The sequence below is a fragment of the Huaxiibacter chinensis genome, from assembly GCF_022171985.1.
GTDB classification, from domain to species: domain Bacteria; phylum Pseudomonadota; class Gammaproteobacteria; order Enterobacterales; family Enterobacteriaceae; genus Enterobacter; species Enterobacter chinensis_A.
The window spans coordinates 57,672-114,699 of sequence record NZ_JAJVHF010000003.1 but is presented as its reverse complement, the minus strand read 5'-3'; the positions used below and the strand labels follow the sequence as shown (position 1 = coordinate 114,699).

General features: G+C 52.7%; 55 protein-coding genes, 3 tRNA genes and 5 pseudogenes (2 of these 63 only partly in view). 18 read left to right on the top strand and 45 right to left on the bottom strand.

From position 1 onward, the window contains the following. The 10 genes from cheY to LZP96_RS09245 form a co-directional block, all read right to left on the bottom strand. A protein-coding gene (cheY, locus tag LZP96_RS09290; protein ID WP_258925846.1) for a chemotaxis response regulator CheY crosses the window boundary here: on the bottom strand, positions 1-47 show its beginning. It extends 343 nt beyond the left edge of the window; only the first 47 of its 390 coding nucleotides appear in the window; its start codon is at positions 45-47; its stop codon lies beyond the left edge, outside the window. A 16-nt stretch (positions 48-63) separates the two neighbouring features. Further along, positions 64-1,113, bottom strand: coding sequence for a protein-glutamate methylesterase/protein-glutamine glutaminase (locus tag LZP96_RS09285; RefSeq protein WP_064326535.1), 1,050 nt, complete (start codon positions 1,111-1,113; stop codon positions 64-66). Continuing rightward, complete coding sequence (gene cheR / locus LZP96_RS09280; RefSeq protein WP_064326536.1) at positions 1,110-1,976, bottom strand: protein-glutamate O-methyltransferase CheR; 867 nt, start codon at positions 1,974-1,976, stop codon at positions 1,110-1,112. The genes LZP96_RS09285 and cheR overlap by 4 nt, the downstream gene beginning before the upstream one ends. Before the next feature lie 19 nt (positions 1,977-1,995). After that, entirely contained in the window at positions 1,996-3,597 is a 1,602-nt protein-coding gene (tap, locus tag LZP96_RS09275; protein WP_064326537.1) for a methyl-accepting chemotaxis protein IV, read from the bottom strand. Between the two features lie 43 nt (positions 3,598-3,640). Then, the gene (gene tar, locus LZP96_RS09270) at positions 3,641-5,308 is read right to left on the bottom strand and encodes a methyl-accepting chemotaxis protein II (protein ID WP_064326538.1); all 1,668 of its coding nucleotides are present in this window, start codon (positions 5,306-5,308) and stop codon (positions 3,641-3,643) included. 85 nt (positions 5,309-5,393) lie between these two features. Continuing rightward, entirely contained in the window at positions 5,394-6,359 is a 966-nt protein-coding gene (locus tag LZP96_RS09265) for a Csu type fimbrial protein (protein ID WP_258925845.1), read from the bottom strand. Continuing rightward, complete coding sequence (locus LZP96_RS09260) at positions 6,356-8,740, bottom strand: fimbria/pilus outer membrane usher protein (protein ID WP_064326540.1); 2,385 nt, start codon at positions 8,738-8,740, stop codon at positions 6,356-6,358. The genes LZP96_RS09265 and LZP96_RS09260 overlap by 4 nt, the downstream gene beginning before the upstream one ends. Next, positions 8,716-9,456, bottom strand: a complete 741-nt coding sequence (locus tag LZP96_RS09255) for a fimbrial biogenesis chaperone (RefSeq protein WP_064326541.1) — start codon at positions 9,454-9,456, stop codon at positions 8,716-8,718. Before LZP96_RS09255 ends, LZP96_RS09260 begins: the two co-directional genes overlap by 25 nt. 16 nt (positions 9,457-9,472) lie before the next feature. Further along, the gene (locus LZP96_RS09250; RefSeq protein ID WP_064326542.1) at positions 9,473-10,021 is read right to left on the bottom strand and encodes a Csu type fimbrial protein; all 549 of its coding nucleotides are present in this window, start codon (positions 10,019-10,021) and stop codon (positions 9,473-9,475) included. Between the two features lie 6 nt (positions 10,022-10,027). Continuing rightward, entirely contained in the window at positions 10,028-10,597 is a 570-nt protein-coding gene (locus LZP96_RS09245) for a Csu type fimbrial protein (RefSeq protein ID WP_064326543.1), read from the bottom strand. 430 nt (positions 10,598-11,027) lie between these two features. Here LZP96_RS09245 and LZP96_RS09240 point away from each other — a divergent pair, with 430 nt between their 5' ends. After that, positions 11,028-12,287 (top strand): dicarboxylate/amino acid:cation symporter, encoded by a 1,260-nt coding sequence (locus tag LZP96_RS09240; protein ID WP_064326544.1) that lies wholly within the window; start codon positions 11,028-11,030, stop codon positions 12,285-12,287. Positions 12,288-13,712: 1,425 nt separating this feature from the next. On the opposite strand, the gene cheW is transcribed toward LZP96_RS09240, so the two are convergent. From cheW to flhD, 6 genes are all read right to left on the bottom strand, one after another. Further along, a complete protein-coding gene (cheW, locus tag LZP96_RS09235) occupies positions 13,713-14,216 on the bottom strand; it encodes a chemotaxis protein CheW (protein ID WP_064326545.1) in 504 nt (167 codons plus the stop codon). A gap of 19 nt (positions 14,217-14,235) precedes the next feature. Further along, positions 14,236-16,257: a chemotaxis protein CheA gene (gene cheA / locus LZP96_RS09230; RefSeq protein WP_064326546.1), complete on the bottom strand. Its 2,022-nt coding sequence runs from the start codon at positions 16,255-16,257 to the stop codon at positions 14,236-14,238. 4 nt (positions 16,258-16,261) lie between these two features. After that, positions 16,262-17,191, bottom strand: a complete 930-nt coding sequence (motB, locus tag LZP96_RS09225) for a flagellar motor protein MotB (RefSeq protein ID WP_064326547.1) — start codon at positions 17,189-17,191, stop codon at positions 16,262-16,264. Continuing rightward, positions 17,188-18,075, bottom strand: a complete 888-nt coding sequence (gene motA / locus LZP96_RS09220; RefSeq protein ID WP_064326548.1) for a flagellar motor stator protein MotA — start codon at positions 18,073-18,075, stop codon at positions 17,188-17,190. Before motA ends, motB begins: the two co-directional genes overlap by 4 nt. A 123-nt stretch (positions 18,076-18,198) precedes the next feature. Then, on the bottom strand, positions 18,199-18,777 hold the full coding sequence (flhC, locus tag LZP96_RS09215) for a flagellar transcriptional regulator FlhC (RefSeq protein ID WP_064326549.1): 579 nt from the start codon (positions 18,775-18,777) through the stop codon (positions 18,199-18,201). A gap of 2 nt (positions 18,778-18,779) precedes the next feature. After that, a complete protein-coding gene (flhD, locus tag LZP96_RS09210) occupies positions 18,780-19,130 on the bottom strand; it encodes a flagellar transcriptional regulator FlhD (RefSeq protein ID WP_198324735.1) in 351 nt (116 codons plus the stop codon). Positions 19,131-19,919: 789 nt separating this feature from the next. Between flhD and uspC the strand changes: the two genes are divergently transcribed. After that, entirely contained in the window at positions 19,920-20,348 is a 429-nt protein-coding gene (gene uspC, locus LZP96_RS09205; protein WP_064326551.1) for a universal stress protein UspC, read from the top strand. Between the two features lie 15 nt (positions 20,349-20,363). Here the strand turns inward: uspC and otsA are convergent, their stop codons facing one another. The 6 genes from otsA to LZP96_RS09175 all read right to left on the bottom strand — a co-directional run bounded on the left by otsA (position 20,364) and on the right by LZP96_RS09175 (position 27,185). Beyond that, on the bottom strand, positions 20,364-21,788 hold the full coding sequence (otsA, locus tag LZP96_RS09200) for an alpha,alpha-trehalose-phosphate synthase (RefSeq protein ID WP_064326552.1): 1,425 nt from the start codon (positions 21,786-21,788) through the stop codon (positions 20,364-20,366). Next, complete coding sequence (gene otsB, locus LZP96_RS09195) at positions 21,763-22,566, bottom strand: trehalose-phosphatase (protein ID WP_064326553.1); 804 nt, start codon at positions 22,564-22,566, stop codon at positions 21,763-21,765. Before otsB ends, otsA begins: the two co-directional genes overlap by 26 nt. 175 nt (positions 22,567-22,741) lie before the next feature. Beyond that, the gene (gene araH, locus LZP96_RS09190) at positions 22,742-23,722 is read right to left on the bottom strand and encodes an L-arabinose ABC transporter permease AraH (protein WP_064326554.1); all 981 of its coding nucleotides are present in this window, start codon (positions 23,720-23,722) and stop codon (positions 22,742-22,744) included. 14 nt (positions 23,723-23,736) lie between these two features. Next, positions 23,737-25,251, bottom strand: coding sequence for an L-arabinose ABC transporter ATP-binding protein AraG (gene araG / locus LZP96_RS09185; protein WP_064326555.1), 1,515 nt, complete (start codon positions 25,249-25,251; stop codon positions 23,737-23,739). A gap of 70 nt (positions 25,252-25,321) precedes the next feature. Then, positions 25,322-26,311, bottom strand: coding sequence for an arabinose ABC transporter substrate-binding protein (locus tag LZP96_RS09180; RefSeq protein WP_064326556.1), 990 nt, complete (start codon positions 26,309-26,311; stop codon positions 25,322-25,324). 316 nt (positions 26,312-26,627) lie between these two features. Continuing rightward, positions 26,628-27,185 (bottom strand): DJ-1 family glyoxalase III, encoded by a 558-nt coding sequence (locus LZP96_RS09175; protein WP_064326557.1) that lies wholly within the window; start codon positions 27,183-27,185, stop codon positions 26,628-26,630. Positions 27,186-27,598: 413 nt separating this feature from the next. Here LZP96_RS09175 and LZP96_RS09170 point away from each other — a divergent pair, with 413 nt between their 5' ends. Next, positions 27,599-28,102: a non-heme ferritin-like protein gene (locus LZP96_RS09170; protein WP_064326558.1), complete on the top strand. Its 504-nt coding sequence runs from the start codon at positions 27,599-27,601 to the stop codon at positions 28,100-28,102. 169 nt (positions 28,103-28,271) lie between these two features. Continuing rightward, on the top strand, positions 28,272-29,615 hold the full coding sequence (locus LZP96_RS09165; RefSeq protein ID WP_064326559.1) for an anaerobic C4-dicarboxylate transporter: 1,344 nt from the start codon (positions 28,272-28,274) through the stop codon (positions 29,613-29,615). A 77-nt stretch (positions 29,616-29,692) separates the two neighbouring features. Here LZP96_RS09165 and LZP96_RS09160 read toward each other — a convergent pair whose 3' ends face one another. Beyond that, on the bottom strand, positions 29,693-29,944 hold the full coding sequence (locus LZP96_RS09160; RefSeq protein WP_064326560.1) for a DUF2766 family protein: 252 nt from the start codon (positions 29,942-29,944) through the stop codon (positions 29,693-29,695). Positions 29,945-30,049: 105 nt separating this feature from the next. Next, a complete protein-coding gene (azuC, locus tag LZP96_RS09155; RefSeq protein WP_014832437.1) occupies positions 30,050-30,133 on the bottom strand; it encodes a stress response protein AzuC in 84 nt (27 codons plus the stop codon). A 212-nt stretch (positions 30,134-30,345) separates the two neighbouring features. On the opposite strand from azuC, the gene LZP96_RS09150 reads away from it, so the two are divergent. Then, positions 30,346-31,767, top strand: a complete 1,422-nt coding sequence (locus tag LZP96_RS09150; RefSeq protein WP_064326561.1) for an MFS transporter — start codon at positions 30,346-30,348, stop codon at positions 31,765-31,767. 88 nt (positions 31,768-31,855) lie between these two features. On the opposite strand, the gene LZP96_RS09145 is transcribed toward LZP96_RS09150, so the two are convergent. Next, positions 31,856-32,494 carry an RpiB/LacA/LacB family sugar-phosphate isomerase gene (locus LZP96_RS09145; protein ID WP_064326562.1) on the bottom strand — a complete coding sequence of 213 codons (639 nt, stop codon included), beginning with the start codon at positions 32,492-32,494 and terminating at the stop codon, positions 31,856-31,858. A 248-nt stretch (positions 32,495-32,742) separates the two neighbouring features. On the opposite strand from LZP96_RS09145, the gene LZP96_RS09140 reads away from it, so the two are divergent. The 3 genes from LZP96_RS09140 (at position 32,743) to ftnA (ending at position 36,060) form a co-directional block, all read left to right on the top strand. Beyond that, the gene (locus tag LZP96_RS09140; protein ID WP_064326563.1) at positions 32,743-34,917 is read left to right on the top strand and encodes an HD domain-containing phosphohydrolase; all 2,175 of its coding nucleotides are present in this window, start codon (positions 32,743-32,745) and stop codon (positions 34,915-34,917) included. 103 nt (positions 34,918-35,020) lie between these two features. Continuing rightward, positions 35,021-35,356 (top strand): YecR family lipoprotein, encoded by a 336-nt coding sequence (gene yecR, locus LZP96_RS09135; protein WP_064326564.1) that lies wholly within the window; start codon positions 35,021-35,023, stop codon positions 35,354-35,356. A 206-nt stretch (positions 35,357-35,562) separates the two neighbouring features. Continuing rightward, a complete protein-coding gene (ftnA, locus tag LZP96_RS09130) occupies positions 35,563-36,060 on the top strand; it encodes a non-heme ferritin (protein ID WP_064326565.1) in 498 nt (165 codons plus the stop codon). Between the two features lie 33 nt (positions 36,061-36,093). Here ftnA and LZP96_RS09125 read toward each other — a convergent pair whose 3' ends face one another. Next, complete coding sequence (locus LZP96_RS09125; protein WP_064326566.1) at positions 36,094-36,333, bottom strand: YecH family metal-binding protein; 240 nt, start codon at positions 36,331-36,333, stop codon at positions 36,094-36,096. A gap of 234 nt (positions 36,334-36,567) precedes the next feature. Between LZP96_RS09125 and tyrP the strand changes: the two genes are divergently transcribed. After that, positions 36,568-37,779 (top strand): tyrosine transporter TyrP, encoded by a 1,212-nt coding sequence (gene tyrP, locus LZP96_RS09120; RefSeq protein WP_064326567.1) that lies wholly within the window; start codon positions 36,568-36,570, stop codon positions 37,777-37,779. Positions 37,780-37,811: 32 nt separating this feature from the next. Here the strand turns inward: tyrP and LZP96_RS09115 are convergent, their stop codons facing one another. Further along, positions 37,812-38,480 (bottom strand): YecA/YgfB family protein, encoded by a 669-nt coding sequence (locus tag LZP96_RS09115; protein WP_064326568.1) that lies wholly within the window; start codon positions 38,478-38,480, stop codon positions 37,812-37,814. A 461-nt stretch (positions 38,481-38,941) separates the two neighbouring features. Between LZP96_RS09115 and LZP96_RS09110 the strand changes: the two genes are divergently transcribed. The 5 genes from LZP96_RS09110 (at position 38,942) to LZP96_RS09090 (ending at position 43,967) form a co-directional block, all read left to right on the top strand. Continuing rightward, positions 38,942-40,063 (top strand): branched-chain amino acid ABC transporter substrate-binding protein, encoded by a 1,122-nt coding sequence (locus LZP96_RS09110; protein WP_064326569.1) that lies wholly within the window; start codon positions 38,942-38,944, stop codon positions 40,061-40,063. 103 nt (positions 40,064-40,166) lie between these two features. After that, on the top strand, positions 40,167-41,081 hold the full coding sequence (locus tag LZP96_RS09105; protein ID WP_064326570.1) for an ABC transporter permease subunit: 915 nt from the start codon (positions 40,167-40,169) through the stop codon (positions 41,079-41,081). Between the two features lie 11 nt (positions 41,082-41,092). Beyond that, positions 41,093-42,382, top strand: a complete 1,290-nt coding sequence (gene livM / locus LZP96_RS09100; RefSeq protein ID WP_064326571.1) for a high-affinity branched-chain amino acid ABC transporter permease LivM — start codon at positions 41,093-41,095, stop codon at positions 42,380-42,382. Continuing rightward, positions 42,379-43,254, top strand: coding sequence for an ABC transporter ATP-binding protein (locus tag LZP96_RS09095; protein ID WP_064326572.1), 876 nt, complete (start codon positions 42,379-42,381; stop codon positions 43,252-43,254). Before livM ends, LZP96_RS09095 begins: the two co-directional genes overlap by 4 nt. Then, positions 43,251-43,967 carry an ABC transporter ATP-binding protein gene (locus LZP96_RS09090; protein ID WP_064326573.1) on the top strand — a complete coding sequence of 239 codons (717 nt, stop codon included), beginning with the start codon at positions 43,251-43,253 and terminating at the stop codon, positions 43,965-43,967. Before LZP96_RS09095 ends, LZP96_RS09090 begins: the two co-directional genes overlap by 4 nt. A gap of 121 nt (positions 43,968-44,088) precedes the next feature. Here LZP96_RS09090 and LZP96_RS09085 read toward each other — a convergent pair. Then, a pseudogene (locus LZP96_RS09085) lies at positions 44,089-44,253 on the bottom strand (ATP-dependent Clp protease proteolytic subunit); the annotation flags it as partial. After that, positions 44,250-44,405: pseudogene (locus tag LZP96_RS09080) on the bottom strand (phage terminase small subunit P27 family); the annotation flags it as partial. The pseudogenes LZP96_RS09085 and LZP96_RS09080, both read right to left, overlap by 4 nt. 268 nt (positions 44,406-44,673) lie before the next feature. Between LZP96_RS09080 and LZP96_RS09075 the strand changes: the two are divergent. After that, positions 44,674-44,952, top strand: a complete 279-nt coding sequence (locus LZP96_RS09075; protein WP_064326574.1) for a hypothetical protein — start codon at positions 44,674-44,676, stop codon at positions 44,950-44,952. Here the strand turns inward: LZP96_RS09075 and LZP96_RS24205 are convergent. Further along, a pseudogene (locus LZP96_RS24205) lies at positions 44,953-45,339 on the bottom strand (lysis protein); the annotation flags it as partial. A gap of 6 nt (positions 45,340-45,345) precedes the next feature. Between LZP96_RS24205 and LZP96_RS09060 the strand changes: the two are divergent. Continuing rightward, a pseudogene (locus LZP96_RS09060) lies at positions 45,346-45,435 on the top strand (site-specific integrase); the annotation flags it as partial. 127 nt (positions 45,436-45,562) lie between these two features. Here the strand turns inward: LZP96_RS09060 and LZP96_RS09055 are convergent. The 6 genes from LZP96_RS09055 to uvrY all read right to left on the bottom strand — a co-directional run bounded on the left by LZP96_RS09055 (position 45,563) and on the right by uvrY (position 49,105). Next, positions 45,563-45,649 (bottom strand) — tRNA-Leu (locus LZP96_RS09055). Positions 45,650-45,661: 12 nt separating this feature from the next. Next, positions 45,662-45,735 (bottom strand) — tRNA-Cys (locus tag LZP96_RS09050). Positions 45,736-45,786: 51 nt separating this feature from the next. Continuing rightward, positions 45,787-45,862 (bottom strand) — tRNA-Gly (locus LZP96_RS09045). Between the two features lie 152 nt (positions 45,863-46,014). Next, positions 46,015-46,563 carry a CDP-diacylglycerol--glycerol-3-phosphate 3-phosphatidyltransferase gene (gene pgsA, locus LZP96_RS09040; protein WP_064326575.1) on the bottom strand — a complete coding sequence of 183 codons (549 nt, stop codon included), beginning with the start codon at positions 46,561-46,563 and terminating at the stop codon, positions 46,015-46,017. Between the two features lie 56 nt (positions 46,564-46,619). Further along, positions 46,620-48,452, bottom strand: a complete 1,833-nt coding sequence (uvrC, locus tag LZP96_RS09035; RefSeq protein ID WP_064326576.1) for an excinuclease ABC subunit UvrC — start codon at positions 48,450-48,452, stop codon at positions 46,620-46,622. Continuing rightward, positions 48,449-49,105, bottom strand: coding sequence for a UvrY/SirA/GacA family response regulator transcription factor (uvrY, locus tag LZP96_RS09030; protein WP_064326577.1), 657 nt, complete (start codon positions 49,103-49,105; stop codon positions 48,449-48,451). The genes uvrC and uvrY overlap by 4 nt, the downstream gene beginning before the upstream one ends. Positions 49,106-49,471: 366 nt before the next feature. On the opposite strand from uvrY, the pseudogene LZP96_RS24280 reads away from it, so the two are divergent. Together LZP96_RS24280 and LZP96_RS09025 are read left to right on the top strand one after the other, a co-directional pair. Continuing rightward, positions 49,472-49,561 (top strand): annotated as a pseudogene (locus tag LZP96_RS24280) (hypothetical protein); the annotation flags it as partial. Positions 49,562-49,574: 13 nt separating this feature from the next. Continuing rightward, positions 49,575-49,799: a DUF2594 family protein gene (locus tag LZP96_RS09025; RefSeq protein ID WP_064326578.1), complete on the top strand. Its 225-nt coding sequence runs from the start codon at positions 49,575-49,577 to the stop codon at positions 49,797-49,799. Between the two features lie 66 nt (positions 49,800-49,865). Here the strand turns inward: LZP96_RS09025 and sdiA are convergent, their stop codons facing one another. The 9 genes from sdiA to LZP96_RS08980 form a co-directional block, all read right to left on the bottom strand. Next, positions 49,866-50,588 carry a quorum-sensing transcriptional regulator SdiA gene (gene sdiA / locus LZP96_RS09020; RefSeq protein ID WP_064326579.1) on the bottom strand — a complete coding sequence of 241 codons (723 nt, stop codon included), beginning with the start codon at positions 50,586-50,588 and terminating at the stop codon, positions 49,866-49,868. A gap of 221 nt (positions 50,589-50,809) precedes the next feature. After that, a complete protein-coding gene (gene tcyN, locus LZP96_RS09015) occupies positions 50,810-51,562 on the bottom strand; it encodes an L-cystine ABC transporter ATP-binding protein TcyN (protein ID WP_064326580.1) in 753 nt (250 codons plus the stop codon). Beyond that, positions 51,559-52,227: a cystine ABC transporter permease gene (tcyL, locus tag LZP96_RS09010; RefSeq protein ID WP_064326581.1), complete on the bottom strand. Its 669-nt coding sequence runs from the start codon at positions 52,225-52,227 to the stop codon at positions 51,559-51,561. The genes tcyN and tcyL overlap by 4 nt, the downstream gene beginning before the upstream one ends. A 20-nt stretch (positions 52,228-52,247) precedes the next feature. Beyond that, entirely contained in the window at positions 52,248-53,234 is a 987-nt protein-coding gene (gene dcyD / locus LZP96_RS09005; protein ID WP_064326582.1) for a D-cysteine desulfhydrase, read from the bottom strand. A 108-nt stretch (positions 53,235-53,342) separates the two neighbouring features. Beyond that, complete coding sequence (gene tcyJ / locus LZP96_RS09000; protein WP_064326583.1) at positions 53,343-54,143, bottom strand: cystine ABC transporter substrate-binding protein; 801 nt, start codon at positions 54,141-54,143, stop codon at positions 53,343-53,345. A gap of 84 nt (positions 54,144-54,227) precedes the next feature. Beyond that, on the bottom strand, positions 54,228-54,779 hold the full coding sequence (gene fliZ, locus LZP96_RS08995; RefSeq protein WP_064326584.1) for a flagella biosynthesis regulatory protein FliZ: 552 nt from the start codon (positions 54,777-54,779) through the stop codon (positions 54,228-54,230). Between the two features lie 54 nt (positions 54,780-54,833). Then, entirely contained in the window at positions 54,834-55,553 is a 720-nt protein-coding gene (locus LZP96_RS08990) for an RNA polymerase sigma factor FliA (protein WP_064326585.1), read from the bottom strand. A gap of 98 nt (positions 55,554-55,651) precedes the next feature. Continuing rightward, entirely contained in the window at positions 55,652-56,779 is a 1,128-nt protein-coding gene (locus tag LZP96_RS08985) for an FkbM family methyltransferase (protein WP_064326586.1), read from the bottom strand. 22 nt (positions 56,780-56,801) lie between these two features. After that, positions 56,802-57,028 carry the 3' end of a Gfo/Idh/MocA family oxidoreductase gene (locus LZP96_RS08980; RefSeq protein WP_064326587.1) on the bottom strand. 889 nt of this gene lie beyond the right edge of the window, so the window shows 227 of its 1,116 coding nt (coding positions 890-1,116); its start codon lies beyond the right edge, outside the window — the gene reads right to left on this strand; the stop codon is at positions 56,802-56,804.

The window sequence follows — 57,028 nt, the reverse complement described above, 5'->3', positions numbered from 1 at the left end:
GTGGAAAAGTCATCCACAACCAAAAATCTGAGCTCTTTGTCCGCCATATAACACTACTCCTCATTAAATACGTATTGCCTGTCCGGCACTGATTTTTGCCAACATTTGTTGGCTTACCTGGCTAAGATCGACCACTTCGCTCACGCCACCCATATTGATGGCCTCACGCGGCATGCCGAACACCACACAACTTGCTTCATTCTGCGCAATGGTCCAGGCCCCGGCCTGGTGCATGGCGAGCATTCCGGCGGCACCGTCGTTGCCCATACCCGTCAGGATCACCCCAACGGCATTGCGCCCCGCATGTTTTGCCACCGAATGAAACAACACATCCACAGACGGACGATGCCGGTTAACCGGCGGGCCGTCATGAATTCTGATTTGATAGTTTGCACCGCTGCGCGCCAGCTCCATATGCTTATCCCCCGGCGCGATATAAGCATGGCCCGGCAGAACGCGTTCACCGTCCTCCGCCTCTTTCACGCTGATCTGACACAGCTTGTTCAGGCGCTCAGCAAAGGAGCGGGTAAAACCTGGCGGCATATGCTGGGTAATAAGAATACCCGGGCTTGAGAGAGGCAATGGCTGGAGTACATGGCGAATTGCCTCTGTTCCCCCCGTTGACGCACCGATAACCAGCAGTTTTTCAGAGCTGAGCAGCGGCCCGGCCTTCAGCGCAACGGGTGCCGCTGTCGGTTTATGCGCGGCAAGCTTCGCACGCGAGGCGGTGCGAATCTTGTCGGCGATCATTTCGCTGTAGGCCAGCATCCCTTCACGGATACCCAGCTGCGGTTTGGTGACAAAATCCACCGCCCCCAATTCCAGCGCGCGAAGCGTAATTTCAGAGCCTTTTCCCGTCAGGGAGGAGACCATCACCACCGGCATGGGACGCAGGCGCATTAATTTCTCAAGGAAATCGATGCCATCCATACGGGGCATTTCGACATCCAGGGTGAGCACGTCAGGATTGAATTTTTTAATTAAATCCCGCGCCACCAGCGGATCGGGCGCCGTCGCGACCATTTCCATATCACTGTGACTGTTGATAATCTCCGTCATAATCTGGCGCATCAGCGCCGAGTCATCGACAGACAACACCCTGATTTTACTCATGCTTTATCCTTACTCAGCGCGTAAACCGTCTGCCCACGAAGGCTAAACTCGCGCACGAGATTGCTGAAATTCTCAGAATGCCCCGCAAACAGTAATCCGTCCGGTTTCAGCTGCGGGACAAAGCGACGCAAGATCTCCTGCTGCGTCGTTTTGTCAAAATAGATCATGACGTTACGGCAAAAAATGGCGTCAAATGGCCCGGGGACGTTGTATTGCTTGTCCAGCAGGTTCATTTGCGTAAATTCAACGCAGTTCGCCAGCTCCTGTCGCACGCGAACCAGCCCCTCGTGTGGGCCAGTGCCGCGCATGAAATAGCGCTGTAGCTGCTGCGGCGAGAGCGTTTTCAGTTCGTCCAGACGATAGATACCGCTCTGCGCTTTTTGCAGCACCTCGGTATCAATATCACTGGCAAAAACCTTAAAGCGCCCCGGCGCCATACCCAGCGCATCGGCCAGCGTAATGGCGATGGAGTACGGCTCCTCGCCGGTGGAGGCTGCTGCGCTCCAGACGCGGTACTCGCCTGAGCGACGGCGAGAGTGCTCTGCAAGAACCGGGAAGTGATGGCCCTCGCGGAAAAACGCCGTCAGGTTGGTGGTCAGCGAGTTAATAAACGCTTGCCACTCTGCGCTGTTTGGATTGGCCTCCAGCATGCCCAGATAACGACCAAAGTCATCCAGCTCAAGGGTGCGTAAACGACGCACCAGGCGGTTGTAAACCATGTCACGTTTGTGATCGGCAAGCACGATCCCCGCACGCTGATAGATTAACTGACATATCCGACGAAAATGCGCGTCGGACAGCGCGAGGCGCTGTGTCATCTGCATCAGTAATGACGATTGCCCGGTGGGCTGTGGTGAGGTCATAGCGCCTTCTTAATCACGTTCAGGATACAACTGGCACGGCTTGTGACCGCCCGACATCTACTGCTTTTTCAACATGCTCTGTAATAGTAAAAACGGCCACCAGGCTGGTCAGATGATCGGCCTGGCTGGCCAGTTGGTCGGTAGCGGAAGCGGCCTCTTCAACGAGAGACGCGTTCTGTTGCGTTACCTGATCCATCTGGGTTACTGCCTGAGCGACCTGCTCAATTCCCCGACGTTGTTCGTCCGAGGCGGAAGCAATTTCGCCCATAATGTCATTGACCCGCGTGACTGACGTGACGATCTCCGTCATGGTCTTCGCGGCGGTGTCCACCAGCTGTGCGCCCTGCTGCACGCGGGAGACGGACTCCTCGATCAACACTTTGATCTCTTTGGCGGCATTGGCGCTGCGGCTGGCAAGGTTGCGTACTTCTCCTGCGACAACCGCAAAACCGCGGCCTTGTTCTCCGGCCCGCGCCGCTTCCACCGCTGCGTTCAGCGCCAGAATATTGGTCTGGAAGGCAATACCATCAATCACGCTAATGATGTCGCCAATCTTCTGCGAACTGGTGGCAATCTGCTGCATTGTGCTGGCCACATGGGTGGTTTGATCGCCCCCCTTTTTCGCCGTATGCGCGGCATTTTTAGCCAGATCCGACGCCTGACGCGCGTTGTCGGCATTTTGTCCGACCGTGGCCGTCAGCTGCTCCATGCTGGCGGCAGTTTCTGCCAGCGAGGCCGCCTGCTGTTCGGTGCGCGACGACAAATCATTGTTCCCGGCCGCGATTTCCGAAATACCGGTATGCATCGCATAACTCCCCTGCCGCACCTCGGTGACCGTCTGACGCAATGAGGTCTGCATGGCCTTCAGGCTGGCAAAGATCGCCGAAATTTCATTCCGTCCATATACCGCAACCGGGCGTGCGAGATCGCCTTTGGCAATGCTCTCAAAATGGCTGCTGATAATGGCCAGCGGTAAGACAATCATTCTGCGTGACCACAAAAGCGCCGCGCTGGTCAGAAGCGCCGCCAGAATCACCATAGTGATAAAGATGACCCCTGACATGTGATAGCTGGCCCGACTGTCGCTGCTCGCCGCCTCGACAATGTGGTTAATTTCCTGCTGCCACGCCTCGAAACTCTTATCGAATGCGGCCTGCGACTCCTGTACCGGTGCGGTGAGGAAATCGGACAGCTGATTGTTCTCAAGCCAGGTTGCCTGATGCTCCAGGTCGCTGTGCCACTGCGCATAGCTTTTCTTCATCCGGGCCTGCAACGCCTTGCCTTTTTCACTGACCGCGTTCTGCTCAAGTAAGGCTTTAAACTGGCTGTCTGCCTGCTGCAGGCTGCCGCGCGCGGTGGTCATTAACGCTTTAATATCGTCTGGCGGATAGCTCAGCGCGGTTAAGGTCCCGGCCTTATTCAGCGCAGTACTGGCCTGCAAAAGCACGGCCCGCGTTTGCGCCAGCAAAGCGCGCTGCTGGTTACTCGTCTCAACTTCCTGTATGTTTTGATAGCCATCGCGAAAAGCCCAAAAAGACAACCCGTTACTGCCAACCTGCAATACGCCACAAAGGATCAAAATCAAAAACAGTGTGGTCGAGATACGAATACGATTTAACATCCACGCTCCCATCACGCGGCCAGCAGCCGCAGTTAACTTTTAGTCAAAATGTTTCCCAGTTATTATCTTGTCCATTTGCTGTTGCCCGTAGCGCGCTCCCCCTGACAGCCGTTGCGGCCATGGCAGGCACGTCACGTGACGTTTCCGAATGTGTTGGCGTTACGCTAAGGCGAAACGCTGAAACGGCCCTCTTCAGACGGCTCGCCTGATCTTCCAGGGCGGCCGCGGCGGCGGCAGATTCCTGCACCAGTGCGGCGTTTTGTTGGGTGACGCGATCCATCTCTGAGACGGCCAGCGCCACCTGATCGATACCGCGACTCTGTTCGTCAGAAGCAGAGGCAATCTCACCCATAATGTCGGTCACCCGGGTCACGGCGTTCACGATTTCACCCATGGTTTCCCCCGCGCTTTCAACCAGCACCGAGCCGGTATTGACCCGTGAGACGGAATCGTCAATCAGTGCCTTAATCTCTTTTGCGGCATTGGCGCTGCGGCTGGCCAGGTTACGCACTTCACCGGCGACCACGGCAAACCCTCGCCCCTGCTCACCGGCACGGGCCGCTTCCACCGCCGCGTTCAGGGCCAGGATATTGGTCTGGAAAGCGATACCGTCGATCACGCTGGTGATGTCGGCGATTTTCTTCGAACTGCCCGCGATGTCGTGCATGGTTTTCACCACCCCGTCCACCACTTTTCCGCCACGCTGCGCCGTTTCGGAGGCGCTCTCTGCCAGGAGTGACGCCTGACGCGCATTCTCGGCGTTTTGCTTCACGGTAGCGGTTAACTCTTCCATGCTGGCGGCCGTCTCTTCCAGGGCAGAGGCTTGCTGCTCCGTTCGGGACGAAAGATCGTTATTGCCCATGGCGATTTCACTGGTGCCGCTGTGAATCGCATCCGACCCCTGACGCACATCGGTTACGGTGGCGATAAGCGAACGCTGCATATGGTCAACCGTGCTGGCCAGCTCCGTCATCTCGTTACGCCCGGAAATGCTCAGCGTATTGGTGAGGTTGCCCCCGGCTATTTCACGGATATGCGCAATTACCCGCCCTAACGGATTAAGCAGAATGTGGCGAATACCCACCCACACGCCGATCAGGACAATCACCAGTGCCAGCGCAAGAATGCCCATTTGCCATTTGGCAAAGCGATAGTCTTTTTGGCTTTCGGTAAAGGCACCGTGATACTGATCGTTGCTGGCAGTGGCATACGCCGTCAGGGCCGCACCCAGCGCGTTTTGCATTCCCTGAGTCGGCTGCGCGAAATAAGCATCCATGTTGCCGCTCTCCAGGAACTGCGTCAGCTCCGTCAGACCGGCAAAATAGCGTTGATATTTTTCGTCGATATCCTGTGTCGCCTGCGCCATGGCAGGCAGCGGCGCGATGGATTTGAAGGTGTTGTAATGTTTAGCAGCCTCCGCCAGCGTGGCCCGCGCGTTTTTCAACAGATCGGTTTTCGCCGTGCTCTGCTGATTAGTCGGATCCATCATCATGCGGGCGGATGAACGGCTCAGGTTGATACGCGTTTGCAGCATCAGGTCCCAGGTGGAAGTCAGTTCACTTTGCTGTAAACGCAAATCGTTAGAGGTGGCAAAACTCTGCTGGTTTTGTTTTAACGATGAGAAAAATAACCCACCAGAAATGAGCTGAAGAAGTGCGAAAATGACCAGCACCAACATCAGCATCGTGACAACGCGGATACGGTTCAACATACAACACCTTCTCTAAGATTTGTTATCGGTGTTATCGGCACGGGTAGCAGGAACTTTACATTTGCGAAAGGGAAAAGCGTGGGGGTTAAAACGCGACGTCAACGATCAGCGTGTCGGTATAGGTTCCGGCAGGGGGTGTGGCCTGGGTTGTTAACACTTTGGCGGTGTAGTTATAGGTACGTAATAAGCCGTCCGTACTCACCTGCGAAGAGGTCGCACTGGACCAGCGTTCCGAACCGCTGCTTCCCCAGCGGTTACTGGTCGCCCCTTTAAAAATGTCATAGCTCAGGCGGTTATTCCCGCTGGCCATATTACGCACGTTATTATTGGCGTTACTGCCATTGTTAATGCCTATGGTATAGGTGCTGCCCTTGGTGCAGGTGACGGAAATCGCCTGCGAGATAGTCGGGAAATTTTGTACCAGCGGCGCGCTGTTGAACGCCACATTTGGGGTGGTCATCGCGCTGCAATCGTTCGTCACATTCATGTTCAGGGTAATACTGGTTGCCGCCGTACCGGTTTGTTGCCCTGAAAGGCACAAGCCCGCAACGCCCACTGAGCACACGCTGTAGTTAACACTGAAGTTCAGCACAACCTGATACGGCCCGGCAGTGACGTTCTGCCCGGCAACGGTACGAAAATAGAGCGGGAGATTATATTGCTTGCCACCCAGCAGGTTGAGCAACGTCGCCCCGCTCCAGGTATAGGCTTTACTGATTTGCACCTCACTGCTGTTGCTGCAACTGGACGCGCCACATAACCGTGTGGGGATCACATCGGTAATGGCGGCATTGTCGGTACGTTTCATGTTTGCCCGACTGTTCGCCGACACCGTGGCGGAGGAGTAAGTGAGCGTGACGGAGTCGTTGGTCAATAAATTCAGTACCGCGTCGCAATTTACCACCAGCGTCCCGGTGGTCTGGACCTCATTACTCCCGCTTAATGCAAACGAGGTGACGCTGCCGAAAGAGGCATTGACCGTGCTGACCGTACAGGCCGCCCAGCTTCCGCTTGAGAACAGCAGCAATAGCAGCAGCAACGCGCGTTTCATTGCCCCTCCCGACACACCAGTGGACCGTAGGTTTGCAGTTTATGCTCAGGGTTAGTGCCGATGGTCAGCGTGGCGTGACACCGTTTCCCCTCCGGGGTACGAATTTGTAATTCGTTGACGTCATTCAGATTTTCGAGCCACGTAATGCCGTCATAGCCCACCACGGCAGTGCTGCGCGAGGCCCGGTTAACCTGGCTTCCCACCGGTATCGCCTGTCCTTGCGCATCATGAAGAATGACGCTGGCGACACGTTCCTGCTCCATGGGGAAGTCCACCAGAAAACCACTATGACGGCGAATAGCCACGCGCCGCTCCGTCTCTTTCAGTTGGGTATCTGCCGGTAAATTCAGGGTGTTAATACTGTAACTGGCCGGGTAATAAGCCGATACGCCGCTGATAAGCAGATAACCGTTACGATTCGTTTTGCCTACAGGTTGGTTTTCATAATTGACCGGCACATCCGGGTGGCCGTCGGTGCTGATCACCACGAATGCATCGTTGATTTTATTGGCGGCAAAGAGTTCATTATCCATAAGCACGATGGAGCCCATCGCCTCGCCCCACCAGGTCATCATGTCCTGCTCACCATACCCGCCGCCCTGCACTTCGATATTGCTGTTCCGCCAGCCGAGGGTCGCCTGCTGATAGTTTTTCGCCTGCGACTGATTCGCCCAGGCCATATTCCAGCTAAATCCGCCGTCCGACGGCATAGAGTGGTTGTAGTTCACGCGCTGGGTACTGCCTGAATCAGGGGTATTCTCGAAACTTACGGCCGCGCTGTCCCGCTCACCCAGCGGAATTTGCAACGACATTGCTACCGTCCAGTCGCCACGCTGCCGATCGCGGCTGGCAGCCAGATAGATACTGCTGCTTCCCCACAGGTTGCGGCTCCAGGAGACATTCAGCAACTCGGTTTTCTGGCTGTCGAAACTCTCCACGCCGATCCACGCCGCGCCGATATTGCCAAAATCCCCCATATTGAAGGTCAGGGAATATTGATCGGTATTGCGGCTGAGGCTGGCGATAGGTTGATTCTTTTCATCATAAACGGTGGGCTGATCGTAAAGCGCCAGGTTGCCATAGCCGCGGTCGCGACGAGAGTGTTGGGTGGCCACGCTAAACTGGCTGGTGCTGTACTGGTATCCCCAGGTCGTTTGTCCGCCGTTGTCGCCCCGCATCTGGCTGTGGGTATAGGCGCTGTTCACCACGCCAAAGCGACCCAGTTTAACCACCGCTCCCGCGCCGCCCAGCGCCAGCTCCTCGGCGGCTTCGCCATGGCCTTCAAGCGTTAACCAGTCGGTTAAGCCATAGCGATACGATCCACTTCCCGCCGCGGGGCCATAGTCAAAATTCTTAATACCATAGTTCCGGCGTAAGCTCCCGAGCGTCATGGCCCCGTCACTCAGCCCCGCTTTAAGAAGATCGCTGGTCACATAGAACGGCATGGTTGTACTGACCTGTCGTCCCAGGGCATCGGTCGTGATAAGTACCGCATCACCCGCCCCGTTAATATAGGGCAGATTGGTCAGCGTAAACGGTCCGGGCTGCAGTTGCGTCGATCCGGAGCGGTAGCCATTGATAAAGAGATCGACGGAGGTGGGCACTGCCGCCTCGCCGGAAAACGCCGGCAGAGGCCAGGTCACCAGATCCGGACGTAACGAAAAATCGCGGCCATAGCTGATGCCGCCCATGCGCACGCTGGAGCTCCAGCTCAGGGAATCACTGATCACATCCCCGGCGGTCCAGGTCGTGGCATCATCTTCATTGGTTATCATCAGCGTGGTGTCATAGCGGACATAACCTTCCTGCTGTCCATTATTACCGGTGAAATTTTGCCGGGCATAACCCGTTGATGAGAGCGAGCCCTCTTCATTGAAGTAGCGGAATTCGTGCCACAAAGAGGCCTGACCGCCGACGTGCTCCGTGTGATTAGTATAAAAATCGTAGTTAAGCAGCGCGCCGCGGCCGTAATAAGGTTTGCTCTGAGCGGTCTGTCCGCCGAAGGGCGTTACGCGCTCGGCAATCCAGTCACGCGGCACGCTCAGAAGCAGACGCTGTGCGCCGCTGTCATATTCCACACGCACCTGCGCCAGTCGGGAGAGATCGACTTCTCCGTTCGGCACATGTTCCGGCGGCAATCCTGCACGCAGCAAATCGGCGCTTGAGACAAAATAGCTGCCATTACGCTGGGTAACCGGCACCACCTGTCCTGTATCGTAGTGGTTGATGACCAGCGCGAGCTGGAACACCGCCTCATCATTCAGCGCACGCGCGTCGGGCGGCGGCGGTAATGCGTCGTCACCGGACTCAGCCCAGGCTGGGGTGCTGATGCAGAGCAGGATAGACATAATCGTTTTCAGTTGCCGGGTGCCGACTGCCATTGCGTATCCTTGGCATTAATTTGTGCACTCATCTGGCGCGGCTGGTTGATCCCCGCTGGCAGCGGCCAGCTGCGGGTACTGCCCGGCAGCACATAGCCCAGTAAACCGTCAGCGATGGTCCGTCCATCCATCGTCACATGGCTTAATCGCACGTGCACATCTCCCCGGTTGCTCACCTGTACCGCAGGTTTTCCATTTTCCTGAATGACACGCCAGCTAAGATTGTTTGGGTCGACCAGCACGTGATGCGCGCCTTCTTTAATGGTCGGAATACCCTGTCCGTAAACAAACAGTGGGATGGAATACCGCATTTGTAATTTCAGGCCAATTTGCGGCTGGGCCTTGTCCTGCGGCTGGGGGATTTCATCGACAATAATACGGTAGGCTTGTTCAACGCCCATCGGGACGTTGCTTTGTTTGATAAGACGGATGAGCTGCTTTCCGCCTTTCGCGATAGTGACAATAGGTGGACTGGCAACCACATCCTGCTGAGCGGTGTATCGCTCGAAGCCATTCTCCTGTTTCCAGCGCACGATGCGAACCTGCATCGTGGGTGCGCTGTTACCCTGATTCTGGATCCACAGTTCGGTGGCTTTGGTGTCGGCGGAAAGCCAGGGATCGATCGGCCAGAGTAAAATCGTGGCTGCCGCGTGAATCCCCGGCGAACAGAGCGCACATAAGCCCAAAATCCCAATCCGAAAAAAGGATGCCTTCATTACACTTCTCCCTGTTTCACCATGACAACGTCACGGTGAGTTGATCTGAATAGGTGCCTGCGGGACTGAACCCCGTCAGAAGCGCCACACCAAAGAGCGGTAGCGCAATATTGTTGCTGTTGGTATATGCCACGGGGATCGCCTGATTGACCCCTATTTCACTGTTGGCGGCCAGTGAACTGTTGCTGTACAAGCGATAGGCGACGACGTCCGTGCCGCTGGCACGCTGCATTCGTCGGACTGACGAATAATGCTGCCCACCGTCAATGCTCATGCTGAGCGCAACGCCCGGAGTGCAGGCGATAGACAACGCCCCGTTTGGCACAAACGCCGTACTCACCGGATTTTTTTCTACCCCGGTATGCGTGCCAAAATTCAGCGTGCCTAACACGCCCCCTGTTCCTGCGGTCACTGAACAGCCCGGCGTTATGGTGGCCGACACCTGAAACGACTGCGTGGTGACCGCAGCGGCAGGCGTGACGCACAATAACGCCGAGATCAGTACTAAAAATGGTTGCAGGAATCCCTCTGCGCCGGGGCGCAGACGCAGAGTCATGGCCCTCATTGATGGCTAGTACGTTACGCTGACATTAATCGTATCGGTGTAGGTACCCGGAACGACCGTCACGCTATTACCGCCGCCTGTAATACGGCCATAAAGGGTGTAGCTGTCCACCCCGCCCGCCGTTGACGCCACCGGGATCGCCGCATTATTGGCAATCACGTTGTTGTAACCGCTGTCGCTGAACAGGCTATACGCGACACCCTGTGACGCATTCGCCGTGTTCACCAGATAGCGTGCAGGCGTGCCCGGGGTACCCACGACCGTGCCTGGTGCTGTAGCGTTGGTGTTGCCCGTAATCGCGACCGTATAGCTTGCGGTCGTACACTGGATTGTGAAGGTGTTACCCCCGCTGGCACCGGTAAGCTGGGTGGTAAGCGTTGAGAAGGTCGCGGGATGCGTACCAAAATCCAGCGTACCGAAGTTAATCCCGTTCTGCGTTGGCGAACCATTAATAAGGCAACCGTTGGTCAATGTCAGTGTTGCCCCGATCGTCCCGTTACTGGTGACGGCGAGTGCGTTTTGTGCGCACATTGCCAGAATTCCGCCTGTACAAATCAGCAGGAGTTTTCTTTTCATTTACAACCCTCCAGGAAATGAGACCGTTCGCTTTTGATACTTTATTGAGTGCGCTCAATATGTTAGCCCCGCTTAACATTCCTAGTGAGGGGTTACTGAGAATTTAGTTTATGGATAACAGTTCAACCACCTTTGCCCTTTTCACTGCGACTTTCACCGTATTGACACACTATTTTATTTAAAATCAATTTGTTACAAACTTGTAAAAAAATGAAAACAGTTAATTCATGAGGATATATTCCCTAATGTGTGATCTGCATCACAATATATCGTCCGCACATATGCAACTGAATGAATAAAAATTAAAAAATAGTTGTATGCCGCCAGTCTTTACTTCAATTTACTTGCTGAATATTTCGATGCGCTGAAATTGAAAAATCATATAACCCAGCGCATCTCTGCAAACCTATGCGCAAAAGAGGATTTTTGAGTGGCAAGTGCAAACAGGCTCACGCTGTTTATCGTGATATTCATGCTGGCGGGGATTCTTTCCGGCGCAGCCATCCACGAGTATGCGTCGGCCGATACGATCGCAACCTGGGCTGACAACATCTCCCTTTTCACCGACATTTTCCTGCGGCTCATTAAAATGGTCATCGCGCCACTGGTCTTCAGTACGCTGACGGTTGGGATAATGAAGCTTGGTGAAACGTCAACCATTGGGCGCGTTGGCGGCAAAGCGATGGTGTGGTTTATCAGCTCCTCCGTGCTCTCTATTCTGGTTGGGCTGTTTATCGTCACCCTTGAGCAACCCGGTAGCGGCCTGAATCTGGCCATCCCTCAGGCATCCGTTGATACCGGTCTGGCCGTGGGGGGAATGACGCTGAAGGGGTTCTTGTCGCACACGATTCCAACCAGTATTGCGGGGGCGATGGCGAATAACGAGATCCTGCAGATCGTGGTGTTCTCGATGTTCTTCGGAATTGGCGGCGCGTCGCTGGGGCAGAAATTCAACGCCCCGTTAGTGGCGGCGCTGGATGTTGTCTCTCACATCATGCTCAAAGTGACCGGTTACGTGATGTACGTGGCTCCGCTGGCAATCTTTGCGGCCATTTCCTCGGTCATCGCCACGCAGGGTCTGGGCATTTTGCTGAACTATGCGTCCTTTATTGGCGGCTATTATGTGGCGATCCTCCTCACCTGCGTCGTGCTGCTGGCGGTGGGATACATGGTGCTGAAAAGAGAGGTATTCCGGCTGCTCAGCATGTTAAAGGATCCGGTGCTGGTTGCATTTACCACCAGCAGTTCTGAAGCGGCGTATCCTAAAACCCTGGAGCAACTGGAGCGCTTTGGTTGCTCACGCAGTATTGCCTCTTTCGTTTTGCCGATTGGTTACTCCTTTAACCTGGTGGGCTCGATGGTTTACTGCTCTTTCGCGTCGATGTTTATCGCCCAGGCATACAATATTCACCTGAGTTTCTCGGAAGTGGCGATCCTGATGTTGACGCTGATGCTGGCCTCAAAAGGGATTGCGGGGGTACCTCGTTCATCGCTGGTGGTGCTGGCGGCGACTATCCCAAGTTTTAATATTCCGGTTGCGGGTATTTTGCTGCTGATGGGGATTGATCATTTCCTGGATATGGGGCGTTCAGCGATTAACGTGTTGGGGAATGGGATTGCGACGGCGATGTTGTCGCAGAATGAAGAGGCGCGGGAAGTGGAATCGGAGTGGGTGGAGCGGGAGGTTTAATTTAATTGGGTGGTGTGCGGTGGTTTTTTGGCGTTGTCGTGGTGGGTTTTTGACGATGTCGTGGTGGGTTTTTGGCGATATTGTGGAAAGGTTTCGTTCACTTCAGGTACCGTAGAACATAGAACGCACCCAACCCGTGAACGAGATAAGGGGGCCACCGCGGCCCCCTTATCCATCCCCGCGGCCCCGCAATAAAATCGGTGCTTCGCACTGCGCTCACCTCCCGACCCGCTGCCTGCGGTCGGCTCAACTCGACATCCTGTCTCGATTCGCCTCTGGCCGCCATCCCTGGCGTCCAGCCCTTGTCATCCGGTCTCCGGCTCGCCGATTTCAGCGGGGACACAACCCCCGTGCCACATTCCGATACAGTAAAATGAATTGATCTTGAATTACTTATCTTCTGGTCATAAGTGAGTGATTTTTTGTCCCTCTTTTCCATTCAGACAATAAAGAAGGTGGAGGCGTGGCTGGTCCGGCAGAAAATCGCCGAGACGTTTGCGACTGGCCGGGGCCACCCGCAGGGATGCGGGTGGAGGATGCGAGTCACAGGGATGTGACAACGCATCCGACCCGAAAGCCAGGCGCAATAAGTCGAGGGAACCGCGAAGCGGCGATTTTCATCGCCGGGCGCCGGGATTGTTAAGGGGGCGGCGCAAGCCCCCTTAACACGTTCACCGCAGCGGGCGATACAGAGAGCAGAATGGCCATAGTGAACGGAACGATGCCACTGCAGCGTGAATATTCCGACCAATAGCGGTCTAAAGACATTCGGGGGGCGGTGGTTTTTTGGGGTGTCGTGGAAAGGTTTCGTTCACTTTAAGTACCGTAGAACATACTACGCACACAACCCGTGAACGAGATAAGGGGGCCAGCGCGGCCCCCTTATCCATCCCCGCGGCCCCGCAATAAAATCGGTGCTTCGCACCACGCTCAGGTAAAGACCGAAATGAATTAGATACAGCAATTAACTTACGGTCGCGACCGCTGATTTTATCGGTTCCTTTTTACCATTCAGACAATAAAAAAGGTGGAGGCGTGGCTGGTCCGGCAGAAAATCGCCGAGACGTTTGCGACTGGCCGGGGCCACCCGCAGGGATGCGGGTGGAGGATGCGAGTCACAGGGATGTGACAACGCATCCGACCCGAAAGCCAGGCGCAATAAGTCGAGGGAACCGCGAAGCGGCGATTTTCATCGCCGGGCGCCGGGATTGTTAAGGGGGCGGCGCAAGCCCCCTTAACACGTTCACCGCAGCGGGTGATACAGAGAGCAGAATGGTCTTAGTGAACGGAACGATGCCACTACAGCTTGAATATTCCGACCAATACATTTACCACCGCGGGCGATACAGAGAGCAGAATGGCCCTGGTGAACGGAACGATGCCACTACAGCGTGAATATTCCACCAAGACCACCCTAGCCGAACATTACGCTACGTGACTCGCCGCCATATCCAGCAACGCCATCTCATCACTGTTCAACAACTTCTCAATATTCACCAGAATCAACATCCGCTCGCCGAGCGCACCCAATCCGGTCAAATATTCCGTCGACAGCGTCACCGCAAATTCAGGTGCCGGGCGAATCTGATCGGACGTCAGGGACAACACATCCGACACGCCATCCACCACAATACCCACAACACGCTGCCCCAGATTAAGGACAATAACCACGGTGTTCTCGTTATACTCAACGTCGCCCTGGCTAAACTTCACGCGCAGGTCAACGATTGGCACGATAACGCCGCGCAGGTTGGTGACGCCTTTAATAAAGGAAGGCGTATTGGCAATGCGGGTCACCTGATCGTAACCACGAATTTCCTGCACTTTGAGAATATCGATACCGTACTCTTCGTCACCCAAAGTGAAGACCAGGAATTCCTGCCCTGATGGCTCGCCGGCCAGCTTCGTTACATTACTCATACCGGTCATGTTATTACCTTTTACTTAATCAGGCGGCTGTATAGGCCACGCGTTGTTCACGATTTAAACCCTGAAGCGCCGAGACATCGACGATCAGTGCGACGCTGCCATCGCCAAGGATCGTGGCAGCAGAAATTCCCGGCACTTTGCGGTAGTTGCTCTCGAGGTTTTTCACCACCACCTGATGCTGTCCAATCAGCTGATCGACCAGCAACGCATAGCGGCGACCCGCGCTTTGCAGAATCACAACAATGCCCTGAGTGGCTTCGGTCTTCGCACCGTCCACCTCAAACACTTTCCACAGCTCCACCAGCGGCAGGTATTCACCACGCACTTCCAGCACGCGCTCACCGCCCGCCAGTGGATGTAAATCTTCTTCACGCGGTTGCAGCGACTCCATCACCGCATTCAGCGGCAGAATAAACACCTCGTCCGCCACCTTCACCGACATGCCGTCAAGGATCGCCAGCGTCAGCGGCAGCAAAATACGGATGGTGGTGCCAGCGCCCTGCTTTGACTTAATCTCAACGTGACCGCCCATCTCCTGGATATTACGCTTCACCACGTCCATACCCACGCCACGGCCCGAAACGTCGGTCACCTGTTCGGCAGTGGAGAAGCCAGGAGCGAAGATCAGCATCCCTACTTCTTCGTCCGTCATGTTTTCACTGACCGACATCCCCTGAGACAGGGCTTTCGCGAGGATACGCTCACGGTTAAGACCGGCGCCATCGTCGGTCACTTCAATACAAATATTGCCGCCCTGATGCTCCGCCGACAGCGTCAGATTACCGACCGGTGATTTACCGGCGGCAATGCGGTTTTCAGGCGATTCGATACCGTGGTCAAGACTGTTACGCACCAGGTGCGTTAACGGATCGATAATGCGCTCGATCAGGCTCTTATCCAGCTCAGTAGAGCTTCCCAACTGGGTCAACTCAATCTGCTTATTCAGCTTGCTGGCCAGATCGCGCACCAGACGCGGGAAGCGGCTGAAGACATATTCCATCGGCATCATACGGATGGACATGACCGATTCCTGTAAATCGCGGGCGTTACGTTGTAACTGACCCATGCTGGTAATCAAATCACCGTGGGTCACAGGATCGAGTTCATTCGAACGCTGGGCCAGCATAGACTGGGTGATCACCAGTTCGCCGACCAGGTTGATCAACTGATCCACCTTCTCTACCGCGACGCGAATGCTGGTGGATTCACTGCTGCGGGCCGCGGGCTTCTCACGCTGGGCTGCCGCCTCTTTCGGCACGGCTTTAAGAGCGGGTACCACCGCGACGGGCGCAGCCACTTCCGCAACAGCCACAACCGGCTCTACGACGTCAGGCGCTTCAACCGCTGCGGTTTCATACTCGAAACTGATTTGATCGGCTTCGATCACAAAACAGAGTACCGCCACGATATCATCCTGGCCTATTCCGCCATCAATCGTTGCGGCCAGACTGTCCTTGCCTTTTACGACATTGCTCAGCGTGGCCAGATTTCCCAGCTCTTCTTCAAGCAAATTAACTTCGCTCTCTTTCAGCCGTGACAGCACGACACGCAGTTTGCTCTCAGGGGCAGAGGTAGCCGTTTCTTCCTGGACAAGAGTGTCCACCACGCTCAGTTTTGCCGCGCTCACCACAGGGGCGACAACCTCACCTTTTGCTTCCAGCGCGAGCTGGCGTAGCGCGTTACAAATATACTCAAAGCTGGCGGCATCAGGCTCTGCCGAGCTTTTATAGGCGTCGAGCTGTTCCTGCATAATATCTTTGGTTTCCAAAAACAGGTTGATAATGTCGGTATTGAGTTGCATCTCACCGCGTCGGGCTTCATCAAGCAGGTTTTCCATTAAATGGGTGGTCTCCTGCAAAATGGTAAACCCAAAGGTGCCGGCGCCGCCTTTAATGGAATGCGCCGCACGGAAGATGGCATTGAGCTGTTCTGAATCCGGCGCCTCTGGCACAAGATCGAGAAGATGCTGCTCCATGTCGGCCAACAACTCGTCGGCTTCATCAAAGAATGTCTGGTAAAAATCGGTAATATCCATGCTCACGCTATCACCTCGGATTGGCTGGTGGCGATGTTGGAACGGCAGCCGAAGGAACGGCCCCAGGCTGTTTTAAATCGTCCAGTGACTCGTTCTGGCTTTCGGCGTTTTCATGCAGAATGCTCTGCTCCGCCTGCTGATTGAGCACTAAAAGACTGATACGACGGTTAATGGCATCATCCGGTCCGCGATCGCTGACGCGCATGGTTGCGGCCATGCCGACGACGCGCAGAACTTTGCCTTCATCCAGCCCACCGGCCACCAGCTCGCGACGCGAGGCATTGGCACGATCGGCAGAAAGCTCCCAGTTGCTGTAACCCTTTTCGCCATTGGCGTAAGGGTAATCATCCGTATGGCCAGACAGGCTGATGCGGTTCTGAATACCATTCAGAACGGGCGCGATGCCGCGCAGAATGTCGCGCATATAAGGTTCAACGTCTGCGCTCCCCGTTTTGAACATAGGGCGGTTCTGGCTATCGATAATCTGGATGCGCAACCCTTCCTGAACCAGATCGATCTTCAGATGTGGACGCAAGGCACGAAGTTTAGGATCGGCCTCGATCAGCTGATCCAGGTCGCCGCGCAGTTTCTTCAACCGCGCCTGCTCCATGCGTTTTTTCAGCTCATCAATGTTAGGCTCTTTTTTCACTTCACCTTTACGCTGGGTGAAGTCATCGCCCCCGCCAGGGATAGGGCTGTCGCTTTCAGAAATACGCTGCCCGCCCGTCACCGCCGTTGCCAACGGGGTTCTGAAATATTCTGCGATCTGAATCAGCTCTTTCGGGCTTGAAATCGAAATCAGCCACATCACCAGGAAAAACGCCATCATTGCGGTCATAAAGTCCGCATAAGCGATTTTCCACGAACCATGGGAACCATGCCCATGACTTTTGTGTTTGCGCTTTTTTACGATGACGATAGGGTGGGACTGATTTTTCATGCGTCCTCAGTCGTCGTTTGTTGGTTTGGGTTTTTAACCGCACGCACGTGCTCTTCCAGCTCCACGAACGATGGACGCTCGCTGGAGTAGAGCGTTTTACGTCCGAATTCCACCGCGATTGGCGGCGCATAACCGTTAAGGTTGGAAAGCAGCGTAATTTTGACGCACTGCATCATTTTGGTGGTTTCCGCGCTTTTCTGACGTAACACGCTCGCCAGTGGCGAGATAAAACCATACGCCAGCAGAATCCCGAGGAATGTCCCGACCATGGCGTGGGCAATCAAGGCACCTAATTCAGCCGCCGGACGGTCCGCAGAGGCCAGAGCGTGCACAACTCCCATTACAGCCGCCACGATACCAAAGGCTGGCAACGAATCGCCCACCAGCGCCAGGCTGTTTGCCGGCACTTCAGATTCGCTCTCGTGGGTTTCAATTTCTTCGTCCATGAGCGCTTCAATTTCGAAGGTGTTCATGTTGCCGCTGATGATAAGGCGCAGATAATCCACGATAAAATCGAGCATCATGGCATCCGCAAGGATCCGTGGATAGCTGGCAAAGATCTCGCTCTCTTTGGGATTTTCAATATCGCGTTCCAGCGAAAACATCCCCTGTTGACGTGACTTCGCCATCAGGCGATAGAGCAGCGCCAGCAAGTCCATATACATACTTTTGGTGTACTTAGAACGACGGAACAGCAATGGAATTGCTTTCAGCGTTCCTTTAATCGATTTACCGTTGTTGCCAACGATAAAAGCACCTACCCCTGCGCCGCCGATAATGATGAGTTCAGCGGGTTGATAGAGTGCTCCAAGGTGCCCGCCGGTCATCATATAACCGCCGAAAACAGTACCGATAACTACCAGGTAACCTATTAAGATAAGCACGACATCATCCTTCCGCTAGTGACTATGGCAGGACGTTCAGGTCAACAAGGTCATCCGATTCCTGGGCAAAAAAAAGCAGCGGTAATTTCTTACCGCTGCTGGATTCATGCCCACAGGTTCGGGTTAAACAGCTTGTTCGATCTGTTCATCCAGCAGTTGTGGAATAATATCGGCAGCATTTGGGGAAAGTTTACGTCTTTTTACCGCACGCGATGGCGGCTGGCATAAACTACAGGCAAAGCTACCCACTGGCTGGTGAGCATGGGTGATAAAGTTGCCGTCACAGCAGTTGCAACGAGATAGCTGCAGCATGCCGCTTTCAACAAAACGAACCAGCGTCCAGGCACGGGTCAGCGCCAGAATAGGCCCCTCTTCCGCTTGAGGACACTGTTCCAGATAGAGTTTGTAAGCTTTAATAACGGCATCGACGCCGCTACATAAACCGGTTTTCAAAAGGTACTGCCAGGCATTGCAGAACATCGACGCGTGGATGTTCTGTTCCCAGGTCATAAACCAGTCTGTAGAAAACGGCAGCATCCCTTTTGGTGGCGGACTGCCGCGTAGCTCTTTATACAGTTTGATAAGTCGACCGCGGCTCAGCTGAGTCTCGCTTTCCAGCATTTGCAAGCGGGCGCCCAGCGTTATCAACTCCATAGCCAACTGGATGTCGCGAGCTTCCTGAACAATGCTTTTTTCGCTCATCTTCAGGCCCTTTTCTTACGGCCCGCGTCATCAGTCGGGCTGATGTCGTTAAGCAAACGGGTAGACAACAAAATTCCGGTGTGAATCTGTTGCAGATCGTCAACGCGTGAATCTTGCGTTAAGCGCGTGATCGTCTGGTGATTATCAAAACGGAACTGACAAACTAACTGATTGGTTTCTGCCAGCTTAACCATCTGCGGGAGCGTTAATCCACCCAGAGTCGTTGCCATTTCTTCATTGATACCAAGGCGAAACATCGCGGACGGTTTGTCCTGACTAATTAAACGTTGCGCAAGCAATAAATATGACAAATTGATGTCATACACGTGTTTTAGCAACTCGGATGTATGCATTTTTCCCATCCCGAATAACTTACTATTTTCTTATGCGGATTAACCGCACCCCGTGATGTCGCCGGGAAAACCCCGGTAAAAAAAGAAAAGGCGAAATGCATAGTCGAATTTAGGCGAAGAAGCGCCAAACGTGCAGAAGGTAAATGATAACTTTCTTGTTACACGTTTTATCATTTCTTACAAATAACTAAGATTTTTCCTAATTCGACGCAACTGTACTCGTCAGTTTTGACACATACAATGCAGCCTCTCCTGAATTTTAAAAAAAATGTGACGCAGATCACATAATGTAAGACAGAATGACTGATAAATCCATCAGTATGACTTGTAAGTTGGCTATTTTGTGCTCATGCGATCGTCTTTTCTATTCTGATGAATCGAATACTCATGCAGTAGTGTTAACAAAGCGGGATCGTAGCAGGCTACTAGTTTCAATGAGGTACTACAGGGAGGGATGCTTATTTCTAAGTTAGATACAAAAAATCAAAGCACTTTAAAAACAAGCAGTTAATTATCAATCATTCTGGATTAATTACGCCGGGTGATCATCACGGAGCTGTTGATTACACGTTACAATGATATGGACAGACATTATTTGATTTGTAAGATTTACGTTAAGTGACTCATTTCACAGTACCCGCGCATTTATGCCATTATTCTTTTTATAAGAATAATTAATGAATAATTATGATAACCGTCACACTAATGTCGTATTGACCTCTTGCGAAGCGGTTCAAATCGCGCTAAAGCTGTTTTTAGAGTCGTTTTCACGCAGCAAAGGAGTGAGCGATGAGTTATAGCCATGTGCTTGTTTGTGTTGCAGTTACCCCCGAAAGTCACCAGCTTGTTGCCCGCGCTGTCTCTATCGCCCGCCCCCTTAACGCGCGCATCAGCCTGGTCACGCTCGCCACCGAGCCGGAAATGTATAATCAACTGGCCGCACCGATGCTGGAGAATATTCGTGAGGTTTTGCAGGAAGAAACGCAGCAGTTTCTGCGCGAGCTTGAGGAAAAAGCCCATTATCCTGTCGCACGCACCTTTATTGCGACCGGGGAGTTAAGTGAACATATTCTGGATATATGCCGTAAAGAGAATATCGACCTGGTGATATGCGGGAATCATAATCAGAGCTTTTTTTCCCGGGCCGCCTGTTCAGCAAAAGCCATTGTCAGTTCAAGCCAGGTCGATGTGTTATTAGTGCCTCTCGGGGGCCATTAACCCCCGGGATCCTCTTCAGGCAAGTTTAGGAAAGGTGGCGACCTTTTTTTGCAGATTGCTCTCCACCGTACGCGGTGAAATCTGCTTCAAATCATCCATGAACCGCGCCTGCCAGTGATTGATGTCATTTTCCCGAATCACCTTCATCATCTCGGAATGGCGTGAAATGCGTTCAGTTAACGGCATCTTCAGCGCACGATCGAGCGCATTCGCTACATCATCGCGATCGTAAGGGTTCACGAGTAAAGCCGAGGTCAGTTCATTGGCCGCGCCGGCAAACTGCGAGAGCACCAGTACCCCAGGATCGGCCGGATCCTGCGCCGCAACATACTCCTTCGCGACCAGATTCATACCATCGCGCAGCGGCGTGACCAGGCCAACATCGGCATAGCGGAAGACCTGCATCAAAATTTTGCGATCAAAATGCTGATTGAGATAATAAAGCGGTGTCCATCCCAGCTGGCCGTATCGGCCATTAATGCGCCCTGCTTCCGTCTCAAGCTGATGACGAATGTCCTGATACGCTTGCACTTCGCCGCGTGATGTCGGCGCAATCTGCGTATAGCGAATCTTGCCGTGATGCTCAGGGTATTTTTCCAGCAGCGCCTCGTACGCCAGGAAACGTTCCGGTAACCCTTTCGAGTAATCCAGACGCTCTACTGAGAAAATATTCTTCACATTCTTCAGCTCGTTTTTAAGCTGTGCCAGTTTAGGTGGCAGCGGCCCGGAAGCCTGTTTTTCGATCTCTTCTGGCTCAATACCGATAGGATACACTTCCGTATGGAAGGTTTTTCCCCAGGCGGTATGGGATTTTCCTTCCCGGGTCGACACCCGCGTTTTACTCGACAGGCTGTCCAGGAATGAAACGCGGTCGCTGTCAGTCTGGAAGCCCAGCAAATCGTAATCGCACAGCTGGTCCAGCAACTCTTCATGCGGCGGTAAAGCGTTGAAGATTTCCGGCGTTGGGAACGGGATATGCAGGAAGAAGCCAATGCGGTTATTCACGCCACGCTTACGCAGTTCGCTGGCAAACGGCAGCAGATGGTAATCGTGGATCCACAGAATATCGTCTTCCTTGATTAACGGCAGGAGTTTATCCGCCAGCAGCGCATTGACGCGGGAGTAACCTTCCCAGGCCTCACGCTGGAATTTAACCAGATCGAGGCGATAGTGGAATGCGGGCCACAGCACCGCATTGGAAAACTGTGAGTAATACTCTTCATGATCTTTTTCGCTGAGGTTAAATGAAGCCCAGGTAATGTTCCCGCGCGTCACTTTCTGCAACGGCTGATCTTCATTACCAATCTCACCACTCCAGCCAAACCAAAGCCCACCTGTAGCTTTCAAGGCACCTAATACCCCAACCGCAAGACCGCCTGCACTGGCTTTTTTATCATCCGGTGGTGCGATACGATTAGAGACGACGACTAAGCGACCCATACTGATTTCCCCCTTGGTTATGCGCTATTTGTTGTTGTTGCTGGTTAGCGACTTCAATGACCCATTCCCAAACGCTGGCAACGTTCGCCAGACGCCAATGTGCATTTGTTTCACCCTGCCCGACTTTTATCGACATGCCGTTCATCTTGTTCACGACATCGAAGCCATACTCGTCCGTCAGGTCATCGCCAATAAAGAGCGGGGTTCTGCCGTGGAAAGGCGCCTCTGCCATGAATGCGGCAATAGCTTCACCTTTGTTGATCCCTTTCGGTTTGATTTCCACCACGCATTTACCGGGCTGTATGGCCAGCTGTGGATGATCGCGCACCACTGCCGCCGCCAGCGACATGATGGCTTCTTCGTACTCCGGCGCCTGTCGATAATGCAGCGCGAAGGCCATGCCTTTAGCCTCAAGCTCCGTACCCGGCAGATGAACCAGCGATGTCTCAAGCAGCGCCTGTAGCTGAAGAATGAGCGATTCGGGAAGCGTAAAGACATGCGTATTGCCATCGATATCACGACGCTCTGCACCATGCACGCCTGCAAGCGGAAAGCGATGTGGACTGGCAAGCTGATCAAGCTCCGCCATTGAACGCCCTGAAATCAATGCCAGTGCCCCGTCATTCAACGCGGCGAGTTGTTTTAACGCCCGCAGGACCTCTTCGGGCAAGACCACCTGATCGGGGTGCGGTTTAATCTCTGCAAGCGTACCGTCAAGGTCAAAAAAGAGAGCGTAATGTCCGAAAATAACAGGCGGTATAATTAATGTATCTTCCACCCTTGTCCTCCTCACAATGTGTAGATGTCTAAAGGTCGACATCTTAATAAGCCATGTAAGTATAGACAGTGTGACGGGGCTCGCCATTTAGCAAACCGCCTGACAGCGATGCTGGCAGGCGGAAGAGAGGTGCGACTAAACTTAAAAGTTGAGTCAATCGGGGTAAAAACGAACGCTAGACGGTGCGCTTCGCTTTTTGCTTGTAACGGTCGAATATCACGGCTGCCAGCAGGATCAGACCCCTGACAACGTACTGAGAGAATGGCGAAATATTGAGCAAGTTCATGGCGTTCTCAACGGTGCCAAGAATCAGGATACCGGCGACCACATATGAGATTTTTCCGATGCCTCCCTTCAGTGAAACGCCCCCTAAAACGCACGCGGAGATGACAATCAGCTCATAACCAATAGAAGTCATTGGCTGACCGCTGGTCATACGAGAGGCAAGAATAATTCCCGCCGCAGCCGATACCAGCCCTGACAACACGAAGATAATAATTTTTGTGCGCACCACGGGCACACCTGCCAGACGTGCCGCCTCTTCATTTCCGCCAATCGCCAGCGTATTGCGCCCAAAGGTGGTTCTGTTGAGCAGAAAACCAAAGATAATCAGACAGCCTACCGTCAGCCAGATCGGCGCAGGCAGACCCAGCCAGTTGGCATAGCCCAGCGTGAAGAAACGCTCATCTTCAATCCCGACCGCTTTACCGTCGGAAATAATATAAGCCAGACCGCGCACGATCTGCATCGTCGCAAGAGTCGTGATCAGGGCATTGATTTTCAGACGCGCAATGACAAAACCATTCACCAGGCCACTCAGCACGCCCAGCAACAAACCGGCAAAGACGCCAATCCACAGGCTTTCCGTCATGTTGATCACCACCGCCGTGGTCACACCGGCGCAGGCAATAACGGAGGCCACAGAGAGGTCAAAATCACCTGACGCCAGGCAGAACAGCATGCCGCAGGCAACCATGCCCGACATGGAGATAGCCAGACCCAGCCCTTTCATGTTGATGAAGGTGGCAAAGTTAGGCACAAATATCGCACAACAGAGGAACAGGGCGGCGAAGACCACCAGCATTCCGTATTGATCCCAGATGCGTCCAAAAGAGAAAGACGATTTCGACGCTCGGGTTGTCGTAACAGAGGACATCATTAACTCCTTACTCAGGCGACGGCCTGGCTGACTTTAGGCATGGCGAGGCTCAACGCCTGTTGTTCATTCGCCTGTTCATGTAACACTTCACCGGCGATATCGCCTTCACGCATCACGATGATACGGTCAGCCACGCCCAGCACTTCAGGCAGATCGCTTGAGGCAAATAACACCGCCACACCGCGTTTTGCCAGCTCATAGATGACGTTATAGATTTCATGCTTTGCGCCAACGTCGATACCGCGTGTCGGCTCATCAAGCAAAATGACCTTCATCTCCTCTGAAAGCCAACGCCCCAGAATCGCTTTTTGCTGATTGCCCCCGGACAGGTTCATGATCAGCTGTTCTGCCCCCGGCGTTTTGATATTCAGCGAACGAATATGATGGTCGGCGTTACTGGACTCCCAGCCGTCGTTAATCAGGCAACCCGCACGAATGAATTTTCGCCGCGCGGAGATGTTGATATTGTCGCGAACGGAGTGCACCGGAATAATGCCGTCGGCTTTCCGGTCTTCCGGACAGAGCATCATCCCTGCCCGGATAGCGTGCGCGGGTTTACGGATCTCTACAGCCTGACCGTCGATATACACCTGTCCTTCGGTAATGCGCGTGCCGCCAAAGAGGCCTTTCATTAATTCACTGCGCCCTGCGCCCACCAGACCAAACAGCCCTACAATCTCGCCGCTGCGCACCGTCAGGCTGACAGGTTTGCGCACGCCTGGCGCTTTTACGCCATCAAGGCGCAAACGCTCTGAGCCGTGCTGGCGCGGTTTCCAGTGGTAAATGTCCCCGAGATCGCGCCCGACCATCGCCTGCACCAGCTGATCGTGATTCACCTGCTGCATATCGGTAAAGGTGCGCACATAACGGCCATCCTTGAACACGGTAATGGCATCGCTGAGGGCAAATATCTCTTCCATACGGTGCGAGACGTATAAAATAATTCGCCCCTCTTTACGCAGTTCGCGTATGACGCGGAACAGGTTTTCAATCTCGCGCGCTGATAATGAGCTGGTCGGTTCATCAAAGGCGATAATCTTCGCATTGCGCGCCAGCGCTTTAGCGATTTCCACCATTTGCCATTGACCAATCGACAGATATTTCAACGGCGTTTGCGGGTCGATATCCAGGCCAAGGTGTTTAAGCTGCAAACCCGCTTCGTAATTCAGTAATGAACGATTAACGAAACCGCCTTTGTGCGGGAGTTGGCCTAAATAGATGTTTTCCGCCACCGTCATTTCGGGTACCAGGTGCAGTTCCTGGTAAATGATCGCGACCCCGGCGTTCAGTGCCGCTGTGGTATCGGTAAAGGCAACCTCTTCGCCACGTAGGGCGAGCGTGCCCGTCGTCGGGGCATAATTACCGCTGAGGATTTTCAACAGCGTGGATTTACCCGCGCCGTTCTCCCCCATCAGGGCGTGAACCTGACCAGGATAGCAGTCGAAGCTGATATCGGTCAGCGCGTTAACACCGGGAAAGGTTTTACCTATACCGCGAAATGAGAGATACGGGTCAGACTGTTGCATAACGTCTCCGTGGATCCAGTCGTGTACGTCTGGCCCCTCATGACTCACAGAGGGGCGCAATCACCACTATTTACTTACCGCCCAGCCCTTTTTTGGCCAGCTCTTCTTTGAAGTTGTCGCGCGTAATCAGCACCACATCGGTGACTTCGGTGAACTTCGCAGGCTCAGCATCTTTGGTTACCCAGTTGTAGAGCATTTCGCTGGATTTATAGCCGTGTACATCCGGGCTTGGCAGCAGAGAGCCATAGAAGCCGGTGGCCTGCGCTTTTGACAGCTCACTCACCGCATCCACGCCGTTAATGCCGATGCCGATGACATTTGGTGCCTTAAAGCCCTGACCTTCGGTTGCACGTACGCCGCCCAGCACGGTGTTATCGTTCATCCCGACCACCAGCCAGTGTTTCACCTCTGGATGCTGCACCAGCATGGAGTTCGCTGCGTCGAATGCGCCAGGAATATCGTTGGATTTGGTTGGGACTTTATAGATCTGTTTTTCCGGGAAACCGGCCGCTTTCAACGCATCGATAGAACCCGTTGTACGGCGACGTGCGGTGTCCAGTTCATCTGCCGTAATGGCCATCACGCCGGTCTCTTTGACATCCCAGCCGCGTTTTTGCATCTCTTTAAACAGTTCCTGACCCTGGCGTTCGCCGATTTTGGTGGCTGCCATCATGACCAGCGGCACCGTGTCCATCGGCTTACCTTTGGCGGTAACAAACTGGTCGTCCACGGCAATGACTTTCATACCGTAACCGCGCGCTTTTGCCACGATGGCAGAGCCCAGTTTGGGATCGGGCGTACAAATAACAAAGCCTTTCGCACCGCTTGCGGCCAGGCTATCAATGGCGTTAAGGGTTTTTTCGCCATCCGGTACGGCAATTTTAATGACGTCAAAGCCCAGATCTTTCCCGGCCTTATCGGCAAATTTCCATTCCGTCTGGAACCAGGGTTCCTCAGGCTGCTTAACCAGAAAACCCAGTTTTAAATTCTCAGCGATAGCGGATTGTGACATAACAGCGGCCAGGCCAATGGCCGCCAGCGTTTTAGTAAATTTGTGCATGGTTAACTCCAGCTTTAACTTTCTTTTATGTAGGGGATATTTTCACGAAATTAATTTAATCAGACTTAAAACAAGGTTTTAGCGCGCACCCTGTTATAAGCGATAGCGCTGAGGATAGTTTTAGCGGGAAATTAATCATCCATAAGAGAGCAACATCACACCGCAGAATTACAGTAATTGCGTACATAGATTTAGCGGAAAATGACATAAATAAAGCGAGAATTGTCGGACAAATAGAAGGGTGCTAAGCAGAATAATCCATAAGACCAGCTAAGAAATCCCTGTAATCCGGACGCCATAGCGCCCGGGTGAAAAATTACCAGGCGTAATAGATGTGTTCGGCGTGATCGCGCACGGCCGTTTCATCCTTCAGCAATCGCGCCGCAAGCGTCAGGGCAAAATCAAAGGCATGACCCAGCCCCTTTCCGCTGAGAAGATTGCGATCCTCCACGACGGGAGCATCGACGTAGAGGCCATCCTGCACCGTTTCCCATAAATCCCCCGAGCAGACGTAGCGGCGTCCCTTAAGAAGCTGATTTCCGCCCAGCACCCGCGCAGCAGCCGAGCAGATCGGACAGATGAGTTTCCCGGCCTCATCATGCGCCGCAACGAAACGTACCACCTCTTCACTGGCGGCCAGATTCACGCTGCCCTGTGGCCCACCAGGAAGCACCACCGCATCATAAAGCGTCGCTTTACGCTCGGTTAGCGTGCTGTCGGCCACCATAGGAATATTGTGATAACTCACCACCGCGCGCGACCCGGCACAGGCCAGCATCTCGACCTCAATTTGCATCCGCCGCAAAATATCGATAGTGATGATTGCTTCAGCTTCTTCAAAACCCGGTGCTAATAGCACCGCTACCTTTGCCATGTGGATTTCCTTAATTATCATGAATTAAAACAATGTTTCATATTCACAAAAAGACGCAGATCAAACTTGCACCTGGATCACACTTCCACTCTTTGCGTAAAAATGATGTAGCGCAATTTTTAAATTTTGACCCAAATCAAAAGAAAAGCTCCCTGAAAAATAACCCTGGAAAATAGCCTTATAAATCATTGATATAGAAATATTACCACTCCAAAACGTGCTTATAATACAGGATATATTGAATTAATATTATTATTTGTAATGGTTCGTAAAAACGACAGAATAAGAGTTTTCTTAATCAGCATGGCGCGCTATTCTAAATAATAATTGAAAGGAAGTGGATAACCGATCACATTCATGAAAGACACAGCGGATTTATTCTGTCTTTAACCCATGGAAATAAGGATATTACAATGACGACTCCAGTAATGGTGCAAAAGCTCAATACCCAGATGAATCTTGAATTCTATGCGTCGAATCTTTATTTGCATTTGAGCGACTGGTGTTCTGAGCACAGCCTTAACGGCACCGCGATGTTTCTTCGTTCCCAGGCACAAAGCAACGTCACCCAGATGATGCGCGTGTTTGAATTTATGAAGAAGGCCGGTGCAAATCCAATCGTTAAACCCATCGACATGTCAGATGAGGAGTACACATGCCTGGAAGAGTTATTTCAAAAAACCCTGGATGAGTACGATCGTCGTTGCAGCACCCTCAACGAACTGGCTGATGAAGCAAAAATCCTCAAAGACGATGCTACCCTGGATTTTTTGCATGATATGGGTAAAGAAAAGCTGCAGGACGGTGTTCTGCTTAAGACTATCCTCGATGAAGTTCGCAGCGCGAAACGTGCTGGTTTGTGCGCAGAGCAAACCGACCAGTATCTCGTCAACGTCGTGAATGAGCAAAAGCATTAACAACGAACGGGCCGCGCCCTCTTACCGTGTGGCGGCCCGTTCAAAATGTTAAATTTTGGTTAGCAACTCCTTGCTTTGATTGATATTTAACAAATCAGACATGGCTCTCACCCCATACACACACAAAATGTAATGATTTCGTCAATATCATTCTATTGACGAGGGTTACATGATCACCATTGAATTTGTTGTCATTATTCTTTGCCTGCTGGTCGGCACGCGTTTTGGCGGCATGGGTCTTGGGCTAATAAGCGGTATTGGCCTGTTCATTCTCAGTTTCGTATTTGGCTTACAGCCCGGCAAACCACCGGTAGACGTGATGTTGACCATACTGGCCGTGATTGGCTGTGCGGCGACATTGCAAACGGCTGGCGGGCTCAACGTGATGATGCAGTTTGCCGAGCGCCTGTTACGCCGTCATCCGCAGCATATTACCCTTCTCGCGCCGTTTACCACCTGGATGCTCACGTTTCTGTGCGGCACCGGCCATGTGGTGTACACCATGTTTCCGATTATTGCCGATATCGCTCTTAAAAAAGGGATACGCCCGGAACGCCCCATGGCCGTGGCCTCTATTGCCTCGCAAATGGCCATTACCGCCTCGCCGGTTTCCGTTGCGGTGGTCTCACTGGTGTCAATTATCGCCGCCCAGCATGGTTTAGGGCAGGCGTGGGGCATTCTGGAGATCCTGGCTGTCTCCGTGCCCGCGTCGCTTTTTGGCGTGACGATTGCCGCGCTCTGGAGCCTGCGTCGTGGAAAAGATCTGGCTGATGATGCTGAGTTTCAGGAGAAGCTGAAGGATCCTAAACAGCGCGAATTTATCTACGGCAGTACCGAGACCTTAATGAACCAGCGCTTTCCAAAACAGGCGTACTGGTCAACCTGGATCTTCTTTGCCGGTATTGCGGTAGTGGTGCTGCTGGGGGCCTTGCCAGAGCTGCGTCCGGCTTTTGAAATAAAGGGAAAGATGACCGCACTCTCCATGAATCTTGTGATTCAGATGATGATGTTAATTGCCGGCGCAATCATGCTGATCGCCTGTAAAGTCAACGCCTCGGCCATTTCCAGTGGTGCGGTCTTTAAAGCCGGGATGGTGGCTATCTTCTCGGTCTTTGGCGTGGCCTGGATGAGTGATACTTTCTTCCAGGCGCATCTGGATGAGCTGAAAATGGCGCTGGAAGGCGTCGTAAAAAGCCATCCCTGGACCTATGCCATCGTGCTTTTCCTGGTATCAAAACTGGTCAACAGCCAGGCCGCAGCATTAACAGCGGTCGCCCCAATGGGGCTGATGCTGGGCGTAGAGCCGAAGATGCTGATTGCCTTCTTCCCCGCCTCTTATGGCTATTTTGTCCTGCCCACCTACCCAAGCGACCTTGCCTGCATTGGCTTCGACCGCTCCGGTACGACGCGTATAGGCAAATTTATTATCAATCACAGCTTTATTTTGCCGGGGCTGATTGGCGTCAGTTGCGCCTGCGTGGCAAGTTATTTATTGGTTCAGACGTTCTTCTGATGGGCTTATCGGGCGGCCATTCTGCCGCCCAACGACGTTTGAAAAAAACGTATCAAATTTTAAAACATCGGTTTATTTTAATGAGACTCGCCCTGTGGCGTGAATCGCAGTTCAATAAGCGCGATCGCTTTTTGAATGGCGCGAAGCGTGACCGGGTCTGCTGCGGCAGGATGGTTGTTGAAATCGATATTTTTAAGCTGGGTGGACATTTTTTCACGCACTTCTACAGGCGCAATTACGTCGATGACATCCAGGATTTGTTTGATAACCAGCTGGCAGGCAACGACGTCAGAGACCAGTTCCTGATCGGCGCTAAGATTTTGAGACATAGACGGCTCCTTAATAAAAGGTCGTTATAGTAGCAAAATGCACGGCCTTTCATCCTCTTTCGTCAACCGCAAAGACAAAAAAACCTGCCGAAGCAGGTTTTTTTATCAGAACATCGCGCCTGGCGGGACGTCTTTGAAGGTGTTGCAGTAGTTAGCCCACATGCTTTTCAGGATTTTGCGCAGTTTCATGGTCTTGCTCCGGTAACTTGTTATGCAGGTGTTATTTTCTTTCCGCATATAATATGACCAGAGTCACAAAAATCAACCGTTATGTGATGCTCGTCACGGTTTAAAATTGACCAATGATGCTCTTATGTTAAAAAAAGCACCATGAATCCGTGAGTTACGAAAGTACAAATTACGGTAATTTTTTATAAAATTTTTTTAATGGCAGGAAGACAATGGCAGAAAACATCACCGGTAATGAACGTCGCGGTTTATCGCCTGCCGCACTGTTAGTTGCCGGCGCGTTCTTTATGGAATTTCTCGACGGGACGGTCATCGCCACTGCACTGCCCGATATGGCAAAAAGCTTTGGCGTGCAGGCTGTGGATCTTAACATTGGTATCAGCGCCTACCTGATTACGCTCGCGGTACTGATTCCAGCCAGCGGCTGGATAGCCGATCGCTTTGGCGCCCGTAAGGTATTCGCTATTGCGCTGGCGATTTTCACGTTGGCCTCGGTGTTCTGTGGTCTGTCGCGCACCGTTGATCAGTTTGTGGCAATGCGTGTCCTACAGGGCATGGGCGGCGCGCTGATGGTTCCGGTAGGAAGACTGGCCGTCCTGCGCACCACGCCCAAACATCTGTTGATAACCGCTATCGCTACCTTAACCTGGCCTGCACTGGTCGCCCCCATTATTGGCCCGCCGCTTGGGGGATTTATCACCCGCTATGCGGACTGGCGCTGGATCTTTTTTATTAATGTGCCCCTCGGCCTCGTGGCGATTATCCTTGCCCTGCGTATTATCCCCAATATCGTCGAGGAGACGCGCCGGCCGTTCGATATGCCGGGATTTGTCGCCACTTCTGTCGCGATGGTCAGTCTGGTATATGCGATGGAGTTATTAGGCGCAGCACATCCGCAGGGCGGATTGACCTTTGGCCTGCTGGCTACGGGTAGCCTGGCGCTGCTTTACGCCCTGCGGCATTTTCAAAAAACACCGTGGCCAATGATTCGGCTGGATGCCATGCAGGTGCCGACATTTCGCGTTACGATGTACGGCGGCTCGTTATTCCGCGCCTCGATTAGCGCCGTCCCTTTCCTGCTGCCGCTGATGTTTCAGGTAGGATTTGGAATGGATGCTTTCCGTTCGGGTTTACTGGTTCTGGCGGTCTTTGTCGGAAACCTGACGATTAAACCCGCCACCACGCCCCTGATTCGCTGGCTGGGATTCAGAAAACTGCTTCTGATCAATGGCGGTTTGAACGTCCTGTCACTGCTGGCCTGTGCCTTTTTAACCCCGCAAACACCGGTCTGGCTCATCATGTTGATTTTATATCTGGGCGGTGTTTTCCGTTCGATACAGTTTACGGCAGTGAGTACGCTGGCTTTCTCTGACGTGCCTTCAGCACAAATGAGCTATGCCAATACCCTCTTTTCAACCGCGACGCAGCTAGCCGTGGGTCTGGGGATTACGCTTGGGGCAATTGGGATCCGTATCGGTGAAAAAGTGAGTGAGATGACAGGGCTTGCCGCTGCGCCGGGAATGAGTTTCCGTCTGGCTTTCGCTGCAATCGCGCTGGTTTGTCTGGTTGGGATGTTTGATACCCTGCGGCTGGAAAAGGATGCCGGGAGCGCGGTATCTAAAAAACAGGGGTAGTCTACTGCTTTTGTTGTGCGGTCACTCCCTCATACATAAGGGAGTGACCCAAAGGTGAGCATTACGCCTGCTTACTCACCCGCTACGCTTAACCTACGATGCTGCGGACATAAGCTTCGATCTCTTTGTCCTGGCAGTTTTCGAAGAAGCACTCCTGGAAACGCTGCCCGGTCACCGCGGTTTTCACCAGTTCAGGATCAATCGCGCGCAGGGTATCGAGATAGTTCTCTTTCACCACGGCAGCTTTCACCTGATTCAGAATACCGGCGTTACGCACCTGCGGCTCTTTACGCTCTGGTGGGTAGCCTTCACCCTTACGGCCGGTAAAGGCTTTCTCAAAGATAAAGCGAACGTTCAGCTCTGCACCCCAGCCAAAGCCTTTGGCGAAAGGCAGGGCGAGCGCGTTACCGTTGTTAATCTGCGCAAACAGGAACGCATCCGCAGGATCGATACAGTAGCCACAGTTCACGCCCGGATGGATGTTCAGGGACATCAGTGCGCCCTGCCCCGTGCCACAACCGGTGACGACAAAATCGACCGCTTTAGAATTCAGTAAAATGCTTGCCATGATCCCCAGATGGATATAGGTCAGATGATGATCGTTTTCATCGCTCATCCCTACGTTGTACACCGGGAAGCCCTTCTCATCGGCAACCGCGTTAAGTTCATTAAGGATGACGGCGTTTTTGCTCGCCTGGCTGTTTTCCATCATTAATGCAATTTTCATTCTTGATCTCCTGAATGCTTGCGGGTTGCCCCGTCATGAGTCGCTGGTCAAGGTTAACATTACTACTTAGCAAACATACTTTCAAATTAAGTGAAAAAACGTTTTAAAAAATCAAGATGCGCTCACAATTTCACGCCATGCTGAGAAAGCGCTTAACGCAGGGAGATTGTGGCGAAACTGCTACGCACTCAGGATAGTGTTAGCTAGACTGCTATGAAAAGAGAATAAAAATGCACTGAGGATGGCCTGTGAATCTTCGTCGTAGGACGCTTCGCGTTACGCCGCTCTACTGGATTGTGTTAACCCTCGCTCTTTTCTGGGCCAGAGGCCCTTTCGCGCAAACCGTCTCTGACGACGCCGTGCCCGTATGGGTGTATGACGCCGACAGTTTTGAATTCTGGCGCACCCCTGACGGAAAAATAAACGGCTTTTACACCACGCTCGTGGCGGCGCTGAATCAGAAACTAGGCACCCATCTTGAACTCAACCCCTTATCCGGCCCTGAAATTGGCGCACGATTTAATGCCAGTGATTTTGGCGTCTATGCGGGCGTGCTGCGCACCGAGGCGCGTGCCCGCACCAAGGTTCTCTCATCACAGCTGTTTTCCAATGAAGTCGTCGCCGCCAGCCCTTCCATGACCGTCACCACCCCGGAGCAGCTTGCCAAAACCCGGGTGCTGTTCAGACAAAATGACGCCACGCTTGAGAGCGTACAAAAACGCTACCCCGACCTGACATTCCGATCCCTGCGTCTGGTTGCCACCAGTGAAGAGGCTTTTCGGCTGCTGGAGGAACATCAGGCTGATTTTTACATCAATGATGCCAGCGAGATGGAGAACACGCAGCGCTATTATCTCCTGTCCCGTCCCTTCCCGGAACTGCGCATCCCCGTCGTGCTCGGATTCAGTCCGGATTTAAAAGCGCTGCGTGACAAGATCAATACCTTTCTCGGTGACTGGTATCGCAGCGGTGAAATGCGAAAAGAGCTGGAAGAGAGTAAACGTCAGTATCTGCTGAGCCGGATCAGCATCTCAGCCGATGAAAAAGCCTGGCTGGCGCATAACCGTTTGCAGGTCTGGTTACCTGAAAACGAAAACTTTGCCCCGCTTATCTGGAAAGCGGGAACGACCCGGCACGGGACGGCAATCGACATGATTAATGATATGCGTGATTTACTGGGCATACCTGTCGAGGTTCATTACGTTGATCGTTATCTTCAGGCCCTGTCCACCCAGCACTGGCCGGTTCGTCTGGTCAATATTGCCGAACGGTCGGACGCCGAACATGCCGCGGGCCGTATCGGCCCTGAAATCGCCTGGCATAACGCCTATTACAACCGCATAGAGCAGCCTTTCCTCTGGGATGAAGAAACCATTCGGGGGCAGCGTGTGGGGGTCATTACCGGGTCGTTTTCGGCGCAGTATCTCCAGGACAGATTTGGCAATGACGTTGTGATTGTCGCCCGGGAAGGGAATAAAGCGCTTATTGATGCCATCGAAAACAACGAAATAGATTACATCCTGGGGGATTTAAGTTCGCTGGAATCCACCTTGCGGGGTAACGAGCTTTTCCGTGGCGTACTGAAGGTCGCCGGGGTGACGCGCTCGGAATTTATCATAGGCCCCTGGGTCGAACCGCACCATCCGCTCTCCCATTTGCTCACCCAGGTGAACCGCTTGTCGAGTTTCCGCACGCAGCTTGAACGTCACGAGGACCCGTCACAGCTCCCTTCGCTGACTAAAAACACCTTCAAATTCATCAGCGTGGTGTTGTTCATCGCAGCGCTTTTCAGCATTGGCATGCTGATCATGATGCGGCGACATATTAAAAAAAATCGCCTGATGAACCGCAATATCGTGCAGGCCCTCGAGAAAGTGAACCGGGCGCATGATGATGAGACCGGGAGCCATATCCAGCGCGTGGCGAAGTATTGCGGGCTGATGGCGCGCGGGCTCGATCTCCCGCGCAAGCTCATTCGCGAGATCGAACACTTTGCCTCCTTACACGACGTGGGGAAAATCGCCGTACCCGACCGCATTCTGCGTAAACAAGGTCCTCTGACCCCGCAGGAATTTAATGAGATGAAATTGCACACCATCAAGGGGTGGATGATTATTCAGGGGCTCGGGCTGGGTTCGGTAGCAGAAAATATCATTCACTACCATCATGAGAAATGGGACGGAAGTGGCTATCCGGAAGGACTGCGCGGCGAGAATATCCCGCTCGAGGCGCGCATACTGGCACTTGCAGATGTTTATGACGCGCTCCGGCAAAAGCGTATTTACAAGCCCGGATTCAGCCATGAAGAGGCATGCAAAGTTATTTTCGACGGTGACGGACGTCATTTTGATCCACAACTGATCATGCTGTTTCGACAGCAACATCTGCGGTTTAAGACAATCTTTGACAGCATGGCCGATTAACCGCACCGTGGCAAAGAGAAAGGGATGATTGTCAGGCTATTCTGCCCATTGTGCAGCCTGAAGGGCGGTAGGATAGTGTATCTTCTTATAGACAGAGCGAACCATGAAGAATGTAATCATCGCGGGAGCCCTCCTGCTGCTGGCAGGATGCACTATCACCCGTCAGGCCGAAGTCAGTCATGTGGATGCGCCAAATGGCGTTGTCAGGCTCAACTACAACCAGGCGATGTTGCAAAATGCGCGCTATGACGCCTACCTCACCAACGGGACAGCGACGCGTGAATGCCAGAGCATGGGCTATGCCACCGCCTCGTTCTACGGTGAGCCTATTAAAACCTGTTCACTCGTGAGCGGGTCCGTGTGCCTGAATGAAACCATGACCATTCAGTACAAATGTCTTGGCTATGCCACCAGGCCCGGTGCAAATCCCTGGTATTAACCGGTATGCTGCCGGTTCAAAACGGGCAGCATATTTAAATAAGAAGACGAACAATTCTCATTAGAATAAATAAATATCGCCAATGCGTTTTATTCCCATTCGTATTTTTAATAAATACTCTTTTTATTTTACCTTTTGCAAATAATTAAATAACAAATTATAGTGGCGGCCTTGCTGACCTATTTCTCATTTACGGAGCTGCACCCATGCTGAAAACTGAAATGATCGACAAGCTCAATGAACAAATGAACCTTGAGCTTTTTTCATCCCTGCTTTATCAACAAATGAGTGCCTGGTGCAGCTTCCACAGCTTTGAAGGCGCGGCAGCATTTCTGCGCCGCCACGCTCAGGAAGAGATGACGCATATGCAGCGTCTGTTTGACTATCTGGCCGATACCGGCAGCCTGCCGCGTATTAATCCGGTCGCCTCGCCGTTTGCTGAATACGCTTCTCTGGATGAATTATTCCGCGCAACCTACGAACATGAACAGCTGATTACGCAAAAGATTAATGAACTGGCCCATGCAGCAATGATGAGCCAGGATTATCCTACTTTTAATTTCCTGCAGTGGTATGTCGCCGAACAGCACGAGGAAGAGAAACTGTTTAAATCCGTGCTGGATAAATTATCCCTGGCGGGTAAATCGGGTGAAGGGCTGTACTTTATTGATAAAGAACTGTCGACGCTTGACGCTCAGAATTAATTATTGACGGTGCCGGTTACGGCACCGTATTTTTTAGTGGCGGCAAATTTTGCTTTCACTCGTTGAAAACCCCTTCTCTGCCGGAATAAATTTCCCTTTCGCTTTCAGAAACGCCACCAGCTCCGCTGCGGTCATGTTTTCTGCCGAACAGGTATGGAAACGCGCCGTTTCACCAAATCGTGTATGAATCGCCTTTTCCAGACTGCTTTCTGAATAGTGTTCACCGGACTCAATCATCATTGTGAGTACCGCGTGCCCGTGTATTGACGTCATGCTACCTCCCGATAAAAGAGCCATCCTAACGATGCGTATCCCCTCGTGCTTTGCGCTGGCTCAGGTTACCTCTCATCTGCTGAAACGGCACCTCTGAGGGCATCACGCGAGACGAGGCTCTACGTTGTAAATTTTTATGTACACGAGATGTAACGCCGATTTGACGAACAACCTCTTTTCCCTTACTCTGCGCCGCAGATTTTGTTGCGATATGGTATCGCTGTAGAGGAAATCGTGAAAAACAGAACCCTGGGAAGTATCTTTATCGTCGCAGGCACGACTATAGGCGCAGGAATGCTGGCAATGCCTTTAGCCGCTGCAGGCGTCGGCTTTAGCGTGACGTTGGTATTGTTAGGCTCGTTATGGGCGCTGATGTGTTACACCGCGCTCTTGCTGCTTGAGGTCTATCAGCATGTCCCGGCAGATACCGGGCTGGGGTCCCTGGCCGCCCGCTATCTTGGCCGTTACGGCCAGTGGGTCACCGGGTTTAGCATGATGTTCCTGATGTATGCGTTGACGGCCGCCTATATCAGCGGCGCCGGAGAACTCATTGCCTCCAGCATCAATGACTGGTTTGGTTCAGATATTACCCCGTCCACGGGGGTGATCTTCTTTACCTTAATTGGCGGCGGCGTAGTGAGCGTTGGCACGGCGCTGGTCGATCTCTTCAATCGTTTTCTGTTTAGCGCCAAGATCCTTTTCCTGGTGGTGATGCTGGTGCTGCTGGCACCGCATGTTCACAGTATAAACCTGTTGACCCTCCCTCTGGAAAAAGGGCTGGCGCTCTCCGCCATCCCGGTCATTTTTACCTCGTTTGGCTTTCACGGCAGCGTACCGAGCATCGTCAGTTATATGAACGGGGACATACGAAAACTGCGTCGCGTATTCGTGATCGGTAGCGCCATTCCTTTAGTTGCTTATCTCTTCTGGCAACTGGTGACGCTGGGCAGTATTGATTCAACGACGTTTCTGGGCCTAATGGCCGATCACTCTGGCCTGAATGGCTTCCTGATGGCGTTACGCGCCGTGGTCGCATCCCCTCACGTTGAGCTGGCGGTGCATCTGTTTGCCGACCTGGCGCTGGCCACCTCGTTCCTGGGGGTGGCTCTGGGTCTGTTCGACTATCTGGCGGATCTGTTCCAGCGTAAAAACAGCGTCGGCGGGCGTCTGCAGACCGCGGCGATCACCTTTTTGCCGCCCGTTGCGTTTGCGCTGTTTTATCCGCGTGGGTTTGTGATGGCGCTGGGTTACGCCGGCGTGGCGTTATCGATTCTTGCCCTGTTGCTTCCGTCGCTGCTGGCATGGAAAAGCCGTCAGCAGCACCAGAATGCCGGGTATCGCGTGGCCGGTGGAAAACCGCTGCTCTGCCTGGTCTTCGCCTGTGGCATTGCGGTCATTGTGGTGCAATTCTGTATTGCCGCGGGCCTGTTGCCTGAAGTGGGTTAAAAAAAACGGGCTACTCAGTAGCCCGTTTTTTATCAGTGGAGACAACAGCTTTTAAATTTCTTACCGCTGCCGCACGGACACGGATCGTTACGGCCAACCTTGACGCCATTCACAATGGGCTGCTGCAAAGCAGGCGCCTGGGGATTTGCTACCCAGTAGTTATATAAACGCAGTGCCGCAGGACGAATGCGCTCAATACTCCCGGCGTACTCCTCTTCCGTTAACGACTCCAGCTTTTCACTGTTTTCGAGGGTGCCGTGCAGGGCAATTGCCGCGAGGTCAGCCTGCAGTTCGTCAGGCAGGGCTGACCAGTCGGTCAGCGCTACGCCGCGCATGTAGCCGTAACACCACTCTTCGACGACCGTGTAGCTTTGCCCGTCGACGTCATTAATCCCAAATACCGGTTCGAACTGGTCGGGATAATCGCTCAGCCTCTCCGCAATATCATTCAAATGCTTAAAGCAAAGATCGATAAACCGGTTCATTTCACGATCGTTTTTCCAGCGCGGAATATATTTTTCTCCGCCCCACACCGCCACCAGCCAGGCATCCGGCTCTACCACAAAGGGGCCTGATAATAACGCGGTTAACATACCGTCAAGTTCGGATACATCAATCACGGATGCGTCTTCATGACCGTAGGACGTTAGGGTCTCTTCCAGCCACTCAAGTTCGCTTTCGTTTAATGGGCCTTCAGTCATTGCTGACACTCCTGAAAAAAAGAAAAGAATATTACCACACAACGCCAGCCAGCAGGAGAAGCACGCGCCTACTGCCGCTACCAGGCCTCTTAAGTATAAAGACCGCCAGTAATGATGATGCTTTTAAGTGCAAATCGTGACCGTTGCACAAGTTATGGGCTTTGTTGTAAACGGGATGTGATCCCTGCTGGAATTTCACCTTATCCCCGCAGGAGGCGTAAAACGGCGCTCTATACTCACAGTGTCGATAATTGGGCACGGGTTCAATCATTCTGGCCAGCATTTTGCTTAATGTCCCAGAGGTGAATACCAGTAAGGAAACCTCGCCGTTACCAGCAGCATATTGTCAGGCTGTCGTTCGTTTAGTGCATTTTGTTCTTGCGTTTGTTTTTGGATTGAATGCGCCGTCAGGCGTAAAGGTTATCCGTGGTGCAAAAACCTCTTAGCTAAGGAACATTACAATGTCGCTGAAATTAATCAGAACTCCCCTTTCGCTTTTACTGGCAGGCAGCCTGCTTACGGCGTTTTCCGCCCAGGCCGATATCGTGATTGGTATAGCCGGGCCGTTCACCGGCCCTAACGCGACCTATGGCGATCAATACTGGCACGGTGCCACCCAGGCCGCCGAAGATATCAATGCTGCGGGTGGGATCAACGGTGAGAAAATCAAGCTGGTTCAGGGGGATGATGCCTGTGAACCTAAACAGGCCGTCTCCGTAGCCAACCGCCTCGTGGATCAGGACAAAGTGAAAGCCGTAGTCGGTCATTTTTGTTCTTCGTCTACCATGCCGGCCTCAGAGGTCTATAACGATGCAGGCATTCTCGCCATCACCCCCGGCTCTACCAACCCGTTAATCACCGAGCGCGGCATGGAGGATATGTTCCGTATGTGCGGTCGCGATGACCAGCAAGGTCAGGTCGCCAGCGACTTTATCATTGATAAACTGCATGCCAAACGTGTGGCCATCATCCACGATAAAGATACCTATGGGCAAGGCCTGGCGGATGCCACAAAAGCGGCGCTGGCTAAGCGCGGCGTTAAAGACGTGATGTATGAAGGGCTATCCCGCGGTGAAAAAGATTTTAACGCGCTGGTCACCAAAATTGGCGCCCAGAAACCAGACGTGGTGTTCTTCGGGGGATGCCATCCGGAAGCCGGTCCCCTTGTCCGTCAGATGCGTGAGCAAGGCGTACAGGCGAAGTTCTTCTCCGGGGATTGTATCGTCAATGAAGAGATGGTTACCGCCGCGGGGGGAGCGCAATACACCAAGGGCATTTATATGACCTTCGGCAAAGATCCGCGTCTGATCCCGGACGGCAAAGCCGTTATCGAAAAATTCCGCGCCAGTAAATTTGAGCCAGAAGGCTACACCCTCTACTCCTACGCCTCTGTTCAGGCTATTGCTGCGGCTTTTAATGCCACCAAAAGCACCGACCCGGCCAAAGCCAGCGCCTGGTTAAAAGCCAACCCGGTCGAAACGGTCATGGGGAAAAAGGCCTGGGATGATAAAGGCGATCTGAAGGTGTCCGATTACGTCGTGTATCAGTGGGACGACAAAGGGAAATATCAGGAGGTCCAGTAACGCTCAGGCGTTACGCTCAACGCCGGTCCAGGACGACCGGTGCGATAACATCCCTGGCTGCACGGTTGTTTGATCGTGCAGCCTTTTATAAGAGCGCGCGATAATGAGTACATTCTTCCTGCAGCAGCTCATCAACGGGTTAACGCTGGGTTCGGTCTACGGACTGATCGCCATCGGGTACACCATGGTTTACGGCATTATCGGCATGATCAACTTCGCGCATGGCGAAGTGTATATGATCTCGGCCTACCTCTGCGCCATTGGTCTGGCGCTGCTTTCGTTCTTCGGCTTGCAGTCATTCCCTTTATTGATTCTCGGTACGCTGGTCTTCACCATCGTGGTCACGGGGGTATATGGCTGGACCATTGAGCGCATTGCCTATAAGCCGCTACGCAATTCAACACGCTTAGCGCCGCTGATCTCCGCAATTGGCATGTCTTTAATTCTGCAAAACTACGCGCAAATCAGCCAGGGTCCCCGGCAACAAGGTGTACCCACGATGCTGGACGGTGTCTTCCGGTTTCACCTGGGCGAAGGTTTTGTCCAGATAACCTATACCAAGGTCTTTATCCTGATTGCCTCGTTCGCGGGAATGTTATTGCTCACCTGGATAATCAACCGGACGCGTTTAGGCCGCATGTGTCGGGCGGTGCAGCAGGATCGGAAAATGGCCTCGATTCTGGGCATCAATACCGACCGTATCATTTCGCTGGTGTTTGTTATCGGTGCTGCTATGGCAGGGCTGGCAGGCGTACTCATCACGATGAACTACGGGACATTCGATTTTTACGCCGGATTTGTCATCGGCATCAAAGCCTTTACCGCCGCGGTGTTAGGTGGAATTGGATCGTTACCTGGCGCGATGCTGGGCGGGCTGATTTTGGGGATCGCCGAGGCACAGTTTTCCGGGATGGTGAATTCTGATTACAAGGATGTCTTCTCGTTTGGATTGCTGGTGGTAATCCTTATCTTCCGTCCTCAGGGACTGCTTGGACGACCGGTTGTCGCCAAAGTGTAAGAGAGTGAAATATGACATCGCAAGCGCATGCTCCCGACGGTTTTTCGCTACAACGCTGCGTGCTGGATAGCCTCTTTGCCGGCATGGTGGCGCTGATTATTTTCGGCCCCATTGCGGGCGTCGTGCTCGATGGCTACAGCTTCAATTTTGAAGGCAGGCGGTTAGCCTGGCTCGTTGCTATCGTGATGGCAGGCCGATTTATTCTGACGGCCTTTCTTTCTACGCGGACGGGCGTTCGCCTGCTGTCCCGTTTCGACGCTGATAATTTGGGCGTATACGTGCGCCCTCCCGGTTATAAAAGTCGGATGCGCTGGATCCTTCCTCTGGTCATCGCGCTGGCGGTCTGTTTCCCTTTTGTCGCCACAAAGTATGTCCTCACGGTTGCGATTCTCGGTTTGATTTACGTGTTACTCGGGCTGGGATTAAACATTGTGGTGGGTCTGGCGGGGCTACTCGACCTAGGATACGTCGCCTTTTATGCCATTGGCGCCTACGGGCTGGCGCTGGGCTACCAGTATCTCGGGCTGGGTTTCTGGACAATGCTGCCGCTGGCGGCCCTGTTAGCCGCAGCCGCGGGCGCACTGCTGGGATTTCCGGTCTTACGTATGCATGGCGATTATCTGGCCATCGTCACGCTAGGCTTTGGCGAAATCATCCGGCTCGTCCTGAACAACTGGCTCACCTTTACCGGGGGACCGAACGGCATTTCAGCCCCGCCACCCACCTTTTTTGGGCTGGAGTTCGGGCGGCGCGCCAAAGAAGGCGGCACGCCTTTTCATGAGTTTTTTCATCTTACGTATAACCCCAACCTGAAGTTTATCTTCATCTACGCCGTACTGTTGCTGGTGGTGTTACTGGTGTTGTTTATCAAGCATCGTCTGACACGCATGCCAATCGGTCGGGCCTGGGAAGCACTGCGTGAAGATGAAATCGCCTGCCGCTCAATGGGATTAAATCACGTTCTGGTGAAGCTTTCGGCCTTTACGCTGGGCGCGTCCACGGCCGGTATTGCAGGCGTGTTCTTCGCCACCTACCAGGGTTTTGTCAACCCGACGTCTTTTACGTTCTTTGAGTCTGCACTGATCCTTGCCATCGTGGTGCTGGGCGGCATGGGGTCCACGCTGGGTGTGGTGCTGGCGGCGTTTGTCCTCACCGTTACGCCGGAACTCCTGCGCAGCTTCGCTGAGTATCGCGTACTTCTGTTCGGCGTGCTGATGGTGGTGATGATGATTTGGCGACCGCGAGGACTGATACGTATTAACCGCAGCGGATTCGCGGTGCGTAAGGGAGTGGCGCCATGAACGGGACGATACTGAGTGTCGAACATCTGATGATGCACTTTGGCGGGATCAAAGCCCTGAACGATGTCACTTTGTCAGTACAGCGCGGGTCAATCACGGCTCTGATAGGGCCAAACGGTGCAGGTAAAACGACGGTATTTAACTGCCTGACCGGTTTTTACAAAGCCTCTGGCGGCGCGATTCATTTCTCCACGCGTAGCAAAACCACGAACGTTATCCAGATCCTGGGACAAAAATTCCAGCCTGGCGACTGGCTAAACCCGGCGCAGTTCGGACAGCGTCTCTTCTACAAAATGTTTGGCGGCACGCATCTGGTGAACCGCGCCGGGCTGGCGCGTACCTTTCAGAACATCCGTTTATTCCGGGAGATGTCGGTGGTAGAGAACCTGCTTGTGGCTCAGCATATGCGCGTCAACCGCAATCTGCTGGCCGGGGTGCTGAACACCCCCGGCTACCGAAAAGCGGAAAGCGACGCGCTGGACCGCGCCTTCTACTGGCTGGAGGTGGTGGACCTGGTCGATTGCGCTAACCGCCTGGCAGGAGAAATGTCATACGGGCAACAGCGTCGGCTCGAAATTGCGCGAGCAATGTGTACCGGACCGGAGATGATTTGTCTGGATGAGCCGGCGGCCGGGCTGAATCCGGTAGAGACACGCACGCTGAGTAAAATCATCCGTTTCTTGCGCGACCAGCATGGCATCACGGTTCTTCTCATTGAGCATGATATGGGGATGGTGATGGACATATCGGATCATATCATTGTGCTCGACCATGGCGATGTGATTGCCCAGGGAACGCCCGAGCACATCCAGCATAACGAGAAAGTCATTGCCGCTTATCTTGGCACTGACGAAAGCGAGGTCAGTTTATGAGTGAGCCGATGCTGGAGTTTCGCAACGTGGATGTCTTCTACGGGGTGATTCAGGCGCTAAAGCAGGTCTCGTTACAGGTAAACAAAGGGGAAACCGTCGCGCTGATCGGTGCCAATGGGGCGGGAAAATCGACGCTCCTGATGTCTATATTTGGTCAGCCGCGCATCCGTCAGGGGCAGATTTTATTCTGCGGGGACGACATCAGCCATCGCTCAACGCATTATGTCGCCTCGGGCGGGATTGCGCAGGCCCCGGAAGGACGCCGTATTTTTCCGGATATGACCGTCGAAGAGAATTTGCTGATGGGCACCATACCCATAGGCAACCAGTACGCCGCCCAGGATTTGCAGAGCATGTTCGAGCTCTTTCCCCGGCTCAAAGAGCGCCGTAAACAACGGGCAATGACCATGTCCGGCGGCGAACAGCAAATGCTGGCCATCGCCCGCGCCCTGATGAGCCGACCGAAACTGCTATTGCTGGACGAGCCGAGCCTGGGGCTTGCCCCTATCGTGGTAAAACAGATCTTCCAGACGCTGCGGGAGCTTGCGCGAAACGGCATGACCATCTTTCTCGTTGAGCAAAACGCGCATCATGCGCTGTCGCTGTCCGATCGCGGCTACGTGATGGTTAACGGGCAGATCCGCCTGGCAGGCAGCGGCCAGGAATTGCTGGGCAATCAGGAGGTGCGTAAAGCGTATCTTGGTGGGGTTTAGGCGCGCATTGAATGGGAAGCTCACGTGAGTCGCCGGGCTCAGGTCAAAAAACCCCATAAAAAAACCACCTTCCGGTGGTGTGTACGACACTGCTTATCATTGATTTTATTCAATTTTTTCCATGGTAGATAGCCAGACCTTCGAACATATCGCCGCCCGGTGAGTTGATTTTCACCGTAATGTCGGCGCCGTTCATCGCCCGAAGCGCACCGGCAATACGTTTAGCGGTTACCCCTTCGCCCCATTAGTCCTGCCCGATAACATCAAACACAGAAATGCTGTTATCCGCTTGAACCAGTACTTTTCCTGCTTGTTAAAATGCTTCGGAATTTGGGGGACGCCAGAGGGATGTTTTGGCTCTGCCTTGTTCAAGGCCCGTTTAGATGGGCTACCCTTTAACAAACGCAGTGCCGTCGGGGTTCTCGGCGGTCCTGACATGATTGAAAACTCCTATTAATCGATCTTACTTGTGAGATGAACTTTTGCCGAAATAAAACGCTTGCCCACCGAAGGCTCGCCAGCACTAAACTGACGTCTCCAAAGGCTCATTTCACAGGTTAGGGTTCGGTGTGTTTGTGGTCATGCTCTGCCATTTCGGGTGACAGTTCTTCCTGGGGTTTGTCATGCCCCAATAGAAAAGCCCGACCGAATTCTGGCTCTTGATTGGATATGTTATGCTTCAAAGCAACTTGTAAGGAGGCAGGCTATGCACATTAATACCAGGTACAGACTTGGAGCTCTGCTCTACCTCATGGCGGCATATGCTGTTGCTCTGCCATTGATGGCATTTATATTTGATGTGGTGATTGGCGGTAGCCTTATTGATATATGGAAAGGTTCTTATTCCTTCTCTGAATTGTTTTACCATCGCGAGGATCTTTATCTCATGATGGCAGGGCTAGGTGCTGCCATAGGATTTGTCTACTGGCTCTTTTTTTACAGAAAATACCAGCACTACGATCCCATGGATAAATACTTTAAGTAGTTACTGACAGTGACTGGTGATGTATTCCTGTAGCACTCTCAAGGCTGACTGGTCTTGCCTGATTCCGGATCGGATACCGAGAAGGTTTCGTCCAGCAAAGTCAAAGAGTTCGACGGTGGTATCATGGCCCATGCTGGAGGCGCTGGCGGCTTAGGTTGAGGCTGGCACTGGACGGCGGCCTATGACGAGCACCCGACCACCATTATCAAGCTTGCGCTGCAGAGCATCATTTTCGGCTTTCGCATCGGCTTATTCCTTCGTGTATTTGGCATCGAGCGCAGCAACGTCACGCTGCCGCGTCTGCATGTCGGTCATGGTCGCGTTCGCCAGGCTGAGCATCTCAGTCGCTTTGTCGCGCTGCTCTTTGTAGGTGATGGCGTTGTCGCGGTCAGGAAATTGGAAATTTCAGGTCATAAAAATGCCTCGCAAACGGCGAGATATAACAGGAAAATTTCTGTAGTGCCGGTGGTTGGGGGGCAGTAATGCCCTCTTCTTGTGGCGAAGCTGAATGGCGAAAGAATGGCGAATGGCGAAAATCAGGCAATAAAAAAACCACCTTTCGGTGGTTTGTACGACACTGCTTATTGCTTTGATTATTCTACTTTTCCCATGGTACCCGGAGCGAGACTTGAACTCGCACAGCGCGAACGCCGAGGGATTTTAAATCCCTTGTGTCTACCGATTCCACCATCCGGGCTCGGGAAGAAATTGGAGGCGCGTTCCGGAGTCGAACCGGACTAGACGGATTTGCAATCCGCTACATAACCGCTTTGCTAACGCGCCTTAAATCTTGTGTCTTACGACGAGCACCCGCTGTTGCCGATGCTTTTAATTTGGAGCGGGAAACGAGACTCGAACTCGCGACCCCGACCTTGGCAAGGTCGTGCTCTACCAACTGAGCTATTCCCGCTTGTCATCAGGCAATTACCTAATCACTTGATTTCATTATCGTCTGGCAAACTGTGCCGCCGTTCGATGCGTTGCATTCTACTTATATGACGTTTTGAGTCAACGTTATTTTTTGCTTAGCCCGATCGTTTGCTGAAAATTACGTCGAAACGATCACTGTTCAAGCAAATCGCCGCGCGAGGCGTTCAGATATTGCAGCATGGACCACAGCGTCAGAACCGCCGCAACCCACAACAGGCCAATACCCGCCCACTCTACCCACTCGTTTGGACGCCACAGCATCCACACCAGCGAGGCCATCTGCGCGGTGGTTTTTACTTTACCGATCCAGGAGACTGCCACGCTGCTGCGTTTGCCCAGTTCCGCCATCCATTCACGCAGCGCCGAAATAATGATTTCACGTGCAATCATGGTGGCGGCTGGCAGCGTAACCCACCAGGTGTGGTAATACTCGGCTACCAGCACCATAGCAATGGCCACCATCACTTTATCGGCCACAGGGTCCAGGAATGCGCCAAAGCGCGTGCTTTGATTCCAGCGACGCGCCAGATACCCGTCAAACCAGTCCGTTACCGCTGCAACAAGGAAGATCAGCGCACATGCGAACGGTGCCCATGTAAACGGCAGATAAAACGCCAGTACAAAGAACGGGATAAGCACGACGCGAAAAAGCGTGAGTAACGTAGGGATATTAAATCGCATGATGACGGTAACTGTCTGTTGTCAGTAAAATTTAGCTCTATGTTGCTACAGAGCGATCAATGTTTCAACGAGTAGTAGATCTTTTCTGCCAGGGCTTGCGAAATACCCGGCACTTTTGCAATTTCTTCTGTGCTGGCATTGAGTAAGCCTTGCAATCCACCCATATACTTCAGCAGCATTTGCCGGCGTTTTGGCCCCACGCCTTCAATCGTTTCAAGTGTACTGGTGTTTTTAACTTTCGCCCGTTTTTTGCGATGTCCGCTAATAGCGTGATCGTGTGATTCATCGCGAATATGCTGGATGACATGTAACGCGGGGGAATCCGGCGGCAGATTAAACCCCTCCCCTTCGGGTTCAAAAAAGAGCGTTTCCAGACCCGCTTTACGATCGGTCCCCTTCGCCACGCCCAGTAATAAGGGGTGATGTTTGTCCCAGGGCACATCCAGCTCGGCGAAAACAGCTTTCGCCTGACCAAGCTGCCCTTTGCCGCCGTCGATGAGGATCACATCAGGAATTTTGCTCTCTTCGATGGCCTTACCGTAGCGACGTCGCAACACCTGATTCATGGCTGCATAGTCATCGCCTGGGGTAATACCGGTAATGTTATAGCGGCGATATTCTGCACGCACCGGGCCATTAGCATCGAAGACGACACAGGAGGCCACCGTCTGCTCACCCATCGTATGGCTGATATCGAAACACTCCATCCGCCTGACCTCAGGCATTTTAAGCAGCGTCGCCAGCGCAGCCAGGCGCTGATGAATGGTGGACTGCTGGGATAATTTCGTGGTCAGCGCCGTGGCAGCGTTCGTCCGCGCCAGTTTTAAATAGCGTGCGCGATCGCCTCGCGGTCGGGTCTGCACATTGACGCGGCGGCCTGCCAGCTGCGACAGTGATTCTGCAAGCAGGGTTTTATCCTCCAGGTTAAAATCGAGAAGGATTTCCGCGGGCAGCGTGCGCATCTGGCTGCCCTGCAGATAGAATTGCCCGACAAAAGTCTCGACCACTTCACCGGATTCCGTGCCACCCGGCACTTTTGGGAAATAGCTTCGGCTGCCCAGTACCTTACCCTGGCGAATAAACAGCACGTGCACGCAGGCCAGGCCTGCGTCAAAGGCCACCCCGATCACGTCCAGATCGTCTCCGGTATTTGAGACAAACTGTTTCTCCGTCACCCGGCGTACGGCCTGAATTTGATCGCGGATTCGCGCGGCCTCTTCAAAGGCCAGCGCCTGGCTGGCTTTTTCCATTCGGCTTATCAGCTGCGTCAGCACCTGATCGTCCTTCCCCGCAAGGAACAGGCGTACATATTCTACCTGCTGCGCATACTCTTCCTCGCTCACCAGCCCAGCCACGCATGGCCCCAGACAGCGGCCAATCTGATATTGCAGGCACGGCCGCGAACGGTTGCGATAGACGCTGTTTTCACACTGGCGCACCGGGAAGATCTTTTGCAGTAGCGCCAGCGTCTCACGCACGGCATAGCCATTGGGGAAGGGACCGAAGTATTCACCTTTGGCGTGTTTCGCACCGCGGTGAACGGCCAGCCGTGGATGCGTGTCGCCGCTCAGGAAGATGAAGGGATAGGATTTGTCGTCACGCAGCAGCACGTTGTATCGCGGCTGATAGAGCTTGATGTAGTTATGCTCAAGCAGCAACGCTTCCGTCTCTGTATGGGTGACGGTCACGTCGATATGCTGGATAAGCGCCACCAGCGCTTCTGTCTTGCGCGAGGCAAGATTGCTGCGGAAGTAGCTGGAAAGCCGTTTCTTCAGGTCTTTCGCTTTACCGACATAGATAACCGTCCCGCCAGCGTCATACATCCGGTAGACGCCAGGCTGGCTGGTGACGGTTTTAAGAAATGATTTTGAATCGAACACATCACTCACTGACTTATTAACGACTCCGCATTGCACAGACCATGACGAATGGCCAGGTGAGTGAGTTCGACATCGCCATGAATGTTCAGTTTACTGAACATACGATAGCGGTAGCTGTTCACCGTTTTCGGGCTGAGATTAAGCTGTTCGGAAATCTCATTCACCTTCTGACCTTTAGTAATCATCAGCATAATCTGCAATTCACGCTCAGACAAACTGGCGAACGGTGATTCAGTTTTATCTGGCTCAATTTGGCTTAGCGCCATCTGTTGAGCGATATCAGAGGCGATGTAACGCTGACCCGCATACACGGAGCGGATAGCATTGACCACTTCCTGGGGCGCAGCACCTTTACTCAGATAGCCCGCAGCCCCCGCCTGCATCACTTTAGCGGGCAGCGGGTTTTCGGTGTGTACAGTCAGCATGATGACTTTGGTATCGACGAACGCGCGCGCGATTTTACGGGTGGCTTCAAGCCCACCGATGCCCGGCATGTTCATGTCCATCAACACCACGTCTGCGGAGTTAGCGCGACACCATTTCACGGCATCTTCGCCGCAACAGGCCTCACCTGCGACTTTAATACCCTTTATATCTTCAAGAATGCGACGTATCCCTGCGCGCACCAGTTCGTGGTCATCAACAAGAAGGACGTTGATCAAAGGAAACTCTCCAGAATAGGGATAACGCAACTGACAGCGAAGTGGCTATATATTACCGTTTTTCATCGCAAGATTAAAACGTTAAAAAATGCGCATGTCGATTTTGCTCTCGGTTTTGGAAATTAGACTGTACGCAAAGTGGAAAGCGTGACCCAGGAAATTAGCGGCCCTGCGGCAAACTTTAGCTTTGTGTGTTCAGAAAGTTACGATAAAAGTCGAATACTTAGCAGTCCAAAAACAGAACAAATATTTTTGTAACAATAATTAACTACCGACTTACTCAGTATAAACAATTTATCCTGAATGACCGATTTTTAAAGGTTAACCTTATTTTTTGTTTATCCCAATGAACAAACAGAACAAAAGTACAAAAATCAACCTCTGCTTTTTTTTAGCTGGCTTGTGGTATACTCCGCCGCCATAACTTTCATCGTTGCGCAAAGCACGGTTTTATAATGAGGAAAAACACATGAGCACACCTGAATTCGCCACTGCAGAAAATAACCAAGAACTGGCGCAGGAGATCTCCTGCCTGAAAGCGCTGCTTACCCTGATGCTGCAGGCAATGGGTCAGGCTGATGCGGGACGTGTGATCCTTAAAATGGAAAAACAAATCGCGCTGCTGGAAGATGAAGCTCAGGCGAATGTTTTTAACAGCACGGTTAAGCAAATTAAACAAGCTTACCGCCAGTAAAAAGGAAACGGCTGAACGCATCGCCTTCAGCCGTTTTCGTGTCTGACACGCAGAACAGGTGTTCAGTCAGATAAGCCCCGTTGCTGCAGCATAACAGGCTATCTGTGTCTTGTTCGGTGCATTAAATTTCTTCTGCATATTCTTTTGATGGAAATTCACCGTATTTTCAGAAATTGAAAGAATAATCGCAATTTCAGCCGACGTTTTCCCTTCAGCCGTCCATTTCAGTATTTCTTTCTCACGCTTGCTGAATTTCATCTCAGGTGGCATCACCGTCTCATGCTCCAGCCGCAGCAGTGCAGTTAATGCCATTTGCACCAGCATTTGTAATCGAAGTTCTATTTCTTCGTTATTCATCATTTTGCCAAACTGACTGGCACGGGACACTGACAGGAATCCTAAGGCATGGTTTGGCAGCATCAGACACTGTGTAATACCTTTGCGCAGACCATGATCCCGCGCGCCGTCCCACAAGGCCTGCGCATCGGCGAATAACTCATCGGTCCAGGGAAGATGCCCGTGAATAAAGTTTTCACGGCGTAACACCGGATCGATGGCGAAATAGTTTTCTGACTTGTAATGTGACATCCACGCCGCCGGGTAGCTGGAGTGCACCGAGACTTTAGGCCGGGTGAATGGAACGGGATGACGCACACAAAGTGAGAAATAATCAAATTCGAGTATTTGTGTCTGTCGTTGAAGTTCGAGATATATCTCGTCGGCTGTGGCCATTTCCTGAAACGTGAGGAAGCAATCCCGTCGCCATGTGAAAAAGTCTGAATCCCTCATACTGACTAAATGAAGCCCCTGATAAAATATTCATTATTATGGTGAATACAAACTAACACATAAAACTTATTTATTAATACAAAATATCGGAGCGGATGATAATTCATCCACCTTTCATCAGGTTTATCGCAGCTAAGTGGAATAAATGCGCATTTCAATTCCGTTTAGGGAAAGATAATTTGCTCCGCAAGCGCGTTCCGGAGCAAATTTACTCGATAATGCTACTGCAGAAGAAACTTCTCAAGGAACTGACGCGTGCGCGGCTGCTGTGGATTGGTAAACAACGCTGTAGCGGGCCCCTGCTCCACAATGCGTCCCTGATCCATGAAGATCGCCCGATCCGCCACGTCTCTGGCGAAGCTCATTTCATGGGTGACGATGACCATCGTGCGTTTTTCCAGCGCTAACTGACGAATGGCATTAAGCACTTCCCCCACCAGCTCAGGATCCAGCGCCGAGGTCGGTTCATCAAACAGAATCACATCAGGTCGCATCGCCAGCGCGCGGGCAATGGCAACACGCTGCTGCTGCCCACCGGACAGACGGCGCGGGTAGCTGGTCTCTTTGCCGGATAACCCCACCTTGGCTAACAGTTCACGGGCGCGCGCTGTCGCCTCGTCTTTCGGTTCGCCTTTAACGATGACCGGGCCTTCAATAATATTCTCCATCACCGTGCGGTGCGGGAAAAGATTGAAGCTCTGAAACACAAAGCCGACATGCTGACGCAAACGACGAATCAGCCCTTTCTGCTGACTGAAAGACTTAGCAGCATCAATGGTGATCTCACCCACGCGGATGGTGCCCGCCTCGGGCTGCTCCAGCAGGTTAATGCTGCGCAGGAGCGTGGTTTTACCAGAGCCACTTGGGCCGATAATCGCCACCACTTCTCCCTGTTGCACCTCCAGGTCGATGCCGTGCAAGACCGTTTGTCCGTGAAATTTTTTAACCAGGTTTTTGACGTCGATAGCATTCATTTCGGATCACGCTCCTGGCGATTAAGCTGATTTTCAAAATAGTTTTGCAGCGTCGACAGTACCGTCGCCATGACCCAGTAAATCAATGACGCCGCCAGATACATCGTAAATACTTCCAGCGTGCGCGAGGTGATTAACTGCGCCTGACGGAACAACTCAGGTACCTGAATCGTCGCCGCCAGCGAGGTATCTTTCACCAGGCTGATAAAGCTGTTGCTGAGCGGCGGGAGCGCCACCCGCGCGGCCTGCGGTAAAATAGCGCGGCGCAGCGTTTGCCACGGCGTCATGCCTATACTGGCAGCGGCTTCCCATTGGCCTTTATCGATCGACGAAATAGCGGCGCGCAAGGTTTCCGAAGCGTAGGCCGCGGTATTCAGCGACAGGCCGATCATCGCTGCCGGAATCGGATCCAGCTCGACACCAAACTGCGGCAATCCGTAGTAGATCATAAACAGCTGGGCAATCAGCGGGGTTCCGCGAAAAATCGAGATATAGCAACGCGCCAGCCAGCGAACGGGCCAGATGGCTGACATACGCATCAGGGCCAGAATAAAGCCCAGCAGCAGGCCAAAGAACATCCCGCCCAACGAGAGTTGTAGGGTAAATACCGCGCCTTTAAGCAGGTACGGGAGAGAATCAATAATGAGCTGAATACTTTCTTGCATGAGTCTTGTTCTGCCCGCAATTAGACATGAGGATGATAGGCAAACAGCGCTGGCGCACCGCCTGTATGCACAAAGAGAATCGGTCCTTCATCCTTAAAGCGTTTCTGGGTGATCCCATCAATCAGTCCGGCCATCGCTTTCCCGGTGTAGACCGGATCAAGCAGAATTCCTTCCAGACGCGCCAGCAATTTTATCGCTTCCTGCCCTTCATCATTAGGCGTGCCATAGCCAGGCGCAAAGTAGTCATCCCAGAGCACAATGTCGGCTTTCGCCTGGAGTTCGAGCTGCTGTGCCACGGCCTGTTGCAGCGTAACGACCTTCGGCTTTTGCTCGGCAACGCTGCGCGAAACGGTCACCCCTATCAACTCAACGTCAGGCATCAGCTGTTCAAGCCCTATCGCCAGCCCGGCATGCGTTCCTGCGCTACCTGACGCCACCACCACGGACGATAAACTGACGGCGCCTTCGCACTGCTGGGCGATTTCCAGCGCGCTTTCAACGTAACCCAGCGCGCCCAGGGCGTTCGAACCGCCCACCGGAATGACATACGGACGAAAACCTTGCGCCTCAACCCGGGTGGCCAGCTCATTCAGCTGTGCCGCCGGATCGCTGAGCGCCTCACACAGTTCAATCTGCACGTTGAACAGGTCCAGAAGCAGTCGGTTACCGTTAGAGAGATAGTTTTCCGCCCGCGTACCAATGGGGTTTTCCAGCAGCGCCACGCAGTTAAGCCCGAGCTTCGCCGCCACCGCGGCGGTCTGGCGAACGTGGTTAGACTGGATAGCCCCCGCCGTGATCAGCGTATCGGCGCCCTCACGCAAGGCATCCGCGGCTAAAAATTCCAGCTTTCTCAGCTTGTTGCCGCCCATGGCCATCGGCGTCACGTCATCGCGTTTGATGAAAATATCGCGACCTAAATAGTCGGAAAAACGGGGCAGATACTCCAGCGGCGTTGGCGCGCCGATAAATTCGAGACGCGGAAAACGCGTTAAATTCTGCAATGACATGAAACCTCCGGTAACGCTATTTTTGTCTATTCATTTTTTATTATGCACGTTCAGACGTAAGAAATAAAAAAGGCGCTTTTAAAAGCGCCTTTTTTTATCTTTCAGGACTTAATGCGTTACGTCTGCCCCGAACCACTTCTCGGAAAGTGCCTTCAGGGTGCCATCTTTTTGCATCTCTGCAATGGCTCCGTCAATCGCTTTCACCAGATCCTGGTTATCCTTACGGATCGCCACGCCGGCTTCCTGGCGAGAGAAGGCATCACCCGCAACGGCCAGGGTATCTTTGGTTTTCTTCACCAGATCCAGCGCAGCCAGACGGTCAACCAGAATGGCATCGATACGACCGACGCGCAGATCCTGGTATTTTGTCGGGTCATCATCATAGGTGCGGATATCCACACCCTGGACGTTCTGACGCAGCCACTCTTCATAGTTGGTGCCCAGACCCACGCCGACTTTTTTACCTTTCAGGTCTGCTGCCGTTTTGATGGTGCCTTCGTTACCTTTCTTCACCAGCGCCTGGATGCCAGACACGGTGTACGGCGTGGAGAAGTCATATTTCTTCTTACGCTCGTCAGAAATGGTCACCTGGTTAATGACCACGTCGATACGCTTCGAGTCCAGCGATGCCAGCATACCATCCCATTTGGTTGGTTTGAGGGAGGCTTTCACCCCAAGGTGCTTCGCCAGTTCTTCGGCAAACTCGACTTCAAAACCTGTCAGCTTACCGTCATCCCCCTGGAAGCTGAACGGAGGATAGGTTCCTTCCAGCCCCACCAGCAGCGTGCCGCGTTCTTTGACTTTATTAAGCAGGTTTTCCGCCGCGAACGTTTTCACGCTCACTCCAGCGACCAGCGCAACGGCCATCACACCCATCAGCGCCTGACGACCCAGAAGTGCTAATTTCATAAATACCCCGATATAGTGGTTTTTGAGCAGTGTAGAGCTTTCGCCTGCAACGTCAAAGGCAACTGCGCTACATCTTATTCATAATTAATATATATCAGAAGTTGTCTCTGCATAGACTTTCTGCTCTGACCGCGCGGGGATATGCGCTTTATATTGCGCGTATTTACGCAAAGCAATGCGGTAGTTGTTGGTGCTGGTTGCAGGCAGCCACGGCTCTAGATTCTCATCCAGATAACCGGTCTTGAGCAGATCGCGGGAGATGTTGTTTACGGTGAGATGTTGTCCGAGGCGGCGCAGGCGCACAACATATTCACGCACGGTGCCGTGACTCATCTCAGTCTGTTCAAACAAAAATTGTTTAAAGCCGATGATATCAAAAAAGTCGCTTTGTTCTTTGCAGTGCAAATCGCCACAGAAGCGGCACAGCGCCACCCACTCTTTTTGCTCTTCGGACCATGCGGATTCATCCATCAGGGTGTCGAGGCGGGAAATCGCAATCTTGTTCACGATTTCCCCGCGACGTACCAGCGTGATGCGATCGAGCAGCTTATGGCAATGTGCGCAATGCGTCTGACTGTGTTTAAAGTCTTTGAGATAGCGGCTTAAAGGCCGTCTTTTAGAGTGCTGCACCGTCATGATAACTCCTGGTTGTCAATACGTTGTGCGGCATTTTTCGGGTGAATGATTCACCTATAACTTACCCAGTTTGGTACGCAAGCGTTTGATGGCCTGGCTGTGCAGCTGGCTCACCCGCGACTCCCCTACTTCCAGAACAGCACCGATCTCTTTGAGATTCAGCTCTTCCTGGTAATAGAGCGTCAACACCAGTTGTTCACGTTCAGGTAAAGCTTCGATAGCTTCCATTACGCGATGGCGTAAATTACCTTCCAGTAAATGGTGTAATGGGTTTTCCTGCTGGTTCTCATCCGTCACCAGTTCAATGCTATCGCCATGCTCTTCACGCCACTCGTCATAAGAGAAGAGTTGGCTATTATTGGTATCGAGCAACATCTGGCGATATTCAGCGACAGCTATGCCCAGACGATCCGCGACTTCGGTTTCCGTTGCGTTACGTCCAAGTTCCTGTTCCAGCTGCCCCATCGCATGCGCTACTTCGCGGGCATTGCGGCGAACACTGCGCGGCACCCAGTCGCGGCTGCGCAGTTCATCCAGCATTGCTCCCCGAATACGCTGTACTGCGTAAGTCGTAAATGCCGTTCCTTGCAGAGCGTCGTACCGGTCAACTGCATTCAATAACCCGATACCGCCCGCCTGTAGCAGATCGTCCAGTTCCACACTCGCCGGCAGCCGCACCTGGAGGCGCAATGCTTCGTGACGCACCAGCGGGACATAACGCTGCCACAGCGAGTGTTTATCCATTACACCATCAGCGGTATAGAGTGAATTCACGATAAACAGCCCTGCGTTAATTGAGTTATCGGCATGATTATCCGATTCTGCAGGGCGTTCAATTGGATGAATAGTGGGTAAAATGGGGGGTTATTTGCCTATTTCTTTATATACCGTGACTTAGGCACAGCATATAAAACCAGTTCAAAGGCCAGTTCCGGGTGATGTCCGCGCAGATAAAACACATAATCAGCACTGAGAGACGCAATATATTGAGGAATGGTCAGAAGATCTTCTGGCTTATGGTAAAGACTTATTGCCAGCAGAGGTTTCCAGTCCTGAATTGTGCTCGCAGCGCCCTGCAATGCTTTTAGTTCAGCCCCTTCGACATCCATTTTAATAAAGGTGGCTTTACGCCCCTGCAGAATATTATCAATGCTATCCAGTTCAATGGTCACCGTGTTGGTGCTTTGTTCCACCAGGCGTGAAGAGAGTGCATTTCCCGACTGGAATGAGAGAACCGTTTTTTCATCCCATACGCCCTTTTGCACTGGCTGGCAAAATGGCCACTGACGCGTATTTTCACAGAGTTGAGCATAATTACCGGCATCAGGTTCAAAGCCAATAACGCTTTCTGGCATCGCAACCTGCTGACGGGCCACCTCCTGCATAAACGCCCCAATACTATCGCCATTGTAGGCCCCGCAATCAACAAACACTTCGTTATCCTGCAGGCGAATTATATCGGAAGGGAAATAATGTACAGGTTCGTATATCGCCTGATAATAGCCCCGGGTTGAACTTAAACGCTGTTTAAGAAACGCGACAAGCGTTTCCTGCGAACGAATATCTTCCAGGTTAGCGTACAGTTGCTCAAGTACATCCCGGTGTTCTTCACAAAATGACGGGGTATACCATAGATTCGTGCTGACGCCGATAAAGGAGGGATCGAATACAAGCACATTTGCCCCGCCCTGACGTAGCTCTTCCTGCAAGGCGTCGCTCACATACTGCAACGCTACGATACAGTTGAACTCACCAGGCTGACTCATGAGATCTTCGATGGCCACAACCGGAAGCCCGTGGAAGGTCATCCCGTCAGTAATGTATTTTCTGTTGAGTGCGACTTTATGAAGCGGCATGTTTTCCCGGAACATAAACTCTGCCGTCATCTGTCCCAAACAGCCCGCCCCATAAAGCACAATGGGTCGTTCGTTGGATTGCATGGCGTTAATGCTCTTGAAGAAGGCGTTATCGCAACCCTGTAACTGTTCCAGTAATGTCATATAGTCCTCAGCACACCCGTAATTAACGTAATATTTCGACTTTGGCAGACGTTAGTGCGCTCTGCTGCGCTTTTTCAAGAAACTCCAGCCCACGTACGGCCGTATCGCAACTGAGGCTGTATCCCGTAGGCTCGCCACGTATGCTCGCGGCAATATCGGCGTAATAGTTTGCAAATGCCTCAATAAATCCGGCAGGATGCCCTGCTTTAAAACGGCAATAGCGGGGCAGATTTGCCACGGTATTGTCTC

Bases quoted from the DNA above. Each gene is read 5' to 3' on its own strand.
- LZP96_RS09285 (WP_064326535.1), bottom strand. From the start codon at position 1,113: ATGAGTAAAATCAGGGTGTTGTCTGTCGATGACTCGGCGCTGATGCGC.
- cheR (WP_064326536.1), bottom strand. From the start codon at position 1,976: ATGACCTCACCACAGCCCACCGGGCAATCGTCATTACTGATGCAGATG.
- tap (WP_064326537.1), bottom strand. From the start codon at position 3,597: ATGTTAAATCGTATTCGTATCTCGACCACACTGTTTTTGATTTTGATC.
- tar (WP_064326538.1), bottom strand. From the start codon at position 5,308: ATGTTGAACCGTATCCGCGTTGTCACGATGCTGATGTTGGTGCTGGTC.
- LZP96_RS09265 (WP_258925845.1), bottom strand. From the start codon at position 6,359: ATGAAACGCGCGTTGCTGCTGCTATTGCTGCTGTTCTCAAGCGGAAGC.
- LZP96_RS09260 (WP_064326540.1), bottom strand. From the start codon at position 8,740: ATGGCAGTCGGCACCCGGCAACTGAAAACGATTATGTCTATCCTGCTC.
- LZP96_RS09255 (WP_064326541.1), bottom strand. From the start codon at position 9,456: ATGAAGGCATCCTTTTTTCGGATTGGGATTTTGGGCTTATGTGCGCTC.
- LZP96_RS09250 (WP_064326542.1), bottom strand. From the start codon at position 10,021: ATGAGGGCCATGACTCTGCGTCTGCGCCCCGGCGCAGAGGGATTCCTG.
- LZP96_RS09245 (WP_064326543.1), bottom strand. From the start codon at position 10,597: ATGAAAAGAAAACTCCTGCTGATTTGTACAGGCGGAATTCTGGCAATG.
- cheW (WP_064326545.1), bottom strand. From the start codon at position 14,216: ATGACCGGTATGAGTAATGTAACGAAGCTGGCCGGCGAGCCATCAGGG.
- motB (WP_064326547.1), bottom strand. From the start codon at position 17,191: ATGAAAAATCAGTCCCACCCTATCGTCATCGTAAAAAAGCGCAAACAC.
- flhC (WP_064326549.1), bottom strand. From the start codon at position 18,777: ATGAGCGAAAAAAGCATTGTTCAGGAAGCTCGCGACATCCAGTTGGCT.
- flhD (WP_198324735.1), bottom strand. From the start codon at position 19,130: ATGCATACATCCGAGTTGCTAAAACACGTGTATGACATCAATTTGTCA.
- uspC (WP_064326551.1), top strand. From the start codon at position 19,920: ATGAGTTATAGCCATGTGCTTGTTTGTGTTGCAGTTACCCCCGAAAGT.
- otsA (WP_064326552.1), bottom strand. From the start codon at position 21,788: ATGGGTCGCTTAGTCGTCGTCTCTAATCGTATCGCACCACCGGATGAT.
- araH (WP_064326554.1), bottom strand. From the start codon at position 23,722: ATGTCCTCTGTTACGACAACCCGAGCGTCGAAATCGTCTTTCTCTTTT.
- araG (WP_064326555.1), bottom strand. From the start codon at position 25,251: ATGCAACAGTCTGACCCGTATCTCTCATTTCGCGGTATAGGTAAAACC.
- LZP96_RS09180 (WP_064326556.1), bottom strand. From the start codon at position 26,311: ATGCACAAATTTACTAAAACGCTGGCGGCCATTGGCCTGGCCGCTGTT.
- LZP96_RS09175 (WP_064326557.1), bottom strand. From the start codon at position 27,185: ATGGCAAAGGTAGCGGTGCTATTAGCACCGGGTTTTGAAGAAGCTGAA.
- LZP96_RS09170 (WP_064326558.1), top strand. From the start codon at position 27,599: ATGACGACTCCAGTAATGGTGCAAAAGCTCAATACCCAGATGAATCTT.
- LZP96_RS09165 (WP_064326559.1), top strand. From the start codon at position 28,272: ATGATCACCATTGAATTTGTTGTCATTATTCTTTGCCTGCTGGTCGGC.
- LZP96_RS09160 (WP_064326560.1), bottom strand. From the start codon at position 29,944: ATGTCTCAAAATCTTAGCGCCGATCAGGAACTGGTCTCTGACGTCGTT.
- azuC (WP_014832437.1), bottom strand. From the start codon at position 30,133: ATGAAACTGCGCAAAATCCTGAAAAGCATGTGGGCTAACTACTGCAAC.
- LZP96_RS09150 (WP_064326561.1), top strand. From the start codon at position 30,346: ATGGCAGAAAACATCACCGGTAATGAACGTCGCGGTTTATCGCCTGCC.
- LZP96_RS09145 (WP_064326562.1), bottom strand. From the start codon at position 32,494: ATGAAAATTGCATTAATGATGGAAAACAGCCAGGCGAGCAAAAACGCC.
- yecR (WP_064326564.1), top strand. From the start codon at position 35,021: ATGAAGAATGTAATCATCGCGGGAGCCCTCCTGCTGCTGGCAGGATGC.
- ftnA (WP_064326565.1), top strand. From the start codon at position 35,563: ATGCTGAAAACTGAAATGATCGACAAGCTCAATGAACAAATGAACCTT.
- LZP96_RS09125 (WP_064326566.1), bottom strand. From the start codon at position 36,333: ATGACGTCAATACACGGGCACGCGGTACTCACAATGATGATTGAGTCC.
- LZP96_RS09115 (WP_064326568.1), bottom strand. From the start codon at position 38,480: ATGACTGAAGGCCCATTAAACGAAAGCGAACTTGAGTGGCTGGAAGAG.
- LZP96_RS09110 (WP_064326569.1), top strand. From the start codon at position 38,942: ATGTCGCTGAAATTAATCAGAACTCCCCTTTCGCTTTTACTGGCAGGC.
- LZP96_RS09105 (WP_064326570.1), top strand. From the start codon at position 40,167: ATGAGTACATTCTTCCTGCAGCAGCTCATCAACGGGTTAACGCTGGGT.
- livM (WP_064326571.1), top strand. From the start codon at position 41,093: ATGACATCGCAAGCGCATGCTCCCGACGGTTTTTCGCTACAACGCTGC.
- LZP96_RS09095 (WP_064326572.1), top strand. From the start codon at position 42,379: ATGAACGGGACGATACTGAGTGTCGAACATCTGATGATGCACTTTGGC.
- LZP96_RS09090 (WP_064326573.1), top strand. From the start codon at position 43,251: ATGAGTGAGCCGATGCTGGAGTTTCGCAACGTGGATGTCTTCTACGGG.
- LZP96_RS09075 (WP_064326574.1), top strand. From the start codon at position 44,674: ATGCACATTAATACCAGGTACAGACTTGGAGCTCTGCTCTACCTCATG.
- pgsA (WP_064326575.1), bottom strand. From the start codon at position 46,563: ATGCGATTTAATATCCCTACGTTACTCACGCTTTTTCGCGTCGTGCTT.
- LZP96_RS09025 (WP_064326578.1), top strand. From the start codon at position 49,575: ATGAGCACACCTGAATTCGCCACTGCAGAAAATAACCAAGAACTGGCG.
- sdiA (WP_064326579.1), bottom strand. From the start codon at position 50,588: ATGAGGGATTCAGACTTTTTCACATGGCGACGGGATTGCTTCCTCACG.
- tcyN (WP_064326580.1), bottom strand. From the start codon at position 51,562: ATGAATGCTATCGACGTCAAAAACCTGGTTAAAAAATTTCACGGACAA.
- tcyL (WP_064326581.1), bottom strand. From the start codon at position 52,227: ATGCAAGAAAGTATTCAGCTCATTATTGATTCTCTCCCGTACCTGCTT.
- dcyD (WP_064326582.1), bottom strand. From the start codon at position 53,234: ATGTCATTGCAGAATTTAACGCGTTTTCCGCGTCTCGAATTTATCGGC.
- tcyJ (WP_064326583.1), bottom strand. From the start codon at position 54,143: ATGAAATTAGCACTTCTGGGTCGTCAGGCGCTGATGGGTGTGATGGCC.
- fliZ (WP_064326584.1), bottom strand. From the start codon at position 54,779: ATGACGGTGCAGCACTCTAAAAGACGGCCTTTAAGCCGCTATCTCAAA.
- LZP96_RS08985 (WP_064326586.1), bottom strand. From the start codon at position 56,779: ATGACATTACTGGAACAGTTACAGGGTTGCGATAACGCCTTCTTCAAG.